Source organism: Jiella soli, from assembly GCF_020615385.1.
Taxonomy (GTDB): Bacteria; Pseudomonadota; Alphaproteobacteria; order Rhizobiales; family Rhizobiaceae; genus VKMB-3413.
Genome location: NZ_JAJAVB010000007.1, coordinates 1 through 56,352 on the forward strand (window position 1 = coordinate 1; position 56,352 = coordinate 56,352).

Consider the following 56,352-nt stretch of genomic DNA (forward strand, 5'->3'; position numbering starts at 1 on the left):
TCACCGTCGCCTCCAACGACCTCGCCCAGCGCACCGAGCAGCAGGCGGCGAGCCTGGAAGAGACCGTCGCCGCGCTCGGCGAGGTGACCGGCGGCGTCAACCGCACGGCCGAGGGCGCCGGGAACGCCCAGAAGGTCGCGACCTCGGCGCGCCAGAAGGCCGAGAAGGGCGGCGCGATCGTCCAGAAGGCGGTCGAGGCGATGGGCCAGATCGAGGCCTCGTCCAACCAGATCTCGCAGATCATCGGCGTGATCGACGAAATCGCCTTCCAGACCAACCTCCTGGCGCTGAATGCCGGGGTCGAGGCGGCGCGGGCCGGCGAAGCGGGCAAGGGCTTTGCCGTCGTCGCCCAGGAGGTCCGAGGGCTCGCCCAGCGCTCGGCCGAGGCCGCCAAGGAGATCAAGGGCCTGATCCAGGCCTCCAGCGAGCAGGTCGGCCAGGGCGTCGACCTCGTCACCGCCTCCGGCAAGTCGCTCGATGAGATCGTCGCAGAAGTCTCCTCGATGACCGAGGTGATCGCCACCATTGCGACCTCCGCTCGTGAGCAGGCGACGAGCCTGCGCGAGGTTTCGACTGCCGCCGACCAGATGGACAAGGTGACGCAGCAGAATGCGGCCATGGTGGAGGAATCCACCGCCGCGGCGCAGACGCTGGCCGCCGAGACCGAGGATCTCGCCCAGGCGATGGGCCGGTTCAGGACGTCGGGCCGCCCCGCCGGAGCCAGCCAGCAGCCGGCGCCGCGCCCGGCGCAAAAGCCCGCCTCCAAGCCGGTGGCGCAGCTGCGCGCGACCGGCCCCGGCGGCGCCGCCCGGAAGCCCGCCCCCGCCGCCAGCGAGGACACTTGGGAAGAGTTCTGAGCCGCTTGAGACCGCCGGCTTACAGGCCAGCGGTCCAAGTCCAGGATTGAGAGAAGCGGGGCCGGCCGGCAGGCGGGCCCCGCTTTCGTTTGGGCTGCACCCGACGGCCGGACCGCCCCGTTTCATATCAGCGGCCCGAAATGCTGGCACATCGTGCCGCTGAACACGTTAAAGCGTCGCGCGGATCTGATTTACCGAAGGCGCCGGTCAAGACCGGGGCCGCCGGCATCAGAGCCGGCCGTCGGTCTGCGATGCCGGATAGAGGCTCTTGACGTCGTAGACCACCGCGCCCGGCCGCCCGAGTGCGCGGATCGCCGTGATCCCGGCCTCGGCGAACTGGCGGTGTGGGACGGCGATGACGATGGCGTCGTAGCGCCCGGCCGACGGGCATTCGGCAAAGGCGACGCAGCCGGTCGCGCGCTGGACCTCCTCGGGCGCAACGAACGGATCCCAGACCTCGACCTCGGCGTTGAGATCCTTCAGCCCGATGGCGATGTCCAGTGCGCGCGAATTGCGCAGGTCCGGCGTGTTCTCCTTGTAGGCCGCGCCCATCACCAGGACGCGGCTGCCGACGACGGGAAACTTGCGGCCCATCATCAGCCGCGCGACCCGGTCGACGACATAGGGCCCCATGGAATCGTTGATCCGCCGGCCCGCGAGGATCACCTCGGGATTGTGGCCGATCTCCTGCGCCCGGTGGGTGAGGTAATAGGGATCGACGCCGATGCAGTGGCCGCCGACGAGGCCCGGCCGGAACGGCAGGAAGTTCCACTTCGTCCCCGCCGCCTCGAGCACCGCCCCGGTGTCGATGCCGAGCTTTCCGAAGATCACCGCGAGCTCGTTCATCAGCGCGATGTTGAGGTCGCGCTGGGTGTTCTCGATGACCTTGGCCGCCTCGGCGATCTCGATCGAGGCGGCCTTGTGCGTTCCCGCGAGCGCGACCTCCCGGTAGAGCGCGTCGACCCTCTCCGCCGCTTCGGGCGTGGAGCCGGACGTCACCTTGACGATGGTGTCGAGACGGTGCGTCCGATCGCCCGGATTCATGCGCTCGGGGCTGTAGCCGACGGAGAAGTCGCGGTCGAAAACGAGGCCCGAGGTGGCCTCGAGGATCGGCACGCAGACCTCGCGGGTGCAGCCGGGATAGACGGTGGATTCGTATATCACCAGCGCGCCCGGGCGCATGGCGCGGCCGACCTCCTCGCTCGCGGCCTTCAGCGCGACGAGATCCGGGCGCTTGGCCCGGTCGATCGGCGTCGGCACGGTGACGATGAAGATCCCGCAGCGCTCCAGCATCGCGACATCGTCGGTGAGCGTCAGATGCCGCGCGGCGGTGAGACCAGCGGAATCGACCTCCAGCGTCGCGTCGTGCCCGGCTTTCAGTTCGGCGATCCGCCCGGCCTTGATGTCGTAGCCGACCGTCGCGCGATGTCGGCCGAAGGCGACGGCGAGCGGCAGGCCGACATAGCCGAGGCCGATGACGGCAAGAACGGGCTGGTTCTCCGTCATTGCGAGGCCACCTTCCGGACAAGCGGACCACCGGCCCGCGCTTCCGCCTCCCCGCCCGGGCGGCGTTCGCCGGCAAGCGCTGCCGCGACGAGGCTCTCGACCTGTGGCCAGCGGACGCAAGGATGGCCGGCGAGGACTTCGAGGAGATGTTCCAGCGCATACCAGGCGCCGGCATCGTGCTGGAGATGATGGGTGAGAAGGCCGAGCGGCTCGTGCGACCGGCCGGTGTCCGAGGACCACAGTTCGAGCGCATCGGCGGCCAGCCGGTCGAGTTCGTCGAGGCCGAGGCCGCGCATCGCCCGCCAGTCCATGATGTCGAGATGGGCGTTGAGCTCGGCCGGACCGCCGCAGCGCGCCGGACCGTAGACCGACAGGACGGAGAGGCCGGGGCGGACGAGCTCGGCCAGCGCGGCGGTGCCGATCCGGTTCCAGGGCGGCACGAAGACCGGCAGCAGACGCTCGCCGAAGAGGCCTTGGAGGCGGTCCCGTCCCTCGGCGATTTCCCCGGCCATTTCCGCGGCCGGCCGGTGATCCCCGAACTCGGCCCGCTTCTCGCCGGCCGGCGCATGGTTGGCATGACGCCAGCCATGGAGAAGGACCGCCACCTCCGGCCGGTCCGCGATCGCCTCGGCAAGGCTCGCCTCGGCCTTTTCCGGGATGACGGCGAGGGCGAGCGGCAGCCGCGCCTCGCCGGCCGTCGCCAGCAGCCGGCCGAGCGCGCGCGTCGACCAGCGGGCGTCGTCGTCGCGCCACCAGAGGGAAACCGTCCGGCCTTCACCTGAAAGCGCATCGAGCCGCGCGCGGGTCTTCGAAAAAATCGTCATGCGGCTTTATCCGCCCGCTCAGCGCCGCGCAGGAGCGCGGCGATACGGTCGATCCCGGGCTCGGGCGAAAAGCGCCGGCGCACGCGCGCCGCGCCGGCCGCGCCGAGCCGCCGCGCAAGATCCGGATCGTCCATCAGCCGCGCGATCGCGCTCGCAAGCGCCTTTGGGTCGCGCTCCTCGACGAGGAGGCCGGTCTGCCCGTCCTCGACGAGTTCCGGAATTGCCGAGACCCGTGTGGAGACGACCGGCAGCCGGTGCGCCTGCGCCTCCATGAGAACATTAGGTAGGCCGTCCCGGTCGCCGGTGCGCGCGATCCGCGACGGCAGGACGAAGAGGTCCGCCGCAGCCATCAGCGCGTAGACGTCGCCGCGTTCCCTTGTGCCGTGCCAGGTGATGCGGTCGGATATCCCGGCCTTTTCGGCCTGCAGGTGGAGCTGCCCGGTCAGCGGGCCGCCGCCGATATGGTCGAAGCGCCAGTCGCGGTCCTTCAGCCGGGCCAGCGCCCGGATGAGATCGGCAAAGCCCTTCTTCTCGACCGTGCGGCCGACCGAGACGATGCGGAACGGTCCGGTCTTGCCGGCTTCCCCGTCCCGCGCCTTCGCCGGCGGGCGCACTTCGGAAAGGTCGAGGCCGTGATAGACGAGCTCGACGGCGTCCGGCCGCGGGCTGAGCGAGCGCAGATAGGTGAGGTTCCCCGCCGTGCAGGTCACGCCGAAGGCGGCCGAGCCAAGCTTTTCCGCCAGCTCCCAGGCAGGGCTCGTCCAGATGTCCTTGGCATGCGCCGAAAACGACCAGGACATCCCGCGGATGGCCGCGGCGTAGCGGGCGACCGAGGCCGGCGTGTGGAGATAATGGGTGTGGAGCCAGGTGACGTCGTCCGGCAGTTCCGCGGCGAGGACGCAGGCCTGGCCGAAGCGGCGACGCCGGTTCGCGGTGTTGTCGCGGGAAAGGTCCGCCTCGAAGATCCGGCGCGCCTCGCCATAGCCGGGCTGGCGCTCGGCGAAGGCCCGGCCGGCGGCGACGCGCCCCGGATCGTCCTTCAGATATTCCGGCAGGTAGAGGACGTCCGCGGTGATCCGCCGGTGGACGGGGTGCAGCTTGCCCTCCGCCGGCTGGCGCAGGGAAACGATCAGCTGCCGGATACCCCGGTCCTGAAGACCGGCGATCTCCTGCGCGATGAAGGTCTCGGAGAGGCGCGGATAGCCCTTGACGAGAATGGCGATACGTCCGGTCACGAAAAGCTTCGAAGTCCTATGGTGGCTGTCTTCCGCAGCTGCGGCGGATCGTCTCCTCCAGGACGCCCCCCGGCATGTAGGCCCGCCACCCCCTGCCCCGCAAGGGCCTTTCCCGGCCAGTCGGCCAGCCGCCGTCATCGTCCTGACGCTGCGTTTCTGCCAGAAGCCATTTGACAGGCCCGCCGGCGCCAAGCTTACTGACGCGCGCCGAAGACGAGGGAACAGGGAATGCTTCGACGGATGGGAGGATGGTTGGAACGTGCGCTGGCGGGCCGCGCCCTGCGCGCTGGCTTCCTGTGTCTCGCCGTCTCCTGCCTCTCGCCCTTTGCCCGGGCCGAGGCCGCGCAACCGCCCGCGCCGGAACCGGCCGGGCTCGCCGCCGCCGTCGAAAAGGGCGACCTGCCGCCGCTGAAGGAGCGCCTGCCGGAGGCGCCACGGGTCATGCCGGTCGACAGCGCCTGTCCGGCCGCTGAGTTGGGCGGCACGCTGAACATGCTCGGCGGCAGCGCCAAGGACACGCGCATGATGCCGGTCTACGGCTATGCGCGCCTCGTCGGCTATGACGAGACCTACGACATCGTCCCGGACATCGCCGAAAGCTACACGGTCGAGGAGGGACGGATCTTCACCTTCCATCTCAGGCCCGGCATGAAATGGTCGGACGGCGCGCCGTTCACCGCCGAGGATTTCCGCTATTTCTGGGAGGACATGGCGAAGAACCCGGCGATCGCCAAGTTCGGCGTCCCGGTCGAACTCCTCGTCGACGGCGAGGAGCCGGACGTCACCTTCCCCGATGCCTACACCGTGCGCTACGCCTGGTCGAAGCCCAATCCGAACTTCCTCGCCGCGCTTGCCGCCGCCAATCCCTTCGAGATCTTCCGGCCGGCGCACTACCTGAAGAAATATCACGAGCGCTACCAGAAGCCGGACAAGCTCGAGGCCATGGTGAAGAAGTCCGGGCAGCGGAACTGGGCGGCGCTGCACTTCAAGAAGGACCGGGCCCAGCGCAACGACAATCCGGACCTGCCGACGATCGAGCCCTGGATGCTGGTCAGCGAGATGCCGTCCGAGCGCCTGATCTTCAAGCGCAATCCATACTTCTTCCGGGTCGACCAGGAGGGCCGGCAGCTGCCCTATATCGACGAGGTCGCGCTGACGATCTCGAACTCGGCGCTGATCCCGGCCAAGGTCGCCAATGGCGAGGCCGATCTCCAGGCGGCCTATCTCGCCTTTCCGAACTATCCGTTCCTGAAGCGCGGCGAAAAGCGCTCGCATTACGAGGTCCGCCGCTGGGAATCGGGGCGCGGCTCGCATGTCGCCCTCTATCCGAACCTCAATGCCGCCGATCCGGTCTGGCGCGAGGTGATCCGGCAGGCCGATTTCCGCCGGGCGCTGTCGCTGGCGATCAATCGCGACGACATCAACAAGGCGATCTTCTACGGCCTCGCCCAGCCGGGCAACAACACGGTCCTGCCGGACTCCCCGCTGTTCGAGCCGGAGTTTAGGACGAAGTGGGCGCGCTACGATACCGCCGCGGCCAATCAGCTGCTCGACAAGCTCGGCTACAAGATGGGCCCGGACGGGCTGCGGCTCCTGCCGGACGGGCGCGAGATGCGCATCGTCGTCGAGACCGCCGGCGAGGGCCGCGAACAGAGCGATGTCCTGCAGCTCGTGCGCGACGACTGGCGGAAGATCGGCATCGATCTTCTCCTGCGCGAATCCCAGCGCGAGATCTTCCGAAACCGCATCAAGGCCGGCTCGACGCTGATCTCGGTCTGGACCGGCCTCGACAACGGCCTGCCGAACCAGGCGACCGATCCGAGCGAACTCGCCCCCGCGACCGCCGAACAGCTGCAATGGCCAGGCTTCGGCATGTGGGTGGAGACCGGCGGCACCGGCGGCGAAGCGCCGGACGCGGACGATCCGGACCTTGTCGCCGTCCGCCGGCTGATCGCGCTGAGGAAGGAGTGGCGCGAGACTCTCGATCCGGCAAAGCGCACCGCGATCTGGAAGGAGATGCTGGAAATCTCCGCCAACCAGGTCTTCACCATCGGCATCGTCTCCGGCGTCGACCAGATCGTCGTCGTCGCCGACAATCTCGAGAACGTCCCCGAGCGCGGCGTCTACAATTTCGATCCGGGCGGCTATTTCGGCATCTACCATCCGGACACGTTCTTCTTTGCGTGTCCCGGGGTAGACACGGCGGAGCAGCGCCCATGATCCGCTGGCTCGCTGGCCGCATCGTCACGATGATGCTGACGCTGCTGGTCATCAGCGCGCTGATCTTCATCATCATCCAGCTGCCGCCGGGCGACTACCTCACCAGCTACATCGCCGAGATCCAGGCGCAGGGCGAGAAGGTCACCGCCGACAAGATCGCCTTCCTGCGCGAGCAGTACGGCCTGGACAAGCCGCTGTGGCAGCAATACCTCCTCTGGGTGACCGGGCTTCTCCACGGCGATCTCGGCTATTCCTTCGAATACAACCAGCCGGTCGCCGACGTCGTCGGCGAGCGCATGCCGCTGACGCTGCTCCTCAACGCCGCGACGGTCGTCTTCGTCTATCTCGTCTCCTTCCCGATCGGCATATACTCGGCCACGCACCAGTATTCCTGGAGCGACCACGGCCTGTCCTTCCTCGGCTTCCTCGGGCTGGCGACGCCGAACTTCCTGCTCGCGCTGATCCTGCTCTATCTCGCGAATGTCTGGTTCGGCACCTCGATCGGCGGGCTGATGGGGCCCGAATACATCGATGCGCCCTGGACGCTCGCCAAGGTCGGCTCGGTGCTCTCGCATCTCTGGGTGCCGGTCCTCGTCATCGGGACGGCCGGAACGGCCGGCATGATCCGCCGCCTGAGGGCCAACCTCCTCGACGAACTCAACCGGCAATATGTCGTCACCGCCCGGGCCAAGGGCCTCTCCGAGCGCCGGCTCCTGTTCAAATATCCGCTGCGCATGGCGCTCAATCCGTTCATCGCCGATCTCGGCTCGATCCTGCCGCAGATCGTCTCCGGCTCGGTGATCATTTCCGCGGTGATGAGCCTGCCGACGACGGGGCCGATGCTGCTCTCCTCGCTGAGGAGCCAGGACATGTATCTTGCAGGATCGTTCCTGATGTTCCTCGCGGTCCTGACCGTGGTCGGCATGTTCGTGTCCGACCTTCTCCTCGCCGCGCTCGATCCGCGCATCCGCCTCGGGGTTCGCGCCGCCCGATGAGCCTGACAGAGCACTACGTCTCCACCGCGCCCTTCGATCCGGAAGCGACGATCGCCAGCGGCTCGGTGGTCTCCGAGAAATACGCCAAGGCCTCGCAGGCGAAGCTGATCTGGTGGCGCTTTCTGCGCCACCGCATCGCGGTCATGTCGCTCGCCTTCCTGGTCCTGAGCTATGCCTCGATCCTCTTCGTCGAGTTCCTGGCGCCCTACGAGCTGCAGTCCCGGCACACCGACTTCATCTTCGCCCCGCCGCAGCCGGTCCACCTCTTCCACGAAGGCCGCTTCGTCGGCCCCTTCGTCTATCCGCTGAACTACCAGCTCGATCTCGAGACGCTGCGCCGGGACTACACCGAGGATAGGAGCCGTCCGCTTCCGATCCGCTTCTTCTGCGCCGGCGACCGCTATTCGGTGTGGGGCCTGTTTTCGGACGACACCCATCTCGTCTGTCCGCCGCAGGAGGGCACGCTCTTCCTGCTCGGCACCGACCGGCTGGGCCGGGACATGCTGTCCCGCGTCCTCTACGGCGCGCGCATCTCGCTTACCGTCGGCCTTGTCGGCGTGACCTTGAGCTTCATCCTCGGCATCACCATCGGCGGGCTCGCCGGCTATTTCGGGGGGTGGGTGGATGCGAGCGTGCAGCGGGTCACGGAAATCCTGCGCTCGCTGCCGGAACTTCCGCTGTGGCTCGCCCTGTCGGCGGCGCTGCCGGTCACCTGGAGTCCGCTGCTGATCTATTTCGGCATCACGCTGATCCTCGCCCTGCTCGACTGGCCGGGCCTCGCCCGCGCGGTGCGCTCCAAGCTCTTCGCCCTGCGCGAGGAGGACTTCGTCGTCGCGGCCGAGATGCTGGGGGCGAGCCCCAGGCGGATCATCTTCCGGCACCTTTTGCCGAACTTCATGAGCCATCTGATCGCCTCGGCCTCGCTGTCGATCCCGACGATGATCCTCGCCGAGACCGCGCTGTCCTTCCTGGGGCTCGGCCTCAGGCCGCCGATCACCTCCTGGGGCGTGCTCCTGTCGGAGGCGCAGAACATCGAGGCGGTGGCGCTCTATCCCTGGCTGCTGCTGCCGATGCTGCCGGTGGTCCTGACGGTGCTCGCCTTCTCCTTCGTCGGCGACGGCCTCAGAGACGCGATCGACCCGCACCAGCATTGAGCCGCACCGAAGCGGCGCCTCGGGCGGGCGACAGACGGCCCGAGGCAGACGCCAGCGGCCTACTCCGCGGCGATGCGAAGCCGCGGCGCCTCCATGCCGATCGGCGTGAACAGTTCGACAGGGTGCTCGACACCGTTCAGCGCGTGGGTGCCGACGGACATCCAGCGATTGGGCATCAGCGCCGCCACCTCGCCGGTCGCCAGAACGTTCGGCTGCATCGTCTTGGTCAGCTTCTCGATCCGCTCCACCTCGGTCACGGTCGATCCGATGACGGTGAAGGCGAGCCGCTCCGGCACGCCGATATTGCCGAAGACGACGTCGCCGATGTTGAGCCCGATGCCGAAGTCGATCTGTTCCAGACCCTCCGCCCGGCGCCGCGCGTTCGCCGCATCGCGCATCCTGAAGGATTCGGCGACGCCCTCAATGGCGCCCTTTGCGAGCGCGCACATGTCGGTCTCCGCATTGATCGGGAAGATCACGAGTACCGCATCGCCGATGAAGGCGAGAACGTCGCCGCCGGCCTTGATCGCCGGGCGAGCGGCGCATTCGAAATAGACGTTGAGGAGCTTCAGGAACTCCTCGCTCGGCAGGCTTCCGGTGAGCCGCGTGGAATTGCGAAGGTCCGAATACCAGACGAGGGCGCGCGTCGTCGCGCCGTCGCCGAGCCGGATATTGCCTTCGAGGACGCTGCGCCCGGCCTGCGGGCCGAGATAGGTCTCGACGATGTTGCCGGTGATCTGGGTCTGGATGATCGACTTGCAGACCAGGGCGAAGGTCAGCTGGATCTCCTGCAGGACCGAAATGTCCTCGTCGGTGAACCCGGTCTGCCGGTCGGTCGCCCAGATGACAAAGATGCCGCTGATCCGGTCGTCGAGATAGACGCCGGGCCGCGAGAACTCGGTCTTGAAGGCGATGTAGTCGGTGTAGCCCTGCTCGGCGAGTTCCTCGAACAGGGCGAAGTCAAGAAGCTTGCCCTTGCCCGAGAGCCGGCGCCGCAGCACCGGCAGATCGGTCTCGAGCATGTAGCGCAGCGGGCTCTTCTGCCAGGCGTCGCTGTTTGTGTCCTGGTGATGGAAGTGCTCGAGCTCCGCGGCGCCCGTGTCGCGCTGCCACTTGACCATTTCGGCGCGGAACAGCGGATGCAGGGTCGGCCAGTTCAGCCGGGCCCGGGCGATCGGAATGCCGATTCCGGTCAGCCGCGAGCAGAGCTTCTCGAAGATCGTCTCGACGCTCGGCTTGCCGAGCGCGGCACGCAAGAGCCAGTTTTCGACCTGCTGCGCCAGTCCCGCCATGCTGTGCCCCTTTCAGATGGGCGCGCCGCCCTCCCCGACCGTCAGAGTGAGCCCCGTGCGCGCCACCATCGCTCCCGCGAACTCGGCCCTGGCGGTCGCCTCGAGGGCCGTCAGCCGTTCGTCGGTCTGCATAATGTCGTGGTGAAATAAGATCAGTCGGGGCACTTCGCCAGCGCGGCAGAGCCGAACGCCCTCCTGCCAGGTCGAGTGCCCGTAGCCGATATAGCGCGCGAAATCCTCGTCCGTATAGGTGGTGTCGTAGATCATCACGTCGGCGCCGGCGATCAGGTCGAGGATCGCCTCGTCGCGCTTGCCGGGCTCGTGCTCGGTGTCGGTGATGTAGCAGAGCGAGCGGCCGTCGAAGTCGATCCGGTAGCCGACGGCGCCATTGGGATGGTTCAGCCGCACCGTCCTCGCGGCAATGCCTCCGCCGAGATCGAGGACGTCGGGCGGGCGGAAGTCGCGATAGTCGATCCTCGCCGCGAACTGCTTCGGCTTCACCGGGAAATAGGGCGGGCACATGAAGCCCTCGACCATCTCCTGGCACGTCGCGTCGCCCTCAAGATGTCCGGCGAAGATCCGGGCCGAGACGTGGTCCTTGTAGAGCGGGATGACGAAGGGCAGGCCGATGATGTGGTCGAAATGGCAATGGGTGAGCAGGATGTCGATGTCGTGGATCCGCTCCTCGTAGAGCCTGCGCCCGCATCCGACGATGCCGGTGCCCGCGTCGAGGACGACCACCCGATCGCCGCAGCGCAGCTCCACGCAGCTGGTGTCGCTGCCGAAGCACACATTCGGCTCCGCGGGCGCAGGAATGCTGCCGCGCGCGCCCCAGATCGTCATCTCGAAGCGCTTCATCGTCCGCCGTCCCGTCCGGCCGAGGCGAGATTGCGCGCCCGCGCGAGTTCGTCATTGGTGCGCGACAGGCGGACCGCGAGGCCGCGCATCACCTCGGTGGCGATCTCCGGGAACTGGCGGACGAGTTCGAGGAACGCTTCCTTGCGGATGCGCAGGGCGGACAGGCCCGTCCGCGCCGTGACCGTCGCGGTGCGCGGGACGTCGCAGAGGATCGCGACCTCGCCGACGATGTCGCCGACCTTGAGCGTCGCCAACTCGTAGTCACCGGCCTCGGTGGCGATCGACACCGCGGCCTCGCCCTCGACGATCACATAGGCCGCATCGCCCGGATCGCCCTGGCGGCAGAGCGTCTGTCCAGCGCGGTAGGCGACGGTGTCCGACGTATAGGCGATCAGTTTCAGCCGCGTCGGCTCGATGCCGGCAAACAGCGGAACCGATCTCAGAAGACTCATCTCGGATTTGAGCAGCGTCACATCATACCTCCGACCGCCCGGCCTGTCCTGCGCACCATCTGCGACCTCACGCCGGCTCTCCGACACGGCTGTCCGCTGCCTTGCGTTCGCCGATCATCCGACCCTCCCGGAATTCGATCGCCCTGTCGAACAGCTCGGCGTGCTCGGCATGGCTGAGGACCCAGACGATGGTCTGCCGCGGCGTATCCAGCGTCTCGCGCGCAGCAAACACTTTTTCGATGATCTGGCGCTGGCTGGATCCGTCCAGCGCCGACATCGGCCGATTGAGGACCAGGAGGTCCGCCCGTTTCAGGAGCGCCCGGGCGAGGCCGAGCTTCTGCTGCTGGCCGGCGGAGAGCCGCTTGGCGCCGCTGCCGATGTCGAAGCCGAGCCCGATCTCGAACACCACCTCCGACAGGCCCGTCTCCCTCAGGGTCTCGATCATGACCGTGTTGATGCGGGCGGCGGCCTCGGCAAAGCGGGTCGCGATCCGGCCGAAGAGAATGTTGTCCTGGACGCTCGCCGCCGGGTTAATGGCCCCCGGATCGTAGATCGCGATCGCGTCGCAGGCCTCGTTGCGGTTCCCGTCGAGGAAGCGCTGCCGGCCCCTGAGCACGGCTTCGCGGATTTCGTCGGTGAGGAGCCCCAGGCGATGGCGCGGCTCGACATAGCCGAAGGCGAGCTTGTGAAAGGCGCGGCGGTCCTTGGCGGAGACCTCGCCGTCGCCGCTCACCCGCCGCAGCGCGGCCCGGAAGAACTCGACCTCCTCCGGGCTCATCAGATCCATGTTCTCGAGCAGCGGATTGTCCGGCGACAGCTCGCCGAAGATGTCGATCAGCGTGCCCGCGATCTGCCGGCCCATCTCGAACAGCGTGTCGTCGAGCCCGGTTTCGCCCAGGGCCGCGACGATCTCCGGCCGCGCGGCGACGGGCGCTCCGTCGTCGAATTCCGGCCGCGCGATGCCGAAGACGAGGTTCTCGAAGAGCGTCGCGTAATGCGAATAGCGGGCCGGGTCGAAGCTCTCGAAATAATCCTCGTCGCCGCCCTCGTCGAGCCGGGCGCGGAAGCGGGCCCGCGCTTCGAGGATCCGGGTTTCGAGATCCCGGCTCATGCCCTCCGGCACCCGGTTGCGCAGCCCGAGCCGGGCGATGTCGATCCGCATGTCGCAGACTTCCAGGACCTGTGCGAGACGCGCGGACAGCTCTTCCGGCCCGGCGACGCCGGCCGCCTCGTAGTCGATCCAGTCGTCGCGGATGTCGAGGTCGAGATTGCCCGACAGGCGCGCCTCCTCCAGACGGACCCGCTCGTCCTCGCCGGTGCGCGTCTCGCGCCGCAGGGGGACGTGGCGCAGGCCGTAGACGAGCGCGTCGCGGATCGACATCTGGGCGAAGTAGAGACCGGAGGCGGCATAGGCGACCCGCCGGCCGACAAAGGCTTCGGGCAGTCCCTCCAGCGACTGGCCGTCGATGCTGATCCGCCCGCCGGCGGCCTCGGCCAGCCGGACCAGTGCGTCGGCGAAATACTCGCCGCCGCCGCCGACCGAGCCGGTGAGCGCCACCGTCTCGCCCGGGGCGAGCCGAAGGCTCGTCGATTGGAGAAGTTCGTTGCCGGCTTCGTCGGTGATCTTCAGTCCGCTCACCGCCACCTCGCGGGAGATATGTGCCGGCCTGTCGAAGACGACCCTCTGGATCTGCGGATCGACCAGGTCCGGCATGGTGAACTGCTCGCGGATCTGGGCGTATTTCGACTGGACGTCGACCCGGTACTGGTCCCAGGCGATCAGCTCCTTCAGCGGCGACGGCAGGTCCTTATAGGCGGCGATGACGGCGACGAGCTGGCCGATGTCGAGCCGGCCGGAAATCACCAGATAGCCGCCGCCGAGATAGAAGATGAACGGCGTCATCTGGGCGAGCAGGTTGTTGAGGAAGTTCACGAAGAACTTCCAGCGGAAGAAGTCGTAGCGGATCCAGAGGATCTTGCCGAGCCGGTCGCCGAGTTCGGCCCGTTCCCAGTTGGACGTGTCGTTGGTGCGGATCGAGGGAATGCTCTCTACGATCTCGCCGATCCGTCCCGACAGGAGCCGCGCGGTCAGCTGCCGGGTGCGGGCGAGCACCACCAGCCGCCGGCGCATGCGCGGGATCAGGAGCAGCTGCACGGTGACGATCGCGACGGCGAGCATGCCCAGCCAGAAGTTCTGCAGGACGATGAAGACCAGCGCCGTCGCCGCCTGGCTGAGGAGCAGAGCGGGGTCGGCGAAGGCCGAGCCGCCGAAGCCGCCGACCGGCTCGGTCTCGTCCTTGATCATCGACGCGATCTCGGGCCCGCGCACCTGCTTGAAGCGGCCGGTCGGGAAGCGCAGCACGCGGTCGACCAGTTGGTAGCGCAGCCGGCGCAAGAGCCGCTCGCCGAGCTGGCCCTTGTAGTTCGACAGGTAGAACTTGAAGAGGCCGTTGACGATGACGAAGAACAGGAAGGTGCAGCTGAGGCTGACCAGGACGCCGAGCCGGTCGAGTTCGATGCCGTCGGACAGCTGCCAGCTGCCGCCGCCGAGGAAGCCCGGCAGCGGGATCGAGACGGCGAAGACCGTCTCGGTCTGTCCCGGGCTCCAGTTTCCCTGGATCGGGCCGTTGACGATCCGCTTCGGCAGGTCGAGCGTCAGATAGTAGAGCGGCAGCGAAACCAGAAGCACCGCGAAGAGCCAGAGCTGCTGCGGGCGGGTATGGCGCCAGACATAGGCGAAGATGCTCTCGTCGAGCACGTCCTTGTCGGCCATGTCAGCCCGCGCTCCCCTGCCCGTCCGCGGCGTCCGCCGCGTGCGCGAGGAAGTCGAGACTGGCGGCGCGCACGAAATGGCGGGGGCGCACCTCGAGCAGCGGCGGCAGCGGCGCATCCGTGGAGACCGTGAACGGCGCCGGCCAGTTGCGCCGGCCGAACTTGCCGGCGGCCGGCAGATTGTCGAAGTCGAGCGGCCGGGCCGGATCGGCGTGGGGAACCGCCCGCATCAACAGCCGGGTATAGGGGTGGAGCGGCTTGCGGAAGAGTTCTTCGCGCGGCGCGACCTCGACGATCGCCCCGTCGCACATCACCACGATCCGGTCGGCGAAATGGTTCACCACCGCCAGATTGTGCGAGATGAACAGATAGGTCAGGCCGGCGAGCTTCTGCAGGTCCTTGAGGAGGTTGAGGATCTGCGCCTGGACCGAGACGTCGAGCGCGGCGACCGGCTCGTCGCAGATGAGGATTTCCGGCTCCAGCGCCAGCGCCCGGGCAATGCCGATGCGCTGGCGCTGACCGCCCGAGAACGAGTGCGGATAGCGCGAGGCATAGGAAGGCTCCAGCCCCACCGCCTTCAGGAGCCGTTCGATTTTGGCCCCGGTGTCGCGGGGATCGCAGAGGCCGTGGACGTCGAAGGGCTCGGCGAGGATCGCGCCGACCGTCATGCGCGGATCCAGCGAGGAGAACGGATCCTGGAAGACGTACTGCATGCGCTTGCGTATGGCGAAGAGCGTCTGGCGGTCCGCCGCGACGAGATCGACCGGGCCGCCCGGCCCGTCGATCACGATCTCTCCCGAATCGACCGCGACCGCCCGCATGATGGCGCGGGCGAGCGTCGTCTTGCCGGATCCCGATTCGCCGACGAGCCCGACGCTCTCGCCCCGCCGGATCGTCAGCGAGACGTCTCTGAGGGCGTGGATCTTCAGGAGCGGCGAGCGGCCGAAGATCCGCCGGTCGCCGCGCAGGGAGAAGCTCTTGTTGAGGTTCGAGACCGAAAGCAGCGTCTCGCCCGGCGTCCCCGAGGACTTGCGCCCCATCAGCGCGTCGGGGTCGACCTTGATCTCGCGGATCGGGGTCAACCGGCGCTGCTCTCCGAGCTCGAAATCGGGCACCGCCTTCATCAGCGAGATCAGATAGGGGTGGCGCGGCCGGTTGAAGATCGCCTCGGTCGGGCCGGATTCGACGACCTTGCCGTGATGCATCACCACGACATCCTCGGCGAGATTGGCGACGACGCCGAGATCGTGGGTGATCAGGAGCACCGCCATCTTCAGCTCACGCTGAAGGTCGCGCAGGAGCTTCAGCACCTGGGCCTGGAGGGTCACGTCCAGCGCAGTGGTCGGCTCGTCGGCGATCAGGAGCGAGGGCCGGCAGATCAGCGCCATGGCGATCATCGCGCGCTGACGGAGGCCCCCCGAGAGCTCGAAGGGATACATCTTCACCGCCCGGTCGGGCTCGGGGAACTGCACCAGCCGCAGCGTCTCCTTGACCCGTTCGGCGATCTCGGCCCGGCCGACCCGCTCGTGGATCGCGATCCCCTCGCCGATCTGGTCGCCGAGCGTATGCAGCGGCGAGAAGGCGGTCATCGGCTCCTGGAAGACCATGGCGATCGAGCGGCCGCGAATCGCGCGGAACTGCGGCGAGACGCGCGGCAGCGTCGCGAGGTCGACCTCGCCCATCGTATCGTCGCGAAACAGGATGCTGCCGGAGGTGATCACGCCGCTCTTCGGCAACAGGCCGAGGATGGCCTGCGAGGTCACCGACTTGCCGGAACCGGATTCACCGACGACGGCGACCGTGCGGCCGGGCGGGACTGCCAGCGAGAGCCCGTTCACCGCCTTGACGGTGCCGGCCATCGAGCGGAATTCGACCGAGAGATTGTCGATGGCCAGGAGGGCTGGCCGGTGGGCCGCAGCCGGCATGGGGACGACATCCCGAAACTCCAGAACCGGCGCCTCGCTAGCCACTGCTCCCCCTGTCCTTTCCTTGACTTGCCACTTGAATGGGACGCTAGCAGCAGATCCGTAACAAAGCGACGACTAAAGCTTAACCAGCCTTAACCCTAGCCACCCGCCTCGCCGCGGATCATCGCCTCGATCATCGCCGCCGTATGTTCGGCCCCGTCCAGATCGATCCGGCGCCGCTCGCCGCTCTCGCGTTCGAGCGTCTTGGCGATCGCGCCGGAAAGCGTCTGCGGCCCGAGATCTCCCGCTGCAAGAATGGTGAGGAGCCCCAATTCCTCGAGCCGCCGGGCCCGGAACAGCTGTTCGGTCTCCTCGGCCGCGTCATAGGGGATGACGATCGCCGGCGCCTCGGCGCGCAGGAGGTTCATCACCGTGTTGTAGCCGGCCTGCGAGATCGACAAGGCGCAGCCGTCGAGCCGTTCCTGGAAGTCGGCGGCGAAGCGTTCGACGACGATGCCTGCGCCGGCCTGCTGCTTCAGCGCCCGGAAGTCCGCTTCCGGAAAGCGCGGACCGGTGAAGATCCGCCAGGTCCGGTCCTTGAGCGCCGTCAGCGGCCGCGCCGCGATCGCCGCCTCGAACAGGGCGCCGGCCGCCGCGCCGCCGCCGGCCGAGACGATGACGTCGCCGGTCTTCGCGCCCGAGCGCCCGCCCGCCGGCTCGGTGACATAGCCGGTATAGCCGATCAGCTCCGCGATCTCGCCGGCATGCGGATAGGTCTCGCCGAAGGTGAAGAGCGTCGGATCGGAATGGACCAGCACCCGGTCGAGCGTCCGGCGGGCGATGTCGAGGCCCTTGCGGGCGCGCTCCGGATGCTTGGTCGCGACCAGGATGTCGCGCACCGAGGTCGCGCATTTCACCCGCGGCTTGTCCTCGGCGGCGAGCGAAAGAAGCGGTTCCAGCTCGAAGCCGAACCGCCAGCGCCCGAAGGGATACATTTCCAGGAGCACGACGTCCGGCCGCGTCCGCCGGTAGAGGTCGAGCAGCGCGTCGCGCCGCATCGCCCGCCAGGCCTCGGTCACCGGCTCGCCGGCCTCGTCATAGAGCACCTTGAAGTCGGCGTCCCGGATCGAGACCTGCGGCAGCTGCACGACGTTCGCCCGCGCAAACGGGATCTCCGCGACGGGATGGCCGCCGAGCGCGACGGTCACCTCGATGCCGCGATCCGCCAGCGCATTGGTGATCAGCTCGCCGCGCCTCAGATGGCCGACGCCGAGAAGATGCTGGACGTGGAACAGGACGCGCATCAGACTGCCTTTCGAAACTTGGCTTCCCGCTGGCCTTCTACGGCAGCGGTCAGCGCCCGGTCGAGGGCCGCGGCGGCGACCGGCAGATCGTGGCGCTCGCGCACATGAAGCTGGGCCGCGGCCCCCATCGTCCACCGGAGCGGCGCATCGTCGATGAGCCGGCTTATCATCTCGGCGAACGCCACCGCGTCGCCCTCCGGGGCCAAGAGGCCGGTGACGCCGCCCGAGACGACATTGGCGACGCCGCCGCTCAGGCCCGCCACGACCGGCAGCCCTGCCGCCTGCGCTTCCAGGAAGGCCATGCCGAAGGCCTCCTTCACCGCCGGCCAGACATAGAGATCCACGGCCGCACAGAGTTCCGGCAGGTCCGTCTCAGGCACCGCCCCGAGATAGTGGACGTGCGGGTTCTCCTGCCCGAAGGCTGCCCGGACCTCGGCCTCGGCCGGCCCCGCGCCGGCGACAACAAGCCGGAAGGGCGACTCGACCCTCTTCAGCGCCGCGGCGAGGATCCTGTAGGACTTCAGCTTTTGGTCCGCCCGCATCATGCCGACGGCGAGGAGCAGCGGCGTCCCGTCGTCGGCGATGCCGAGGCGGGACAGAAGCCGCGCCCGCGCGTTCTCGCGTTCGCCCGCCGCCGCGACGAAGGGCCGGGCGTCGAGAAACGGCGGCAGATCGAGATACGGGGTCCCCGGCCGCAGCGCCGGCAGGACGCAAGGCCGGTCGGCTGGATTGAGACCCAGGACGAGATCGGCGCGGGAAAGTGCATCGAGGCTCGCATGATAGCCGCGATCCCAGGGGCCGCCGCGTTGCTTGCCGGCGAGCGAGGCCTCGGCGACGACATAGGGAATGCCCCAGGCTTCACTCAGCCGCGGGCCGAGCCAGTCCGGTGCCTTGTGATAGAAATGATAGGTCAGCCAGAGATCATACGGCGGCCTGCCGCCGCTCCTGCGCTCCATGCGATCCGCCAGGCGTTCGCCGAGCCGGCGGAGCCGCGCCTGGCGCTCCGGGTCTCCCGCATCCCAGCTGCGCAGGCGCGAGACGACCGCCACCTCGTGCCCGGCGAGGCGCAGCGCCGCGATCAGCCCGCGCGCGACGGTGCGGTCGCCGGACGGCCTTGGATCGTCCGGCGCCTTCATCGGCGCATAGAAGGCGATTCTCATCCGTGGCCGGCACCGGAGGCGGGCCGCGCGCGCTGGCCGACCCAGCGGCGGTCGACGGAGCGAGCGGTTCGTCCGTGCCGCCCGGCGGCGATGGTCTCGTCGGTCAGCCGGCAGATCACTTCGAGGCCGCCGAGGATTCCCTCGACCGCGGCCGAGCGCGGCCGGGCCTGCGTCCGCAGGGCACCAATCGCCGCGGCCATGACCGCGGCATCGGCGGATGTGTCCGGGTCCAGCATGCGCGTCAGGCCGAGCACTTCGGCCTGGCGGGCGCGGATCTCCTGCTCGAGCCGCGGCTGCTGGCGCGGCACGATCACCGCCGGCTTGTCGAAGGAGAGGATCTCGCAGAATGTGTTGTAGCCGCCCATGGCGACGACGCCGACGGAATGCTCGAACATCGGTTCGATCGAGGCGGCGAAGGTGATCGCGTCGACATCGGGAAGCCGGGCGACGCGCCGCTGGAAATCCGCCTGGTTGCCGGAGTCCATGAACGGCCCCATGACGATCTTGGCACGCACGCCGATCTCGGCGCCGCTCTCATAGGCGCGCAGCACCCAGTCGACGAGCATGGCGCCGTCGCCGCCGCCGCCGGTGGTCACGAGGACGAACGGCCGCGGTTCCTCGAACTCGCTCTCGTCGGCCGGCAAGGCGCCCGAGGGATCGTCCGCGCGCTGGAGGTAGCCGGTGAAGACCGCCTTGTCGCGCACCGCCTGGCTGACGCCGACGCCCTCCAGCGGGTCGCAGATCTCGGGCAGGCCGTAGACCCAGATGTCGTCGTAGAGATGCTCGATCGCCGGGAAAGCTTCCTTTCGGCGCCATTCCTCGGCGAGGCGCGACGGCTCGTCCATGATGTCGCGCAGGCCGAGCACCAGCCGCGTGCCGGTCGTCTTCAGATAATGCAGGCTGGCCTCGACCTCGCCGCGCATGCCGAGCGGCTCCTTGTCGACCAGGAAGACGTCTGGATCGAAGATCTCGGCGGTCTTCTTGATGATCGCCGAGCGGATCTCGGTCAGGTCCTCGATCGACAGGCCCGGATTGGACGGCGCATAGGAATCCGCCCCGAGCTTGACCACACCGGGCACCCGGATGAAGTCGACCTGCGGCGGGAACGAGAAGGAGCCCACCACCGGCGAGCCGGCGATGATCAGCACGGACGTCTCGGGTCGGTGCGCGACGAGAGCCTGGGCGATGACGCGGCAACGCCGCAAATGCCCCAGGCCGAACGTGTCGTGACTATAGATCAGCACGCGCGGAGGCCTGGCCTGCATGCTCACTCCTGGCGCACGGACCGTATCATTGCGTCGGCACACTGGCCTCTTTCCTTTCGCAGCGCAAGACGTGGGTCGGCGTCGAAACGAATGCAACGCCGGGTGATGCATTTGGGCGATGGTCCCGGGCAGGGAAGCGCCGGCGGCCGGCGACGGAGCGTTCGTCTCGCCGCTTCCGGCCCCGGTCCGGCCCGTCTCGGGCAGAGCCAACGCCGTCACGGCAGTTTCTGGTCGAGGAGGATGACTTCCGAGAACAGATGGTCGACGTCCCCGGCCTGCACCCCTGCCGCCGGCCGGTACCAGCGCGCGAGCGGGATCGTCTCGACCTCGCCGGGATCGTCGCCAGCCCTGATCCAGCGACTGTCGACGGCCAGGACCCCGCTTTCGCGGGAGACGATCGTATCGGCGATCTCGGCCGCATGAGCCGACAGGAAGCCGGGATCCGAACAGTGGAGGATCTCGTGATAGGCCACCGCTTCGCCCTTCAACTTGCGCTGCCAGACGAGCCAGACGCCGTTGTCGCCGATGATCGCCTGGTGGATGTCGAAGCCGCGGTGGAGGTCGAAGGTCCGCCGGTCGGGCGGCGCGAGACGGTCTCGGATCGCGCCGGGCTCCGTGATCGAGGCGAACGGACGGCGCATCTCGCGCGGCCGGTAAAGGCTCCGCGACTGGTCGAGGATCGAGAAGCCGAGAGCCCGGATCTTGCGCCCAGTGGCACGGCGCGCGGTCATCGTGTGATAGGTGACCTCAGGCCGCGCCATGCCGGACCGCAGCAGCACGTCGCCGGTACCGTCGCCGCGATAATCCGCGAGAAGATACCAGGAGGACAGGTCGCAGAAGCGCCGCGTCGCCCCGCCGACGTCACGGTCGCTGTAGATCGTCGCCATGAAGCCGACCACCTGCCCGCGATCCTCGACCAGCCAGCCGCGTTCCATGTCGGCGGGTCGCCAGGGATAGTCGAGGATCAGGCGCCAGCGCTCCGGCGCGATCCTGCGGTTCATCCGTTCATGGAGCAGCGCAGCGACGGTGTCGATATCGCCGTCGCCGGCCGGCCTGACGACGGCACTCATCGCGCGACCACCCCATCCCCGGCGCCGGCGGGCGAACGGAAGAGATCCCCCGCGCTCAGGAAGCGCACGGCCGGATGGCCTGCGAGGCGTGAAAGGATCGCCTCCAAGAACGCCCAGGTCTCGGCGTCGTGGTCCAGATGATGGGTGAGGATGCCGAAGGGCTCGGCGGGACCCGCCCCGGCGAGCCGGCGCGCCTCAAGGCGCTCGGCGGCAAGCCGGATCAGCTTGGCCGCGCCGGCAAAGCGCGCACCGCCCTTCCATGTCAGGAGATCGAGATGGGCGTTGACCTCGCGCAGACCCGTCGGCCGGCGATGTGGGTCCGAGGGCCCGAAGACCGAGAGGCCGCGATAGCCGGCCGCCGGAAGGGCGTCGGCCACCGCGGGCTCGATGCGGTTCCAGGGCGGCACCATGACCGGCAGGAAGCTCGCGCCGAAGACCTCGGCAAGGCGCGCGCGGCCGGCAGCAAGCTCAGCCATGACAGCATCCACCGTCCGGTCGCCGCCGCACTCGACCGCCCGGCCGCCCGGCGCAGCGTGGTTCCTGTGGGCAAACCCATGCTGGAGGACGGCGACGAGCGGATCGGCCAGCACGTCGGCCAGACGCTCGTCGAGAGCGGCAGGCACGGCCGCCACCGCCAGCGGAACGCCGTGACGCGCCGCGGCGGCGAGGAGGCGGTCGAGCTGCCCGCCCGGGCGGTCGGCGTCGTCGTCGCGCCACCAGACTTCGACCTGCCGGCCGGCGGCGGCCCAGAGACCCAGTTCCCGTTCGAGTTCGTCGGCTTCGATCATCGGGCCGGGATAGTCCGCATCGGCCGCAACGGCAATGGCGGCGCGGATGCTCGGCCCTGAAACGGAGACGAAACTCTTTTCCTTCGCCGCGAAGTCATAACGAAACCGAGGCGCCCTAAGCCGGTCCCATCGAAACCCGCCTCCCCCTGCAAGAGGGTCTGGCGGACCTTTGACTGGATGAATACCATGTGTGCCGCATCCCCCAACATTCCGGCCAGCCGTCTGGCGCTGGTGTCCACCCTCGCCGCGCGCCTTCGCGGCAAGAGCCTCGGTCGCCGTCGCGCGCCCCACTCGACCGCCCGTCTCAGCGACTACATGCTGGCCGATCTCGGCCTGACGCCGGTCGGCCCGGTCCGCGACAGTCGCCGCTACCTCGCCGAAGACAGTCTCGGCATCGCCTTCGACTAGCCGGAACCGCACGGCCGCCGGGCCGACCGGCGACATCGCGTCAGTCTCGGAGTAGATCCGCAGACGCCGCGGCGGAAACCGGCGGCTGACGACTGGCGAGCCGCCGCGATCCGTGTATGGATATTTTCGGTTGTTTGCGGCGGCGTCGGGTCTGCCGACCATGACGGACCTCGTCACCATGTCGAGCGAATATCTGGAATTTGCCGATCCGGTCGATTTGCCGAGCGACAAGACGGCGTCGCCGGGCTGGAAGCTGGCGATCATCGACGACGACGAGGCCGTGCACGAGGGCACGGCCTTCGCCCTCAGGCATTTCTCGCTGAACGGCCGCGGCATGGACCTCATCGGCGCGCGATCGGCGGAAGCCGGCCTGACGCTCTTGCGCGACAATCCCGATACGGCGGTGATCCTGCTCGACGTGGTGATGGAGACCGACGACGCGGGCCTGCGCCTCGCGCGGGCGATCCGGCAGGAACTCGGCAACGAGATCGTCCGCATCATCCTGCGCACCGGCCAGCCGGGTCAGGCGCCGGAGCACCGGATCGTCGTCGACTACGACATCAACGACTACAAGGCCAAGACCGAGCTGACTGCGGAGAAGCTGTTCACGACGCTGACCGCGGCGCTGCGCAGCTACGAGCAGCTGAAGCGCCTGGACGACACCCGCATCGGCCTCGAAATGATCGTCGCGGCTTCCGCGGCGCTGTTCGACGACCGTTCGCTGAAGACCCTCGCCCATGGCGTCCTCATCCAGCTGAACGCGCTGCTCGCGCTGGAAACCGCGGGCATCCTCGTCCTGCGCGAGGGCGGCGCCGACGCGCATGCCGTCCTTGCCAGCCTCGGTCGCTTCGCCGAGACCAGCCTGCCCCGCTTCGACTATGCCGCCGCCTTCCTCGAGGCTTCGGCCGCCGGGGGTCCGCTGCGCAAGGACGGGCTGATCTTCCTCTATGTCAGGACCGGCGGCGGCGCGGAAATCCTCGTCGCGCTCGAGACGGACGCCGTCCTGAGCGACACCCAGGTCTCGCTGGTCTCGGTCTTCTCGGCCAAGCTTGCGATCGCCTTCGACAATGCCCGGCTCTATGACGAACTGCGGCAGGCGAACGACGCGCTGGAGGCGCGGGTCGAGCAGCGCACCGCCGAGCTTCTTGCCGCCAACGAGCGGCTGGAAGCGCAGAGCGCGCTCCTGAAGCGGGTGAATGCCTTCAAGAACGAGATGCTGGGCACGATCGCCCACGATCTGAAGAACCCGCTGGCCGTCGTCCTTGGCCGCGCGGAGATGCTCGCGACCCTGTCCAAGGATCTCGTCGAGCCGACCCGGACCATGCTCGCCAACCAGATCGAGCATGTGCGCAACGCCGCCAACCGCATGACCCGGATCGTCGACGTCTCGATCGCCGATGCCTTGGCCGATGCGATGGACATCCATGTCAACCACCGGCGCGCCGACCTTGCAGAGCTCGCCCGCAGCGTCGCCGACCTCAACAGCCATCTCGCCGAAGCCAAGAGCCAAGCGCTGGAAATCCGCCTCGACCAGCGGCTGCCGGTCGTCTGCGATCCCGATCGGATGACGGAGGCGATCGACAATCTCGTCAGCAATGCGGTCAAATATGCGCCGATCGGCGGGCGCATCGCGATCGAGGCGGTCGAGGAGGCCGGAACCGCGCGCATCAGCGTGTCCGATTCCGGGCCCGGGCTGCGCGGCGACGATATCATGCGCCTGTTCGGGCGCTTCCAGCGGCTGTCGGCGCAGCCGACGGGCGGCGAGAGCTCGACCGGGCTCGGCCTGTCGATCGTGCGCCGGATCGTCGACCTCCACGAGGGCGACGTCGAGGTGGTGGAGAACGGCCCGCTCGGCGGCGCGTCCTTCACCATCACGCTGCCGCTTCGCCAGGGGATGACGCAGGCATGAGCGAACCGAGGATCTTCATCGTCGACGACGAAGCGGCGACGCGCGACATGGTCGGCGACTATCTCGCCCTCAACGGCTATTGCGTGCGGCTGCTCGACGGCGGCTCGGCGCTGAGGGCCGCCCTTGCCGAGGACAGACCGGACCTCATTGTGCTCGACCTCAACATGCCTGGCGAGGACGGCCTGTCGATCGTGCGCAGCCTGAAGGCGGAAAACGACCTGCCGGTGATCATGCTGACCGCGACGGCGAGCCTGGTCGACCGCGTGGTCGGGCTGGAGCTCGGCGCGGACGACTATGTCGCCAAGCCCTGCGAGCTGCGCGAACTGCTTGCCCGGATCCGCTCGGTCCTCAGGCGCAGCGCCGCCGCGCGCGCCGCCGCGGCGGAAGGAACGACCCCGCCGCCGCGGCGGGAAATCCGCTTCGGAACCAAATGGCTCGATCTCGATGCGCAGCTCCTGCGCGACGACAGCGGCGAGGAGATCGGGCTCGTCCAGAGCGAATTCAGCCTGCTGAAGGCCTTCGCCGAGAATCCGCGCCGGGTTCTCACCCGCGAGCGGCTCCTCGATCTCGCCAGCGCCCGCGACAGCGATCCGTTCGACCGTGCGATCGACGTCAGGATCACCCGCATCCGCAAGAAGGTCGAGCCCGATCCCGCGCATCCGACGGTGATCCGCACCGTGCGCGGCGCCGGCTACCTGTTCTCGCCGGAAGGCTGAAAAGGCGGGAGGCGGCGAGCGACGAAATCGCCACGAAACATCCGCCTGCGAAAACCTCGTGAAACGAACGTCGCCGGCGGGGGCCGGCCGGGACGCGACATGACACGTGACGATCCAGCGCGGCGCGACGGGCGAGCCGCGCTTTTCCTCGATGCGGCACTGCGACCGGACATCCGGAGGCTGCCGGCATGCGCCACGACCTGACCTTGCCGCGCCGCGCCTCCTTGCCGGCGACCGGCACCGGCGGATCCGACGCCTCTATCCTCAGATTGTCGATCGCCCACCGCGTCTTTCTCGTCGGGGCGGTTCCGATCGCGCTCGCCGTGGTCATCGGCATCGCCTCGATCATCCTGCTCGACCGCGCCGACGAGGCGCGGCGCGGCGCGCTGACCGTCGCAACCGTGTTTCGCCACGTCGTTGCCGCGATGGCCGAGCGCGACGCCTTCATCGCTGCCGATCCGAGCGAGCGGGACCGTCATCAGTCGGCCTTCGCCGCGTCGACCGCGGGAGCCAATGCCGGGCTGAAGGAGATCGCCGACGGGATCGAGGATCCGATGTATGCCGAGGCGGTGTCGGCGACGATCACCGCTCTGGATCGCTTCCGCCTTGCGATGGACGAACTGAAGTCGGCGATCGGCAGGAACGACGAGCGGCTGGCGGCGACCGAGGCGCAGCTTGCCTCGCTGATCGCGCTCACCGACGAGGCGCGGATCCGCCAGCACGCGGCGAATGTCGACGTGGTCGACACCCTGCGGGCGCGCGACGCCAAGCTGCGCGAGGCCCAGAACCTGACTGCCGCCGCGCAGCGCATGCGCACCGCCGTGGTCGACGCCTGGACGAAGCGCCTCCAGTCCGGCGGACGCAGTCTCGGTGAGGAGGATGCGACCGAACGGGCCAGGCTCGCCAATGCCGCCGCCGCGCTCAGCGATACGCTCGACGCGGCAAGGCTCTTCGACGAGACGACGCCGCTGCGGGCCCTCGTCGACGGGGTCGTGGCCGGCGGCAGCCCCGACGCGGCGCTGGCCTGGATCGACCGGCGGCTGAAGATCGACGGCACCGCTGCCCGCTCGCTGCAGGAGGAAGTCGCCGAACTCCTGACCTACACAGTGGAGGCGCATGAGACCGAACAAGCGACGCAGAACATCGCGGTCGAGACGCTGAAGCTGTCGCAACGGACCAGCGACGCCATGCGCCGGCGCAATATCGACGCGATCAGCGCGGTGCTCGAGGAAAGCCGCCAGCTTGCCGACAAGATCGCCTCGCTGCCGATCTCGCCGCTGATCCAGACCGAGATGCTCGACGCGCTCGACTTGTGGCGCGGCGACCTGACCGATGTCCGCGGCGGCTTGGCGACGCAGAACGACCTCCTGCAGCGCATGAGTCAGACCTCGGGCGAGATGGTCTTCGAGGTCTCCAACCTCAACACCGCGCTCTCGGCCAACGCCGACGTCACCGGGACCGCGGCGCGGCGCATCCTGATGCTCAGCGCCGGCTTCGGCCTCGTCGCAGCCGCCTTCTTCGGTTTCGTCGTCGCCCATTCCATCACGCGGCCCTTGAAGCGGCTGGAGCACGACATGCTGGAGCGCGCGATCAACCCGGCCGCCGGGCCGCTGCCCGATCGTGGACGACGCGACGAGGTCGGCCAGATGGCGCGCGCGACGAACCATTTCCTCGACGAGCTCGGCAAGCGCGAGAGCGCGCTCATGGCCGCCAAGGAGGATACCGACCGGGCGCTCGCGCAGCTGAAGCGGGCCCAGCGCGAACTGATCCAGAGCGAGAAGCTCGCCTCGCTCGGCCAGCTCGTCGCCGGCGTCGCCCACGAGATCAACACCCCGCTCGGCGTCGCGCTGACCACGGCCACCGTCCTGCGCGAGGAAACCGCCGCCTTCCAATCCGCCGCCGGCGCCGGAAAAGTCACGCGGCAGGCCTTCGACGACTTCATCGCCAGGACCGGCGAGGGCGCGCGGCTGATCGCGGCCAATCTCGACCGCGCCGCCCATCTCGTCGTCAGCTTCAAGCAGGTCGCCGCCGACCAGGCGAGCGGCGAGCGGCGGGCCTTCCTGATGGATGCCTTTGCCGACGAACTCTTCACCAGCCTCGGACCCATGGGCCGGCGCGCGGGCCACAAGGTCACCGTCGTCTGCGAACCGGGGATCGAGATGCAGTCCTATCCGGGCGCGCTCTCGCAGGTTCTGACCAATCTCCTGACCAACGCCTATGTCCACGGCTTCGACGGGATCGAGGGCGGCAAGGTGCGCATCGAGATCGCCCGCCACGGCGAGGACCTGGTCAGGATCGTCTTTTCCGACGACGGCCGCGGGATCCTGTCGCGCAACCGCGAGCGCATCTTCGATCCCTTCTTCACCACGCGCCGGGCCAGCGGCTCGACCGGCCTCGGGCTCCACATCGTCTACAACCTCGTCACCGCGACGCTCGGCGGCACCATCGGCTGCGCCAGCGAGCCCGGCGAGGGCACGCGCTTCACCATCGACATTCCGCGCCAGCGCTCGCAGGCCCCGGCCGCTGGCGAGGCCATCGCGCAATCTTGAAAGCAGGAACCAACGCCATGCGGAGCACGCTCGCCGCCCTCCTCCTCGGCCTCGCCGCCTCGGTGCTTCCGGCACCGACGCTCGCCAAGACCCTCGTCTTCTGCTCGGAAGGCAGCCCCGAAACCGTCTCGCCGCCGCTGGCGATCACCGGGACGGCGATGGATGCGGCGCGGCCGATGTTCAACAACCTCGTCGAGTTCTCGCCCGGCACCACCGATCTCAGGCCGGCCCTCGCCGAGAGCTGGACGATCTCGCCGGACGGGCGCGAATACACCTTCAAGCTTCGCCAGGGCGTCCACTTCCACGCCAATGCGGACTTCAAGCCGACGCGGATGCTGAACGCGACGGACGTCGTCTTCAGCTTCCTCAGGCAATGGAAGGAGGACAATCCGTTCCACGACGTCGGCGGCAGCCATTTCGACTATTTCCTCGACATGGGCATGCCCGACCTTCTGGAGATGATCGAGGCCGTCGATGACATGACCGTGCGCATCCGTCTGAAGCGTCCGGAAGCGCCGTTCCTCGCCGATCTCGCTTTGCCCTTCAACGCCATCCTCTCCGCCGAATATGCGGACGCGATGCTGAAGGCGGGAACGCCGGAGAAGCTCGACCTCGCCCCGATCGGCACCGGCCCGTACAAATTCTCCGACTTCCGCAAGGATGTCGCGATCCGCTACCGCGCCTTCGACGACTATTGGCGCGGCCGGCCGGCGATCGACACGCTGGTCTTCTCGATCACCGCGACGCCGGCTGCGAGGCTGACCAAGCTGAAGGCCGGGGAATGCCATGTGATGGCCTTTCCGAGCCCGTCGGAAACCGGCACGATCGAGAACGATCCGCGGCTGAGGCTCCTGAAGCTCAAGGGCTTCAACATCGGCTATCTGGCGATCAACACGACCAAGCCGCCCTTCGACGACCTGCGCGTCCGCAAGGCGCTCAACCTCGCGATCGATAAGGCAGCGATCCTGCAGGCGATCTTCCCCGGCACCGGCACCGCCGCCAAGAACCCGCTGCCGCCGACGCTCTGGGCCTATAACGACGCCATCGAGCCCTACCCCTACGATCCCGCGGAGGCGCAGCGGCTGCTCACCGAAGCCGGCGTTGGCGGCGGGCTGACCACCGACCTGTGGTACATGCCGGTGAGCCGGCCCTACAATCCGAACGGACGGCGCATGGCCGAGATGATCGCCGCCGATCTCGAACCGCTCGGCATCCGGCTGATGCTGAAGACGGCCGACTGGGACGACTATCGCGAGAAGCTGCAGAACGGCGAGAGTACGCTGTCGCTCTATGGCTGGACCGGCGACAACGGCGACCCGGATAATTTCATGCACACGCTCCTGAGCTGCACCGCCGCGCGGCGCGGCGGCAACAACATCGCGCGCTGGTGCGATCCCGCCTTCGACGACCGCGTCACCCGGGCAAAGGAGGTCGCCGACCGCGAGACCCGCAAGCGGCTCTACGACGAGGCGCAGGAAATCTTCCACGACCAGGCGCCATGGGTGCCGATCGCCCATTCGGTGTTCCTCGTCGCCACCCGCGCCGAGGTCGAGAACTTCACCATGGATCCGCTCGGCTATCACGTCTTCGAGCGCGTCGACCTCAAGGATCCGGTGAACTGAGCGGCGCCTCGGGGACCCCGGCGAGCCGCAGGCCCGTCAGGAAGGTCTCCGCAAGCCCCGCGTCGAAGGTCAGGAAGAAGTCGGCGGCGGTCCGCAGGCTGTAGGCTGGACGCTTGCGGCGCAGCTGGCCGATCGCCTCGGGGCAGAGTTCCGGCCGGCCGGTGAGCCCGAGCAGCGAGACGAGGAGCGCGTAAGGATAGTAGGTGGCCGTCGGCTGCCTGATCGCCTCGCGCGCAAAGCTTTCCGCTACGTCGTATTCGGCGAGCGCGAAATGCGCCATCGCCCGCACATGGTGGAAGTTCCAGAGCTGCGGATCGCGCGGGCTGAGCTCGACGGCGCGATCAAGGAGCGCGATCGCCTCTTCCGCCCGGCCGCACCACACGAAGGTGAAGGCGAGGGCGAACCTCGCCTGGGCATGGCTCGGATTGAGGGCGATCGCCTCTTCCAGAACCGCGATCGAATCCGCATACCGCCCGAGCAGGCAGAAGACGCGGCCGAGCATGGTGAGGCCATGGCTGTCGCGATCGTCGAGAAAGGCGGCTCTCTCGGCCGCATCGAGGGCGGCGGCAAGGAGCGTCGGCCGCTCCTCGGAACTGCCGTAGAGCGCCGCCTGCAGGAGCGCGTGCGACAGCCCGGCATGCGCGCGCGCCAGATCCGGATCGGCAGCGACGGCCATCTCGAACAGCCGCCGCGCCTCGGCAAGTCCGGTGCGCGTGTAGGTCCAAAGGTTCCAGTAGCCGCGGTGATAGAGCCCCCAGGCGTCGAGCGCCGCCAGCGGCGCGTGGATCGCCCGGTGCTGTTCCAGCCGCAAGATGTCCGGCTCGACCATGGCGGCGATCTGCTGGGCGATCCTGTCGCGCACCTCGTGGAGATCGACATCGCCGAGGTCGAACGTCTCCGACCAGACCTGGCCGCCGGTCGTCCCGTCGATCAGTTCCGCGGCAAGGCTGGTCTCGTCGCCGCGGCGCCGGATCCGGCCCCGCACGAGGTAGCGCAACCCCAGCGCCGTGGCCATCTGGCCGGCATCGGCATGGCCTGCAAAATGACTGCCAGCCTGGCTCAGCACTTCGAGCCAGCGGTTGCGGCCGAGCAGCCGGACGATGTCCTCGGCGAGCGTCTCGGCGAATTCCTCGTCGTCCAGCTGCGAGCCCGCGGTCGCAAAGCGCAGCACCGCGATCCGCGGCCGCCCTCTTACCTCCGGCATCGCCTCCGGTGCCTCCACCTCGGCAGAATGCGGCGCACCGACGGTCCGTCCGCCACCCGGGCTTGCGAACTCCACCCGAAAGGCGTGGATCGGCCGTTCGCGAAGCTTGCCGGCGCGTTCGCCGAGATCGCCGAAGCGGACGTCGAGCCGGTCCTTGACGAGGTCGTGAACCGCAGCGGAGAGGCAGATGCCGCCCGGTTCGGCGAGCCTCTCCAGCCGGGCGGCGACGTTGACCCCGTCGCCGAAAATGTCGTCGCCGTCGCTCAGGATGTCGCCGAGATTGATCCCGATCCGGAACCGCAGATCGCTCGGCGCCGCCTGTTCCCCGCTTCCGCCGGCGATCGCGGTCTGCACCCAGATGGCGCAGCGGACCGCCTCCACAGGGCTTGCGAACTCGGCGAGGAGACCGTCGCCGGTGGTCTTCACCAGCCGGCCGTTATGGCGAGAAATAGCCGGCGCGAAGACCGCTCGCATGAGGGTCCTGAGGCTTTTGAACGTGCCCTCCTCATCGACCTGCATCAGGCCGCCATAGCCCGACGCATCGGCGACGAGGATCGTCGCGAGACGGCGCACCGGCAGCATCGGGTCGACGGGCGGTCGGGTCTGCTTGGCCAAGATGAGCACTCAAAATCCTCCCGCGCTTCCTTATTGGAAGTCGCAGCAGGGCGGACGTTTGGATCGCGTCTTGTCGGACGCCGATCGACGCTGCCGGGATCGGAAACGGCGCCAGGAATGCTCGGGCGGACTCCTGTCCACCGGCGTCGCGGCGCAGCCGATCCGGTCTCGCGGCGAGGCGGCCGGGTCGGCTAACGATTGTAATGGAAATTCCAGAGCGCCACCAACGCTCTTTTCGCCCCGGCCTCACCCTGGCCGGCGGCTGTCGGAGGGCTCCGGGGGAAGCGGATGGCGGCAGAGCCGCTCGAAACGGCGTTCCGCGACGTGACAATGCGCGATAGCGGGCTATGTCAGCGGCGGAAACGGAGGGAACACGCTCATGCTCACGCTGCATCACGCCCGCATCATCATCGCCGAGGCGCTCAAGGCCGGCGCCGCCAAAGGGTTCAAGCCGCTGACAATCGCCGTCCTCGACGCCGGCGGCGCGCTGATCGCGCTGGAGCGTTCGGACGGCGCCTCGCGCATGCGCCCGGACATCGCCATCGGCAAGGCGAACGGGGCGATCGCGCTCGGCATGGGATCGCGCGCGATCTTCAAGCGGGCCGAGGAACAGCCCTATTTCATCCAGGCGATGAACGCGCTCGCGGGCGGCGTGCTGGTTCCGGTTCCCGGCGGCGTCCTCGTGCGCGGCGAAGGCGGCGTCATCCTCGGCGCGGTCGGCGTCACCGGCGACACCTCCGACAATGACGAGGCGGCAGCGGTCGCCGGCATCGAGGCGGCGGGCCTTGCGGCCGACGGCGGCTGAGCCGCGGGTTTCCCCTCCCCCCTCAGGGCAATTCCCTACGGTGGACGCGGATGGAAGCCGCTTGTGCAAAAATCGTTCGGCCCGGGTGAAACAATCGGCCGGGTTTCACCGAAGCTTGTCTTGAGCGCTGCGCCGCCCGCCGCTTGAGTGAGCCCATCGCTCCGGCGGGACCGGCCGGCACGGCTTTCGCGAGCAAGGAGAACGGCATGCGATCGATCCTCACCCTCACGGGCGCCGCCCTGTTCGGCCTCGGCCTGGCGGCGTCCGCCCTGCCGGCCGGCGCGCAGAACACCAAGACGGCGATCTTCGCCGGCGGCTGCTTCTGGTGCGTCGAGAGCGACTTCGACCATGTGGCCGGCGTCCTCGACACCACCTCCGGCTATATCGGCGGCAAGGCGGAGAACCCGACCTATTACGACCACGAGGGGTTCCGCGAGGCGGTGCGCATCACCTTCGATCCCGCGAAGGTCAGCTACGACCATCTGCTCGACGTCTACTGGCACTCGGTCGATCCGACCGATTCCGGCGGCCAGTTCTGCGATCGCGGCCATGCCTACACGACGGCGATCTACGCGACCGACCAGAACCAGCTGAAGAAGGCCAAGGCCTCCGAGGCGGCCGTCCGGAAGGACCTCGGCGAAGTTGCGACCGAGGTTCAACCCGCGCCAAAGTTCTGGCCGGCGGAGGGCTACCACCAGGACTATTACAAGAAGAACCCGGTGAAATATAAGTTCTACCGCTACAATTGCGGCCGCAACGCCCGCATCCAATCCGTCTGGGGCGACAAGGCCTTCATGGGCATCAAGGACCATATGGGCTGAGGCGGCACGAAAAGGATCGCGGGAAGCGGCATCGTCCATCCTTGGGGACGTGCCGCCATCCCGCAGACTCGTCGGTCCAATCGGCGCACCGCGCTGCCGGCGCAGCGATCAGAATCCCTGAAACGACATGTCGAGAAGATCTGCCTGAACATCCAACAGAAAAACCGAGCCGTCCGCATGGACGAAGACGTCGTGGCGCGCCATCAAAGCAGCCGATAACGCTCCAGCGGCAAGCCGCTCCGCTCGACATAGTCGTTCGACGAGGTGAGAGCGTCCGCATTCGCGTCCCGCCACCGGGTTTGGCGAGAGGCACGAACGGCCTGCGCCACACCCTTCGACGCCGCCTTCGAAATATCGACCTTCAGTTCTTCAGCTTCGGCCAAAAGGGCCGGGTCAATGACGACGTCGTTCACGCTGAAACTCCGATCGGGCGAGGCAAGCGATGCGTCAGGCAGGATAGCGCCTGACGACCGCCTCCCTCAACCATCCATCTTCAGCGCGGCGATGAAGGCCTCCTGCGGGATCTCCACCTTGCCGAACTGGCGCATGCGCTTCTTGCTCAGGCTACGGACAGGCCCCTTCCCCTGTGCCGAAAACCTCAAGCACCCTGCGGGGTGCGATGTCCTATTCCGCAGCATCCGCTTCAGGCCTGACGGGAAGGGGCGCATTCCGCCACTCTCCCGGTGCAAGCACCTTGCTGGCGGACAGGATTTCGATACCGAGGACCCGGCCTTCGGCGTCCACGTCGTAGAGAAACGGGCCGGCTTCGTCGGTTTGTTCGATCTTTCCGGACGCCAGGCGAAAATACACGGCATCAGCTTCGGGATCGTAGGTCGTGTCGATCATGGTCGCCTCGCTCTGCGATCGAATGTGGCGGTAATGACGCGAATGTCCAAGCTGGTCTCGGCACATACCACGCGCAGGACACGGCCGCCAAACGCGGGAACGGCTCCGAATCGACGTTCGGCTTGCGTATCGCGCGGTTCCGGCTCGACCCAATCTGGATGCCGGATCACAGCTTCGACCCAGTGAGACGAGATCCGTCTTTCGGCGAGCTTGGCCTGCGCGCATGCAAGGTGAAGCGGATCGGCTTCATGGGCTTTCAGATCCGCTCCGCCTCCCGCGCCCGGTCGCCCTCAACCATCCATCTTCAGCGCGGCGATGAAGGCCTCCTGCGGGATCTCCACCTTGCCGAATTGGCGCATGCGCTTCTTGCCCTCCTTCTGCTTGTCGAGGAGCTTGCGCTTGCGGGTGGCGTCGCCGCCATAGCATTTGGCGGTGACGTCCTTCCTGAGCGCCGAGATCGTCTCGCGCGCGATCACCTTGCCGCCGATCGCCGCCTGGATCGGAATCTTGAAGAGGTGATGCGGGATCAGCTCCTTCAGCTTCTCGCACATCGCCCGGCCGCGCCGATCCGCCTGCGTCCGGTGGACGAGCATGGACAAGGCGTCGACCGGCTCTGCGTTGACCAGCACCGACAGCTTGACGAGGTCGCCTTCGCGATAGTCGGTCATCTGATAGTCGAAGCTGGCATAGCCCTTCGAGATCGACTTCAGCCGGTCGTAGAAGTCGAACACCACCTCGTTCAGCGGCAATTCGTAGGAGACGAGGGCGCGCTTGCCGACATAGGAGAGGTCGACCTGGATGCCGCGGCGCTCCTGGCAGAGGGTCAGGATGTTGCCAAGATAGTCGTCGGGGGTGAGGATCGTTGCCTTGATCCAGGGCTCCTGGATATGGTCGATCTTGACGACGTCGGGCATGTCGGCGGGATTGTGAAGTTCAATGTCCGAACCATCGGTCATATGGATCTTGTAGACCACCGAGGGAGCGGTCGCGATGAGATCGAGGTCGAACTCTCGGCTGAGACGCTCCTGAATGATCTCGAGATGCAACAGGCCGAGGAAGCCGCAGCGGAATCCGAAGCCGAGCGCGGCGGAGGACTCCATCTCGAAGGAGAAGCTCGCATCGTTCAGCCGCAGCCGGCCCATGGCGGCGCGCAGATCGTCGAAATCGGCGGCGTCGACCGGGAAGAGGCCGCAGAAGACGACCGGCTGGGCCGGCTTGAAGCCGGGCAGCATCGTTGCGGTCTGGCGCTTGTCCTCGGTTATCGTATCGCCGACGCGGGTGTCGGCGACCTCCTTGATGCTCGCCGTGATGAAGCCGAGCTCGCCCGGTCCGAGCGCGTCCACCTGCACCATCTTGGGCGTGAAGACGCCGACCCGGTCGACCGGATATTTGGCGTCGGTGCCCATCATCCGGATCGTCTGGCCCTTCTTGAGTTCGCCGTCGATGATCCGCACGAGCACGATGACGCCGAGATAGGCGTCGTACCAGCTATCGACCAGCATCGCCTTCAGGGGCGCGCTGCGGTCGCCCTCCTTGGGCGGCGGCAACCGGTGCACGATCGCCTCCAGCACGTCCTCGATGCCGATGCCGGACTTCGCCGAGATCATCACGGCTTCGGAGGCGTCGAGGCCGATGACCTCTTCGATCTGCTCCTTCACCTTGTCGGGTTCGGCCGCCGGCAGATCGATCTTGTTGAGGACCGGGACGATATCGAGATCGTTGTCGAGCGCGAGATAGACATTGGCGAGCGTCTGCGCCTCAACGCCTTGCGCAGCGTCGACGACGAGCAGCGCGCCCTCGCAGGCCGACAGCGAACGCGAGACCTCATAGGCGAAATCGACATGGCCCGGCGTGTCGATCAGGTTGAGGACATAGGTCTCGCCGTTCCGCGCCGTGTAGTGCAGGCGGACGGTCTGAGCCTTGATGGTGATGCCGCGCTCGCGTTCGATGTCCATCGAATCGAGCACCTGATCCTTCATCTCGCGGGTATCGAGGCCTCCCGTGTTCTGGATCAGTCGGTCGGCCAGTGTCGACTTCCCGTGGTCGATATGGGCGACGATCGAGAAGTTGCGGATATGGCTCAGCGGTGTATTTGCGGGCATGGTGCTCATCGCCCGCGATATAGAGATTTGTAGGCATTCTTGGAAGCGTCGCTTTCGCATGTCGGCCGCATGCGCGAAGAACGGTCGCGGCAACGCTTAGAGGATGGTCGAGTCCGGGGGGCAGGACGATGGCACGCGAGATCGAACGCAAGTTCCTGCTGGGGTCCGACGGCTGGCGCGATCAGGTCGGCGAGGTGAAGCGGCTGAAGCAGTTCTACCTCTTCGCCCGCGAGGACGCGTCGCTGCGGGTCCGCGTGATCGAGGAGAGGTCCGCCTGGCTGACGCTGAAGACCGGCACCGGCATCGACCGCGGCGAGTTCGAATATGAAATTCCCCTCAAAGATGCCGAAGAGATGCAGCCGGACCGGATCGGGAACATCATCGAGAAGACCCGCCACATCGTGTCGCTCGGAGCGCGAAAGGTGGAGATCGACATTTTCGAGGGTGATCTCGCCGGCCTTGCGCTGGCCGAGATCGAACTCGAATCGGCGGACGAGGCGATCGACCTGCCGTCCTTTCTTTCCCACGAGATCACAGGCGACCCGCGCTATTCCAACATGCGCCTGGCGCTCGACGGCCGCCCGGCCGATGACGACGGCCGAGACGCCTGATAACAGCGGGCGAGGATGCCGACGCATCCGCCCGCTGCACGTGATGCCGATTTGCGACGCCAAGCCAGAGGCTTGACGAAAATCTGGACTTCGGAACCGGGAGCCATCTCCAATGCCTCCCGGCATGCCGCCCGTCAGAAGGGCGTTCCTCGCCCGACGAGCGTTCGAGGCGGCCGCCGGCCGCCCTCCGATCGATGCGGCGAAACCCCTCCGCCGCCGCCATCGGCCCTTATTCGCAGATCGTGATCGGACCGATGTTGATGCAGCCGCCCCGGCGAGGGCGGAAATCGCCCGTCACCCTTCGACACAGGTTGCGATTCTCGCGGCGGAAACGGCGATCGTCGCGGCAGCGCCGGACGAGGTCACGCCGACGGAAGCGGCGCCCGTCCCGGCGACGCTGCCGGTCTCGTCCGAAATCGTCGTCGCGGCGATCGCGGCGGCCCCGCGGGCGGTCGTCGTCCATGCGGCGCTGGGCAAGCTCGATCTCGCCATTCTGCAACTCGTCCGCCTCCGCCGGCGCTGCGGACGATGCCGCTGCGGCAGCCGCGGGAGACGCGTCGAGCATCGCGCCGGCGAAGACGACCGACGCGCCCGCACAGCCAACTCCCATGAGGAATTGCCGCCGCGAGAGGCCGGGCCGGGCGTTCGCGCCACCGCTTCCAAGACCCAGGCAACGCCTGATATTCAACCAGACCATATCCATCTCCCAGCGATTCATCCATCAAACGGATGAAGATCAAAGTATTGATTTCACACATAATGCTTGGAGCGACAAGAGATTTACCCCCGCACTCCCGATTTTCGAATTGACTATCGATCAATCCGGCGCATCGTACAATAAGAAAACTGACGGATTTCCGGACGAATCTCGCCTTCTGCGGTCATCTCGCCAGAAGATCGGGTACAGAGTGGCCGTTTCGACCGTGCCGGAAACCGGCGAATTCCTCGAAACTACGACCCGCCCGTGCATCAGCGCAGGGCGAGCGCCGCCCGCGCTTGAGCCGACTGGCGATGATGGCTGTGGCAGATCGCGATCGCCAGCGCGTCGGCGGCATCGTCGGTGTCGAAGCTCGCCTTCGGCATCAGCACTTTCACCATCATGTGGATCTGCCGCTTTTCGCCATGGCCGACGCCGATCACCGCCTTCTTCACGGCGTTGGGCGCATATTCGGCGACCGGCAGCCCGGCGAGCGAGGGAACGAGCAGCGCGATGCCCCGCGCCTGGCCGAGCTTCAGGGTCGCCACCGCATCCTTGTTGACGAAGGTCTGCTCGACCGCGGCCTCGTCCGGAAGATGGTGGGCGAGAACCGCCGTCAGCCCCTCGTGCAGCTGGCAGAGCCTTGAGGCGAGGTCCCGCTTGTTGTCGGAGGTGACGGTCCCGGATGCCACGAAGCGCAGCGAATTGCCGATCGTTTCGACCACGCCCCAGCCGGTGCGGCGCAGGCCCGGATCGATGCCGACGATGCGAATGGGAGCCTCCTGCAACAATGTCTTAACCTCACGCTCTACCCGAATCAGGCCCCAGTGAACAGACGAAACATGAACGGATCGGAAACAGGGCAGAACAGATGCATGGCGCCTGGCTCCCGCGGGAATCGCGGGACTTCCCGCACCGCATCCCGCTTCGCCCGCAGGGCGAAACTGCTATGATCGGCCCCTGAGGAGCGGAGACGGACCATGAGCCAGGCGCGATCGGTCGAACGGATGACCCCGGAGCAGTTCCACGCCTGGCAGTCCGAGCAGGAACAGAATTCCGAACTCGTGGACGGCATTCCCGTGCTGTCGCCGAAGGCGAAGACCGGCGCCAGCCGACGCCACGACATCGTGACGGTGAACGTGCTTTCGCTTCTTCGGCAGACGCTGCGCGGCAAGCCCTGCCGACCGCACACCGACGACATGACCGTGAAGAATCCGAACGGCAACATCCGCCGGCCGGACATCATCGTCGACTGCACAGGCGGTCCGGACCGCTCGATGGAGACCGGCGAGCCCCGCGTCCTGATCGAGGTCCTGTCGCCGTCGACCATGGCCTTCGACCGATTCCGCAAGGTGGAGGAGTACAAGACGAACGCAGCGGTCGAGACCGTGCTCCTGATCGACACGCAGGCCCCCGAGATCATCGTCTGGCGCCGTGGCGACGGAAACTGGCACTCGGAGATCGTCGAAGGCCTCGAGGCCGTCATCGCCCTGCCCGAGATCGGCTGCGAGCTGCCGCTCGCTGAAATCTACGAGGATGTCGCCCTCGATCGGAGCGAAGCCCGGGCAAAGGCCTGACCCTCGCCCGCAGGATGCCTGACGGAAGACCCGCCAGGTCTTCCGTTCCTCTCCTATTTGCGAACGTAGACCGCGTCGTACACGTCGCGCTCGCCGAGCGCCTTCAGCTGCGCCGGGCTCGCCTTGATCGTACCGCTGGTGAAGCGGAACCCGATCAGCTTGCCGGACGCCCAGGGCACGACACCGGCCCGGAACGTCCTGTCCGAACAGTCGAAGACCACGAGGCTCTTGGGCACGGCGCGGTCATGTTGCTTCGAAATCCGCATGCCGCCGTCGGAGATGTCCACGCACATGCCGTCCTCGAGATAGACGAGCTGGATGGTCAGGAGTTTTATGGGCCGCAGCCGGGTCCGTCGCCGCTGCCACCGGCGTCGGTTACTCGGGTCTGGGATCACCTCGTCTCTCATGCGTGCCATCCCTCCGCGCGTCTCACTGTAAGGACCACTGTCGGTCGGCATTCCTTAATGAATCGCCAAGGTTTCAGGGTTTCGTCAGCTGTCTATCTAATGTTCCAAGATTAACCTGAGAACGTTGCGTCTATGCAGCAACTCGAGCCTTACCGCCTTGCTCTGCCTTTGAATGATTTTATCAGTATTGTTTAGCGGATTTCTTGGCGCTTCATTACCGCAGCACCGGAACCGGCGGCTAGCGGCGCCGAAAAAGAAACGGCGGCCCATGGCCGCCGTCCGCTTCCTCAATCTGCATGAGCCCTGGGCGGCCCGGCCGTCGGGCAAATCCCGGCGATCAACCTCAGGCGGCCGACAGCTTGGCCATCACCGCGTCGTCCACCTCGAAATTGGCGTAGACGTTCTGGACGTCGTCGTCGTCGTCGAGATTGGCGATCAGCTTCAGAACGCTCTGCGCCTTCTCCTCGTCGACCGGCGTGCCGGTCTGCGGCCGCCAGATCGCCCGGACGCTCTCGGCCTCGCCGAGGGAGGCCTCGAGCGCCGTCGACACCTCGTTGAGATCCTCGAAGGCGGTGATGATGGTGTGGCCGTTCTCGTCGGAGATGACATCGTCGGCGCCGGCCTCGATGGCCGCTTCCATCACCGTGTCGTTGTCGCCGGCCGACGCCGGGTAGACGATCTCGCCGACGCGGTCGAACATGAAGCCGACCGAGCCGGTCTCGCCGAGCGCCCCGCCGGACTTGGTGAAGTAAGACCGCACGTTGGAGGCGGTGCGGTTGCGGTTGTCGGTCAGGGCCTCGACGATGACCGCGACGCCACCGGGCCCGTAGCCCTCGTAGCGGACCTCGTCGTAATTGTCGCCTTCGCCGCCCGCCGCCTTCTTGATGGCGCGGTCGATGTTGTCCTTCGGCATCGACTGCGCCTTGGCGTTGTTGATGGCGAGCCGCAGGCGCGGATTCATGTCCGGGTCGGGCAGGCCGGCCTTGGCCGCCACCGTGATCTCGCGCGCCAGCTTGGAAAACAGCTTGGACCGGACCGCGTCCTGGCGGCCCTTGCGATGCATGATGTTCTTGAACTGTGAATGGCCGGCCATATCGAACCCGTGTCGGACGAAATTTCGTGCGGAAAGTGCCATTCATATAAAAAATGTCGGTCCAAACGTCCAGAACCGGAAACCGAGTTGTCCATGACCCTGCCCGCCGTCCGCATGCCGCCCTTGCCGCTGACCGGCGGCTGCCAATGCGGCGCCGTCCGCTACGAGATCCGCGAGGCCCCGCTATATTTCTATCTCTGCCACTGCCGGGAGTGCCAGAAGCAGACGTCGAGCGCCTTCGGCGAGAGCCTGCGCTGCGATCCGGCCGGCGTGAGCGTCACCGGGACGCTGACCACCGCCCGGCGTGTCGCCGAAAGCGGCGCCGTGCGTCTCGGCGACTTCTGCCCGCAATGCGGCGTCAGGATCCAGCATCGCTCGGAAGGCGACCCGGGCCGCCTCAACATCAAGGCGGGCACGCTGGACGATGCCCGCTGGCTCGTGCCGGCCGGCCACATATGGGTCAGCTCGAAGCAGGGCTTCTATCCGATCGGCGAGGGCGAACTCGCCTATGAGCATGGCCCGGACGATGGCGGCGCGGCGATGAAGGCCAGGTGGGAGGCGATGCTGGCGCACGCAGGCGCCACCCTGGACGAGGCCGAGCCGAACTCCTGAGGCCTTCGCGCGCCGGCCGCTCAATTCCCCGGCGACGGAGGGCGGCGGTCGCGGTCGAGGTCGGCGAGGCTTTCGAGCGCCGCCTGCACGATGTCTTCGTGAAGGTGGAGTTCGGCATCCGAGAGGCGGCTTGCCGCATAGTCGGACCACACGACCCAGCGATCCAGCGAACGGCGCTCCGCCGTCTGCTGCAGGAAGATCCGGATGTCGCTGTGGCGGCGGTCGAGGATGATCGCGCGCATCAGCGTCTCGATGGATTCGAGCGGGCCTTCGAGCAGCTGGACGAAGCGCCCGAAATCATGGACGAGCAGACCGGTGATCCCGAGCTCGGCATTGCGCCGTTCGGCCACTTTCATGATGTCGGCGATGTCGACCGCCGTGAGCAACGGTGCCGGCCGCGAGACATAGGCCAGTCGATAGACGCTCATGGCGACGTGAACCTTCGCTCCGCTCAGCTGCCGGCCCTTCCGTTGCGGCAGACCTGCCGCAGGTCGGACTATGGCGCGCACGAGCAGGCCGGACAAGCGCTTTTCGTTCCCCTCAGGCGGCCGGCGATGGTCGGGCGCGGCTTGCGCATCGGCAGCAGCCCTTCCCGCCGGCCAGGAAGGCAAGCGCGGTCCTTCTGCGTTTACCCTGCGGGTGACGCGTGCTAGATCGGCGATGTCACGGGAGAGATCGGCCGAAAGGCCGGCGCCGAAGGAGCAACCGCCCCGGAAACTCTCAGGCAGAAGGACCGTGACGGCATAGACTTCTGGAAAGAGGCGCGAGTTTCTCGCGTCCGCCGACGGGATAACGCTCTCAGGCGAAAGGACAGAAGGGGCGTGAATCGAACCGGCCCGGAGCCGGCTTGGAGGTCCGCCTTTTGCCGATTTCTGCGTTCTGTCTCCTATCCGTATCCGCCAGCGGTCCGGGACCGGCGGCGAGAGCACCGGCGCCGTCCGCACGGCCGGCCGATTGCCGCCGTTCCCGCGCCGTCTCGCGCCCCGACGTCCCATCCTCTTCAAAGACAGGGTCCCGATGACCGACGCTTCCCACGCCCCGTTGAAGCGCACGCCGCTTCACGACCGCCACCTCGCGCTCGGCGCGCGCATGGTCCCCTTCGCCGGCTATGAGATGCCGGTGCAATATGCCGATGGCGTCCTCAAGGAACATCTCCACACGCGTACCCAGGCCGGCCTCTTCGACGTCTCGCATATGGGCCAGGTGGCGATCCGGCCGAAGTCGGGCGACCTGTCGGAAGCGAGCCTCGCGCTGGAGGCGCTGGTTCCGGCCGACATCCTCGGGCTGAAGCCGGGGCGCCAGCGCTACGGCCTGTTCACGAATGCCGATGGCGGCATCCTCGACGACCTGATGATCGCCAACCGCTCGGACCATCTCCATCTCGTCGTCAACGCCTCGCGCAAGGCGGAGGACCTCGCCCATCTGCGCGCGGCCCTGTCCGAGCGCTGCGACGTCGTCGAGCTCTCCGATCGCGCGCTTCTCGCCCTGCAGGGGCCGGAGGCCGAGACCGTCCTCGCGGGTCTCGCGCCAGAGGTCGCCGAGATGCGCTTCATGGACGTCCGGAAGGTCGATCTCGTCGGCGCCGACTGCCTCGTCTTGCGCTCCGGCTATACCGGCGAGGACGGGTTCGAGATCTCCGTGCCGACTGATGCCGCCGGGGCGCTCTGGGATGCGCTTCTCGCGGACGAACGGGTGCGCCCGATCGGGCTCGGCGCGCGCGATTCGCTGCGGCTCGAGGCCGGCCTCTGTCTCTACGGCAACGATCTCGACGAGGCGACCTCGCCGGTCGAGGCGGCGCTGGAATGGGCGATCCAGAAGGTGCGGCGGGAAGGCGGCGCCCGCGCCGGCGGGTTCCCGGGCGCCGAGCGTATTCTTCGCGAGTTCCGGGACGGCCCGGCCCGCCGCCGCGTCGGCCTGGCGCCGGAAGGCCGCGCGCCGATCCGCGCTGGTGCGCCGATCTTCGCCGAAGCCGAAGGCGGCGAGCCGATCGGCACGGTGACCTCCGGAAGTTTCGGGCCCAGCCGGGAAGCGCCGGTGGCCATGGCCTATCTTCCCACAGACCTTAGCGAGGCGGGCACGCGCGTCTTTGCGGAAGTGCGCGGCAAGCGCCTGCCCGCGACGGTCGCATCGCTTCCCTTCGTTCCCACGCGCTACAAGCGCTGACATCATCAAATGCCGGACAGCAAAGCAGGAGGGCACCCCATGCTGAAATTCACCGAAGATCACGAATGGCTGCGCGTCGAAGGCGATGTCGCGACCGTCGGCATCACCGAGCACGCATCGGTCCAGCTCGGCGATCTCGTCTTCGTCGAACTGCCTGAGGTCGGCGCGAAGTTCGCCAAGGGCGACGAGGCGGCGACGGTGGAATCGGTCAAGGCCGCGTCCGAGATCTACGCGCCGGCCGCCGGCGAAGTGACCGAGATCAACGACCAGATCGCGGCCGATCCCGCGCTGGTCAACCGCGAGCCGCTCGCCGGGGGCTGGTTCTTCAAGCTGAAGCTCGACGACCTCTCGGCGCTCGATGCGCTGATGGACGAGGACGCCTACAAGGCGATGGTCGGCTGAGGCGCATCATGACAGTCAGCAAGCGATTCACCGACTACGATCCCTACGACTTCGCCAACCGCCGGCATATCGGCCCCTCGCCGGCCGAGATGGCGGAAATGCTGAAGGTCGTCGGCGCGGAAAGCCTCGACGCCTTCATCGACGAGACCGTTCCCGCCGCGATCCGGCAGGAGGCCCCGCTCGACTTCGGCCCGCCGCTGACCGAGCGCCAGGCGCTCGACGTCCTGCGCGAGACCGCGGACCGGAACAAGAACCTCGTCTCGCTGATCGGCCAGGGCTACTACGGCACGATCACCCCGCCGGTCATCCAGCGCAACATCCTGGAAAACCCCGCCTGGTACACGGCCTATACGCCCTACCAGCCGGAGATCAGCCAGGGCCGGCTGGAAGCCCTCCTCAACTTCCAGACCATGATCTGCGACCTCACCGGGCTCGACGTCGCCAACGCCTCGCTGCTCGACGAGGCGACCGCGGCGGCGGAAGCCATGGCGATGGCGCACCGGGTGTCGAAATCGAAGCGCGACGCCTTCTTCGTCGACGAGAACTGCCACCCGCAGACGATCGCCGTCCTGAAGACCCGGGCCGAGCCGCTCGGCTGGACGATCGCCGTCGGCGATCCTTTCGCCGACCTCGACCCCGCAGCCGTGTTCGGCGCGATCTTCCAGTATCCGGGGACATACGGCCACGTACGCGACTTCACGGGCGCGATCGCGGCACTGCATGGCGAGAACGCCCTCGCAATCATGGCCGCCGATCCCCTGTCGCTGGCTCTCCTGAAGACGCCCGGCGAGATGAATGCCGACATCGCCATCGGCTCGACCCAGCGCTTCGGCGTGCCGATGGGCTATGGCGGCCCGCATGCCGCCTATATGTCGGTGAAGGACGCGCACAAGCGGGCGATGCCCGGCCGGCTCGTCGGCGTCTCGGTCGATGCGCGCGGCAACCGCGCCTATCGCCTGGCGCTGCAGACCCGCGAACAACACATCCGCCGCGAGAAGGCGACGTCCAACATCTGCACGGCGCAGGTGCTGCTCGCCGTCATGGCCTCCATGTACGGCGTGTTCCACGGGCCAGAGGGGATCAAGGCGATCGCCCAGCGGGTGCATGAGCGCGCGGCGGCCCTCGCCGGGGGCCTGGAAAAGCTTGGCTACACCGTCGAGCCGGACCGCTTCTTCGACACCATGACCATCGAAGTCGGGCGCCTGCAGCGGGTGATCCTCGACGCGGCCGTCGCCGGCGGCGTCAATCTCCGCAAGGTCGGCGAGACCCGCATCGGCATCTCCGTCGACGAGCGCACCCGCCCCGCCCAGATCGAGGCCGTGTGGCGCTCCTTCGGCGGCGACTTCGCCTTCGCCGACTTCCAGCCGGTCTATCGGCTCGGCGATGCGGACCTGCGCAAGACCGACTACATGACCCACCCGGTCTTCCACATGAACCGCGCCGAGAGCGAGATGACGCGCTATATGCGCCGGCTCTCGGACCGCGACCTCGCCCTCGACCGCTCGATGATCCCGCTCGGCTCCTGCACGATGAAGCTGAACGCGACGGTCGAGATGCTGCCGATCACCTGGCCGGAATTCTCCGAGCTGCACCCCTTCGCACCGGCCGACCAGGCCGAGGGCTACCGGGCGCTGGTCGAGGACCTCTCGGACAAGCTCTGCCGCATCACCGGATACGATGCGGTCTCGATGCAGCCCAATTCCGGCGCGCAAGGCGAATATGCCGGGCTGCTGACCATCCGCGCCTATCACGCGGCGCGCGGCGAGGCCGGTCGCGACGTCTGCCTGATCCCGACCTCGGCGCACGGCACCAATCCCGCCTCGGCGCAGATGGCCGGCATGCGCGTCGTCGTCGTCAAGGCGGCGGCGAACGGCGACATCGACGTCGAGGACTTCCGCGCCAAGGCGAAGGAGCATGCGGACCGGCTCGCCGCCTGCATGATCACCTATCCCTCGACCCATGGCGTGTTCGAGCGGAACGTCCGCGAGATCTGCGACATCGTCCACGAACATGGCGGCCAGGTCTATCTCGACGGCGCCAATCTCAACGCGCTGGTCGGCCTCGCCCGGCCCGGCGACATCGGCGCCGACGTCAGCCATCTCAACCTCCACAAGACCTTCTGCATCCCGCATGGCGGCGGCGGGCCGGGCATGGGGCCGATCGCGGTGAAGGCGCATCTCGCCGCGCATCTGCCGCCGCGTCCGGAAACCGGCGAGGCCGGCGCGGTCTCGGCCGCGCCCTACGGCTCGACCTCGATCCTGCCGATCTCCTGGAGCTACTGCCTGATGATGGGCGGGGCGGGCCTCACCCAGGCGACCAAGGTCGCGATCCTCAACGCCAACTACATCGCCAAGCGGCTCGAGGGCGCCTATCCCGTGCTTTACAAGGCGGCGAACGGCCGGGTCGCGCATGAGTGCATCATCGACACGCGCCCGCTGGCGGAATCGGCCGGCGTCACGGTCGACGACGTCGCCAAGCGGCTGATCGACTGCGGCTTCCACGCCCCGACGATGAGCTGGCCGGTGGCCGGCACCTTGATGATCGAGCCGACCGAATCCGAGCCCAAGGCCGAGCTCGACCGCTTCTGCGAGGCGATGCTGGCGATCCGCGAGGAGGCAAGGGCGATCGAGGAGGGGCGGATCGACCCCCAGAACAACCCGTTGAAGAACGCCCCGCATACGGTCGAGGATCTCGTCGGGGAGTGGGACCGGCCCTATTCGCGGGAGGCCGCCTGCTTCCCGCCCGGCGCCTTCCGCGTCGACAAGTACTGGGCACCGGTCAACCGGGTCGACAACGTCTACGGCGACCGCAACCTCGTCTGCTCCTGCCCGCCGGTCGCCGAATACGACGTGGCGGCGGAGTAGCGGCGGCGCGATCGTCCGCGTGGCGCGGCCTGTCGGGTGATCTTCGCTCGGCAGGCGAAGCCTCCGGCAGCGCCGCACCCCCCCTCTGCCTGCCGGCATCTCCCCCACAAGGGGGGAGATCGGCGGTTCGGATGGCCGCATCCTCATCGCCACCGCTCGTGCGGGATCAGACGGCGCCCGGATTTATCGAAGCGTGAGATGCAGGCCCGATCTCCCCCCTTGTGGGGGAGATGTCCGGCAGGACAGAGGGGGGGCGTGCCGCGCCTACGGCTAAAGGACGAGCGCGAAGAGCGTTCGCCCGGCCTATCGGTTAGGCCCCCCTACCCCTCCTCGTCCCCGTCATAATGCCGGAAGTCCGCCGCGCGCTTTTCCCGAAACGCCGACATGCCCGCCTTCTGGTCCGGCCCGGCGAACAGCGCGTGGAAGATCCGGCGCTCGTGCAGCAGCCCCTCGCGCAGGCCCACTTCGAACGACCGGTTCGTCGCCTCCTTGGCGTTGACGGCGGCGGGCTTGGAATAGTTGGCGATCGTGGTGGCGGCGGCAAGCGCTTCCTCCATCAGCCGGTCGGCGGGCACGAGGCGCGAGACGAGGCCGATCCGTTCGGCCTCCTCGGCCTCGATCATCCGGCCGGTCAGGATCATGTCCATCGCCTTGTACTTGCCGACGGCGCGGGTCAGGCGCTGCGAGCCGCCCATGCCGGGAATGACCCCGAGCTTGATCTCCGGCTGGCCGAACCGCGCCGTGTCGGCGGCGATGATGAGGTCGCACATCATGGCGAGTTCGCAACCGCCGCCAAGCGCGAAGCCCGCCACCGCGGCGACCATCGGCGTCCTCACCCGCTCCAGCATCTCCCAGTCGCCGAACCAGTCGACTTCCATCAGCTCCAGCGCGCGGCGGTCCTCCATCTCCTTGATGTCGGCGCCGGCGGCGAACGCCTTGTCGGAACCGGTGATCAGGATCGCGCCGACGCCGGAGTCGCGGTCGAGCCGGGCCGTCGCCGCGACGATCCGGCGCATCACGTCGCTGTTGATCGCGTTCAGCGCCTTCGGCCGGTTGAGCTGGAGGATGGCGACGCGCCCCTCGCGGCGTTCGAGGACGACATCGGACGAATTCGCGGTCTCGCTCATCGGCCCCTCCTCACTTTGCCGAAAGCGTTTCGAGAATGGCGGAGAAGTCGCGGCCGCGCCCGCCTCCGTCCTCGACGAACTCTTTGTAGATGTCGCGGGCGTGCCGGCCCATCGCGGTCGCCGCGCCGGTCTTGTCCGCCGCGGTCTGCGACAGGTCCAGGTCCTTCAGCATCAATTCGGCCGCAAAGCCCGGCTTGTAGCCGTTGTCGGACGGGCTCTTCGGACCGACGCCAGGCGCCGGGCAATAGGTGTTGAGCGACCAGCAGGAGCCCGACGAGGTCGAGGCGACGTCGAACATCGCCTGCCGGTCGAGCCCCAGCCTGTCGGCGAGGTGGAAGGCCTCGCAGACGCCGAGCATCGAAATGCCGAGGATCATGTTGTTGCAGATCTTCGCGGCCTGGCCGGCGCCGGCCGGTCCGCAATGCACCGCCTTCTGCCCCATGATGTCGAAGAGCGGCTTGCCCTTTTCGAAAGCTGCTTCGCTGCCGCCGACCATGAATGTCAGCGTCCCCGCCTCCGCCCCGCCGGTGCCGCCGGAGACCGGCGCGTCGAGCGACAAGAGCCCCGCCTGTTCGGCCATGTCGTGGACGGCGCGGGCGCTCTCGACGTCGATGGTCGAGCAGTCGATCATGAGCGCGCCGGGCTCGGCCGCGGCAAGGATCTCCTCGGCGACCGCGCGCACGATCGCGCCGTTCGGGAGCATGGTCACGACCGCCTCCATGCCGCGGACCGCCTCGGCGAGCGAGCCCGCCCTTGAGACGCCCTCCACGGTGACGGCCGCCGTGTCGTAGCCGGCGACGTCATGTCCGGCCTTGACGAGGTTCCGCGCCATCGGCGCGCCCATATTGCCAAGACCGATGAATCCGATCTTCATGATTGTCTCCTCCCTTCGATTGTTCACGCCTGAGCGAAACCCAGCTCGTCGTCCCCGAGCGGCGCCAACACGGCGGCGAGGCGCTCTGACTCCAGATCCTCGACCCGCCCCTCCGGCCAGCGCGGCGACCGGTCCTTGTCAATCAGCGCGGCGCGCGTGCCCTCGACGAAGTCGCCATGCGACTGCGCGCGATAGGTGAAGCGGTATTCGTGGGCGAGCGCGGTCTCGATGGCAGGTTCCGCCCGCACCGCGCGCACCAGCGCCAGGGTCGCTGCGACCGACAGCGGCGAGCCCTTGCGGATCGTTGCCGCGGCCTTCGCGGAAAAGTCGCCTGCCTCGGCCTCGAGCGCGCGCAGGATGGCGGCGGCATCCTCGCCGGAAAACAGCCGGTCGATCTCCGGCAGCCGGCCCGCGAGTTCGCTTTCGGGCGCGGCTTCGGCAAATTCGGCGATCGCGGCGGGATCGCCCGTCTCCTCCAGCCGCTCGGCCAGCGCGGGAAGGCGCTCCGACGGCACGAAGGTGTCGGCAAAGCCCGCGAGGATCGCGTCCCCTGCCGTCATGCGGTGGCCGGTGAGGGCGAGATATTCGCCGAGCCGGCCCGGCGCTTCGGCCAGAAGCAGCGAGGCCCCGACATCGGGGACGAGGCCGATCGCGCATTCGGGCATCGCCACCATGACGCGCTCTGTGACGATGCGGTGGCTGGCATGGCCGGCAATGCCGACGCCGCCGCCCATCACGATCCCGTCCATCAGCGCGACAACAGGCTTGCCGTAGCGCGCGATCAGCCGGTTCATCCGGTATTCGTCGGCAAAGAAACGCCGGGCCGGTTCGAAGCGCCCCGCCTTTCCGTCAGCGTAGATCGAGGCGATGTCGCCGCCGGCCGAGAAGGCCTTCTCGCCGGACCCGTCGATCAGGACGAGTTGGACGCTCTCGTCCCCGGCCCAGTCTTCCAGCACCGTCTCGATCGTCCGCACCATGGCGTGCGACAGCGCATTCAGCGCCTTCGGCCGGTTCAGCGTGATGCGGCCCGCCCGGCCGGCGATGCGGGCGATGACCTCTGCCATGTCATTCTCAGTCATCGGCTCACGAAGCCTCCGCCAGGAGCGCGCGTGCGGTGATCAGGCGCATGATCTCGTTGGTCCCTTCCAGGATCTGGTGAACGCGAAGATCGCGGACGATCTTCTCGATGCCGTAATCGGCGAGATAGCCGTAGCCGCCATGCAGCTGCAGCGCCATGTTGGCGACCTCGAAGCTGGTGTCGGTGACGAGGCGCTTCGCCATGGCGCAGAACTTGGTGGCGTCGGGCGTCTTCCGGTCGAGCTTCCAGGCCGCTTGGTAGAGGAAGATGCGCGAGGCCTGGAGCCCGGTCTCCATGTCGGCCAGGCGGAACTGCAGCGCCTGGAAATCGGTGAGCTGCTTGTGGAAGGCTTGGCGCTCGCGCATGTAGGCGATCGCCTTGTCGAGCGCGGCCTGCGCGGCGCCGAGCGCGCAGGCTGCGATGTTGAGCCTTCCGCCGTCGAGCCCCATCATGGCGTAGGAAAAGCCCTTGCCGGCCTCGCCGAGGAGCGCCGAGCCCGGCACGCGGCAGCCGTCGAAGCGCACTTCCGCCGTCGGCTGGGCGCGCCAACCCATCTTCTTCTCCGGCGCGCCGAAGGAGAGCCCCTCCGTGCCCTTCTCGACGAGCAGCGCCGAGATGCCCTTCGGTCCCGCCTCGCCGGTCCGCGCCATCACGACATAGAGGTCGGACGTGCCGGCGCCGGAGATGAAGCTCTTGGCGCCATCGAGGACATAGCCGTTGCCCTCGCGCTTTGCCGTCGTCTTCAGCGCCGCCGCGTCAGAGCCGGAGCCGCGCTCGGTCAGGCAGTAGCTCGCAACGATCTGCATGCCGGCGAGCTTCGGCAGCCATTCGGCGCGCTGCTCTTCAGATCCGAAGGAATCCACCATCCAGGCGACCATGTTGTGGATCGACAGGAAGGCCGAGACCGAGGGATCGCCATAGGACAGCGCCTCGAAGATCAGCGCCGAATCGAGCCGCGTCAGCCCGGTGCCGTAGTCGTCGCGCACGGTGATCGCCGCCATGCCGAGCGCGGCGAGTTCGTCGAGGACGTCGCGCGGCAGGCGCTCGTCCTCTTCCCATCTGGCCGCGAATGGCGCCATCTTCTCCACCGCGAAGTCCCGCGCCATCTGGAAGATGTGTGCCTGTTCCTCGCTCAGCGAAAAGTCCATCTTGGTTCCTCCCGGGACATGGGGCCCCGCCCTGGCCGCACGCCCTGTCATAGCAGACCAAGCGCGTCTCTCCAGCGGGCGTTCCAGCCGCCGCCGAAGATGACGCCGAAAGGTCGCGAGCGATCCGGCCGTTTCGCAAGACATGGTCCTTCTGAGCGCGCCTTCCACGGTTGGCGCTCCGCTCCCGAGCCAGGTGCCTTGTGGTCAGAGGGTGTCCGGTCGAAGCGATCCGGCGCCGAGAAAGACGGCGGCGCTCAGGCGTCCCGAGATCCGGCACTTCCAAGGCAGTCAAGGAACCCGCCGATGTCGCGTTAGCGCATCGGGCGACAAATCGGCATCGCTCGATGCTCTCGATCTCCTTGGTGGCGCGCCGGGTGGCCGAAAAACCGGTTTCCACTTTTTCGCCCGGCGCTCTAGACGGCGTCGATACGGCCAGTCGCCGCGAGCCGGCGATTGGCGCGTTGCACGCCCGCGATGATCCGCATCCGGTGCGCCCGCGAGCCATGCCAGCGGGCGAGATCGAGCGCGACGAGCCCCATGAACCTGCGCGCAGACGAGGCCTGGATGACGATCGACATGGTGTTTGCGCGGCCGCAAAGTCCGCCGCCGTCGATCCCCTAGAACGACCGCATCGGTCATAAGCCGATGTCAAGACTAGGATCTGTGCGATGAGAAATTACAAACCCGTCCTCAACACCGTCTTCGCCGGCATCGCTTTCGCTGCCATGGCGCTGCCGGCCTATGCCGCCGAGCACGAGGTGAAGATGCTGAACAAGGGCGAGAAGGGCATCATGGTCTTCGAGCCCGACCTCGTGCGTGCGGAACCCGGCGACACGATCCATTTCATCGCCGTCGATGCCGGCCACAATGCCGAGACGATCGGCGGGATGATCCCGGAAGGCGCGGAGACCTTCAAGGGCAAGCCAAGCCAGGATGTCACGGTGACCCTCGACGAGGAAGGTGTCTACGGCATCCGATGCACGCCCCATTACGGCATGGGCATGGTCGCGCTGATCGTGGTCGGAGAACCGACCAATCTGGCCGAAGCCGAGAAGGTCAAGAATCCCGGCAAGGCCAAGAAGAATTTCGCCGACCTGTTCGACCGGGTAAAGCAGTAACCCGCCCAGAAGCGCACCAGACAAGTGCACAAAAAGGGGCCGGTGGTCATAAGCCACCGGCCCCCTTTTTCGGCTCCTCGGCCGGCGATCAGACGCGAATATCGACGCCCCGCGCACGCAATTGCGATATCTGCTCGAACGTCATCAGGACGGCGGCCGTCGACAGGGCATCGGCTCTTGCCGCGTTGTCGGCAACGACCGAAGCGCGGGCGACTGAAGACGTAACCAGCCCCTGGCGCGGATGGATGATGTGCCCGAACCGGCCCGCCGCGTCGAATGTCGTGCCGCGCGGCATGGAGGTTGCCACCGCCCGATCGGTCAAGGTCAACCGATCCGAAACCGTATCTTGATCCGGTGCCCGTTTCAGACCGATCCGCCATCCTCGCCCGTCGCGCCCGCCTCCCAGGGCGACGATCTCGCCGATGTCGAGCAGGACGTTGTCGAAGCCCCGCCCCTTGAGCAGTGCCGCCACCCGGTCGGTGATGAAGCCCTGGGCGATGCCGTTCAGTGTCATGGCCATTGCGGGGCGCGCATAGGCCACCGCGTCCGCATCGAACCGCACCGCCTCAAAGCCGACCTTGGCGAGGGCTGCGTCGAGGCTTTTCTCCGGCAGCTCCGTCGACCGAGTGTCCGCTCTCGCGAAGTGCTCGGCATAGGCCGCAAACAACGGCTGTACGGTGGGATCGAACAGACCGCCCGTCTCGCGGTGCGCGGCCGCGGCGAGTGTCAACACCGCCAGGAGTTCGGGCGATGGTGCGGAGAGCTTTCCCTTGCGGTTGAGACGGGACAACTCGCTGTCCGCCCGATAGAGGCTGAAAATCGCCTCCAGCCGGCGGATTTCGGCTGTCACCGCGGCGAAGGCCTCGTCTGCCAGCGGTTGCGGCGCGCCGGCGAGCTGGATCGTCGCGTGAGCTCCCAGAGCCTGGCCGGTCCAGCGCTGAAGCGCTCCTGCTGCCAGAACGCTGGCAGGCCACGAGCTTGCAACGGCCGAGCCGGCGAAGGCCGCGCCGATGAAGAGCAGCCTTCGCCGACTGATCCGAGACGAGAGGGTCGCGTCCATAATTCTACATCCTTGCATGTGCTGCCGGCATCGCCCCGCCCGACTGCGCCCCATCCACCTCGGCCGCGCCTGGCATGGCGGGGGCGCGCACATAGCTGTCGGGGATATCGGCGAGGCTGACGAGGCGGCCACCCTTTTTGGCAATGAAGGCTTCGGCCTCTTTACGCGTGCCGAAGGGAATGGCTTCGGGCACTTCCATGCCGCCCTTCCGTTGGCTCTCGATGACGTAGCTTGCCGCATCGGCATCGATCCAGTTGTCGACGCCGGGGGCGCCCCAGCTCGGCGCTGCGCCCATGTCGCTGACATAGACGGCGCGGATTTCGGCGTCGCGTTCGGGATCGTGAAGATAGGCGACGGCATCGCTGACCTGAGCGAACCACAGCGGATGGTCGGTGTGCGCCAGATGGATCTGCGCCTTCGGCCCGTTATGGTCCATCACATACATCTGACAGTAATGTCCGACCGCTTCATCGGTCATGGCGACGGGAAGCGGCTTGGTGTCCGTCTCTTGCGAACAGGCGGAAAGCGCCGCGAGAGCGGCGGCCAAAGCCGCGGCGACGATGAGCGATTTCATGGACGAAGTCTCCGGAAGCGGACAAGGCCGGCCGACAGCATGACGACGAGCCAGCCCGCCAGGGCCACCAGCGCCAGCGCGGGCGGAAACGGCAGGCTGCGTGCCAGCCCGTCGATCCCGGCAACAGGCGCTGAGGCCTCGAGGGCGGCCAGATTGAAAAGACGGAAGGCATCGCCGGGATTGGCGACCACCAGCAGCGGGAAGATGGTCTTGGTGAACATGCCGCCATCGTCGACGATCAATCCCGCCAGAAGAGCGAGATCGTAAAGAACGACGAGAAGCAGCCAGATTCCCACCAGAAGCGCGGCGGCCGTTCCGACCCGCGGTGTCGATGCGGAGACAAGGATGCCGATCGCGACGAAGACCGCACCGAGCAGTATTCCCGTGACGATGAGCCTCGCCCAGGCAAGTGCGCCGCCCGGATCGAAGCCATGGACAAGCGTCACCGCGGCGCCGGCGATGCCGTAGCCCACGACGATCGCCACGGACAGGACCGCCAGATGGCCGAGGAACTTGCCGATCAGGATCTCGGAGCGGCGGACCGGTGTCGCCAGCACCAGAGGCAGGGTGTTGCGCTCGATTTCGCCGGCGATCGTCTCGTAAGAGAGGAGTAGCGCGATCAGCGGAATGAGATAGACCGACAGGGTCGCAAGGCTCGCCGCCGTCAGCGTCAGCGCGCTCGCGCCGCGAGAACCCGCCGGCCCCGCCCCGAGGAAGGCCAGCGCGAGCGCGAACAGCACCAGGATCAAGGTTGCAAGCAGGACCCAGCGGTTGCGGCTGGCCAGCCGCGTTTCCGTGCTGGCCACGGCGGCGATACGGGACAGAGATTTCATGCTGCGTCTCCGGGGGCCGCCGGCTTGCTGTAATGGCGATAGACGTCGTCGAGCCGCGGGGTGTCGATGTCGATATCGGCGACGACATCGCCGAGCGCGGCGAGACGCGACAGCACCGCCATCTTGTCGCCGGCCCCACAGTCGAGTTCCACCGAGCGACCGTTGAGGCGACGCCCTCCGATCTTGGCGTGCAGTGCGTCCGCGTCGGCTCCCTTCGCCCTGACGCGCACCTTGATGGGCAAAGCGGCCGCCCCCGCGAGATCGGCCAGACGGCCCTCGGCCACCAGCCTCCCCTTCGACAGGATCGCGATCCTGTCGGTCTTCGCCTCGACCTCGGTCAACGAATGGGAGGACAGCAGCACGGCCGCGCCCTGCCTGGCGACCCGGTCGACAAAATCGTAGAATTCGCCCCGCGAGATGGGATCGAGGCCGCTGGTCGGTTCGTCCAGAAGCAGGAGGTCGGGCCGGCCAATAAGGGCCTGGGCGAGCCCGAGACGCTGGCGCATGCCCTTGGAATACGTGCCGACGCGCCGCTTCGAGGCATCTGCGATGCCGACGATCTCCATGAGTTCGAGCGCCTTCTTCGGGGGCTCGCCCTTGAGGCGGGCGAAATAGGTGATCACCTCAGACCCTGTTAGCGCTTTGGGAAAGGCGACCGCTTCGGGAAGATAGCTGACGGCGCGCCGCGCTCGTTCGCTGCCGGGCGCAGCGCCCGCGATGCGAATGGTGCCCGCATTCGGAGAGAGAAAGCCGAGGATCGCGCGAAAAAGCGTCGATTTGCCCGCGCCGTTATGGCCGAGCAAGGCCAGCCGTTCGCCCTTTTGAACCGACAGCGAAACTTGCTCGAGCGCTGTCAGCGAACCGAAGGCGATCGTCAGATCCTCGACGCCAAGAAGAACCTCGTTTGTCATGGCTGACCCGCCTGTCGTTGAGTGTCTGGTCTCACGCCGATGCCCTCGGGGCGCATCAGGGGACGGCTGTCGACGACGCCGCCGGGAAGCAGTTCCGGAAAGCGCGACTGGGACCAGCGGATCAGCTGGATCGCCGGCGACCCCAGGAGCAGCTTGGCCATCGGCTGTCGCCAGGTCACCAGGTCGATCGCGTCGTTCGGCCGGTAAGGCGCGTCGGCGATGCCGTCGCCATCGATGTCGTAGGCGACGTGATCGGACCAGTAATTGCCGCGCCCGTCCTCGCTCCATTCGAGCCAGCTTGTGCCGACGTGCTTCACCTGGGTGCGATTGTTCACGAAGGCGTTGCCGGCAACCGTGACGTTCTGCGATCCGGCGGTGAAGTGAACGCCGATGCCGCAGCCCTCGAAGAGGTTTCCGCTCACGCGGTCGGAATTGGCGTTGTAGACGAAGAGGCACTTCTCGCCGCCTTGGCGCACCGCGTTGTGCTCGAACACCGAGTTGTTGACGAAGTTCAGGAAGATGCCGTGGGTCCGATCGCCGACGGACAGATTGTCCCGCACGGCGAGCTTCTTCGAATACATGAAGGCAAAACCCATCTCGTTGCCGCGCGAGACGTTGCCGGTCACCTCGATGTCGTTGGCGTACATCGAATGGAAGGCGAAGCGCAGTCCCGAGATCCGGTTTCGCCGATAGACCGCGTGATGCGATGTGGTGATGAAGATGCCGTCGCGGCCGCCGGAAATCTGGTTGTCCTCGGCCAGGAGACCCGGCGCGTTCCACACATAAAGGCCGGAGCCGCGCTCGTTGCGGCGCAGATCGCTGCGATTGGCGATGCGGTTGCCGCTGACGATGGCGTCGACGCCGCCCTGAACGTCGATGCCGATCAGATTGCCCTCGACATGGTTGTCGAGGATACGTGCCCGATCCGCGCCCTTGGCGATGGCGATGCCGGCATCGAGCTCGTCGAGGCGGACACCGGATCCGGTGACGACGACACCGCGAACCGTGACGTCGGCGGCGGTGACCATGATGACGGTGCCTTCTCCGGGACCGACGATCCGCGCCTGGCCGCCGCCGAGAATGGTCAGCGGCCGGTCGACCGTGATGGCCCCGGGATAGGTGCCGGCGCCGAGCCGGAGGACATCCCCCGGCTCGGCCCTGTCGATGGCCGCCGCGATCGCTCCCGCTCCCGGCGCGACGGCGATCTCTTCGGCGGCCGCATCGAGCGGTCCGCCAAACAGAAGGACAAGCGCCACGAGTTCGATGAAGCGTCGCATCGGGCCGCTCCTCAGGCGCTCTTCGGTTTCACCAGCATGCGGCCGCGCATCTCCATGTGGAGCGCGTGGCAGAACCACTGGCAGTAGTACCAGTGAACGCCCGGCCGGTCGGCCGTGAAGGTGATGGAGGCCGTCGCCTGCGGTGCGACCTCCATGGCGACGCCATGGTTGCCGAGGGTGAAGCCGTGCGTCAGGTCGTCCACCTCGTCCATGTTGGTGACGTAGACCGTGACCTCGTCGCCCTGGTTGACCTCGAACTGCTCGAGCGAGAAGGCGGGTGCCACGGAGTGCATCCACACGCGCACCTTGTTGCCGTCGCGGACCACATCGGCCGGCCAGTCGGGATCGACGCCGTCCGCTTCGGCCTGTTTGCGGGCCTCGGCGAACATCGGGTCCTTGCGGTCCCAGACCGACACGGGATTGACCACGTCGGCGCGCACGATGATGCAGTCATGCGGCTCGGCGAAGGTCGGCCCGTCATGGACGAGTTTCATGTCGCCGTTCGAGATGTCGATGAGCTGGTCGTTCTCCGGCTTCAGCGGACCGACGTTCAGGAAGCGGTCCTTGGAGAACTTGTTCAGGGAGATGAGGTATTTGCCGTCGGCCTCCAGGGTCTCGCCCATGGAGGTGTGGTTGTGGCCCGGCTGGTAGTGCACGTCGATCTTCTGAA

Annotated in this window: 53 protein-coding genes and 2 riboswitches (1 of these 55 only partly in view); of the genes, 18 read left to right on the top strand and 35 right to left on the bottom strand. The window is 67.5% G+C overall.

All coding sequences use genetic code 11. From position 1 onward, the window contains the following. Window positions 1-857, top strand: an 857-nt coding sequence (locus LH400_RS04650; RefSeq protein ID WP_229151509.1) for a methyl-accepting chemotaxis protein, incomplete at its 5' end; no start/stop codon positions are given. 228 nt (window positions 858-1,085) lie between these two features. On the opposite strand, the gene LH400_RS04655 is transcribed toward LH400_RS04650, so the two are convergent. Genes LH400_RS04655 through LH400_RS04665 form a run of 3 tightly spaced genes read right to left on the bottom strand, consistent with a single transcriptional unit; the run spans window position 1,086 to window position 4,422 of the window. Continuing rightward, the gene (locus LH400_RS04655; RefSeq protein WP_229151510.1) at window positions 1,086-2,363 is read right to left on the bottom strand and encodes a nucleotide sugar dehydrogenase; all 1,278 of its coding nucleotides are present in this window, start codon (window positions 2,361-2,363) and stop codon (window positions 1,086-1,088) included. After that, a complete protein-coding gene (locus tag LH400_RS04660) occupies window positions 2,360-3,187 on the bottom strand; it encodes a polysaccharide deacetylase family protein (protein WP_229151511.1) in 828 nt (275 codons plus the stop codon). The genes LH400_RS04655 and LH400_RS04660 overlap by 4 nt, the downstream gene beginning before the upstream one ends. Continuing rightward, the gene (locus LH400_RS04665; RefSeq protein ID WP_229151512.1) at window positions 3,184-4,422 is read right to left on the bottom strand and encodes a glycosyltransferase family 4 protein; all 1,239 of its coding nucleotides are present in this window, start codon (window positions 4,420-4,422) and stop codon (window positions 3,184-3,186) included. The genes LH400_RS04660 and LH400_RS04665 overlap by 4 nt, the downstream gene beginning before the upstream one ends. 252 nt (window positions 4,423-4,674) lie before the next feature. Here LH400_RS04665 and LH400_RS04670 point away from each other — a divergent pair, with 252 nt between their 5' ends. From LH400_RS04670 to LH400_RS04680, 3 genes are read left to right on the top strand one after another with little or no spacing between them, the layout of a single operon-like run. Beyond that, entirely contained in the window at window positions 4,675-6,642 is a 1,968-nt protein-coding gene (locus LH400_RS04670) for an ABC transporter substrate-binding protein (RefSeq protein WP_229151513.1), read from the top strand. Continuing rightward, window positions 6,639-7,637, top strand: coding sequence for an ABC transporter permease (locus LH400_RS04675; RefSeq protein ID WP_229151514.1), 999 nt, complete (start codon window positions 6,639-6,641; stop codon window positions 7,635-7,637). Before LH400_RS04670 ends, LH400_RS04675 begins: the two co-directional genes overlap by 4 nt. Beyond that, on the top strand, window positions 7,634-8,791 hold the full coding sequence (locus LH400_RS04680) for an ABC transporter permease (RefSeq protein WP_229151515.1): 1,158 nt from the start codon (window positions 7,634-7,636) through the stop codon (window positions 8,789-8,791). The genes LH400_RS04675 and LH400_RS04680 overlap by 4 nt, the downstream gene beginning before the upstream one ends. Before the next feature lie 59 nt (window positions 8,792-8,850). On the opposite strand, the gene LH400_RS04685 is transcribed toward LH400_RS04680, so the two are convergent. The 10 genes from LH400_RS04685 to LH400_RS04730 all read right to left on the bottom strand — a co-directional run bounded on the left by LH400_RS04685 (window position 8,851) and on the right by LH400_RS04730 (window position 21,659). After that, window positions 8,851-10,083: an adenylate/guanylate cyclase domain-containing protein gene (locus LH400_RS04685; RefSeq protein WP_229151516.1), complete on the bottom strand. Its 1,233-nt coding sequence runs from the start codon at window positions 10,081-10,083 to the stop codon at window positions 8,851-8,853. A 12-nt stretch (window positions 10,084-10,095) separates the two neighbouring features. Beyond that, a complete protein-coding gene (locus LH400_RS04690; protein ID WP_229151517.1) occupies window positions 10,096-10,941 on the bottom strand; it encodes an MBL fold metallo-hydrolase in 846 nt (281 codons plus the stop codon). Next, a complete protein-coding gene (locus LH400_RS04695) occupies window positions 10,938-11,393 on the bottom strand; it encodes a cyclic nucleotide-binding domain-containing protein (protein WP_229151614.1) in 456 nt (151 codons plus the stop codon). Before LH400_RS04695 ends, LH400_RS04690 begins: the two co-directional genes overlap by 4 nt. Window positions 11,394-11,460: 67 nt before the next feature. Continuing rightward, window positions 11,461-14,166 (bottom strand): ABC transporter ATP-binding protein, encoded by a 2,706-nt coding sequence (locus LH400_RS04700; RefSeq protein WP_229151518.1) that lies wholly within the window; start codon window positions 14,164-14,166, stop codon window positions 11,461-11,463. A 1-nt stretch (window position 14,167) separates the two neighbouring features. Continuing rightward, entirely contained in the window at window positions 14,168-16,135 is a 1,968-nt protein-coding gene (locus LH400_RS04705) for an ABC transporter ATP-binding protein (RefSeq protein WP_491014608.1), read from the bottom strand. A 95-nt stretch (window positions 16,136-16,230) separates the two neighbouring features. Continuing rightward, on the bottom strand, window positions 16,231-17,376 hold the full coding sequence (locus LH400_RS04710; RefSeq protein ID WP_229151519.1) for a glycosyltransferase family protein: 1,146 nt from the start codon (window positions 17,374-17,376) through the stop codon (window positions 16,231-16,233). Then, on the bottom strand, window positions 17,376-18,536 hold the full coding sequence (locus LH400_RS04715) for a glycosyltransferase family 4 protein (RefSeq protein ID WP_229151520.1): 1,161 nt from the start codon (window positions 18,534-18,536) through the stop codon (window positions 17,376-17,378). Before LH400_RS04715 ends, LH400_RS04710 begins: the two co-directional genes overlap by 1 nt. Then, on the bottom strand, window positions 18,533-19,801 hold the full coding sequence (locus LH400_RS04720; RefSeq protein WP_229151521.1) for a glycosyltransferase family protein: 1,269 nt from the start codon (window positions 19,799-19,801) through the stop codon (window positions 18,533-18,535). Before LH400_RS04720 ends, LH400_RS04715 begins: the two co-directional genes overlap by 4 nt. A 215-nt stretch (window positions 19,802-20,016) precedes the next feature. Then, on the bottom strand, window positions 20,017-20,871 hold the full coding sequence (locus tag LH400_RS04725; protein ID WP_229151522.1) for a GNAT family N-acetyltransferase: 855 nt from the start codon (window positions 20,869-20,871) through the stop codon (window positions 20,017-20,019). After that, complete coding sequence (locus tag LH400_RS04730; protein ID WP_229151523.1) at window positions 20,868-21,659, bottom strand: polysaccharide deacetylase family protein; 792 nt, start codon at window positions 21,657-21,659, stop codon at window positions 20,868-20,870. The genes LH400_RS04725 and LH400_RS04730 overlap by 4 nt, the downstream gene beginning before the upstream one ends. A gap of 177 nt (window positions 21,660-21,836) precedes the next feature. Here LH400_RS04730 and LH400_RS04735 point away from each other — a divergent pair, with 177 nt between their 5' ends. From LH400_RS04735 to LH400_RS04755, 5 genes are all read left to right on the top strand, one after another. After that, on the top strand, window positions 21,837-22,067 hold the full coding sequence (locus LH400_RS04735) for a hypothetical protein (protein ID WP_229151524.1): 231 nt from the start codon (window positions 21,837-21,839) through the stop codon (window positions 22,065-22,067). Window positions 22,068-22,227: 160 nt separating this feature from the next. Continuing rightward, complete coding sequence (locus tag LH400_RS04740) at window positions 22,228-23,976, top strand: sensor histidine kinase (protein WP_229151525.1); 1,749 nt, start codon at window positions 22,228-22,230, stop codon at window positions 23,974-23,976. After that, a complete protein-coding gene (locus tag LH400_RS04745; RefSeq protein ID WP_229151526.1) occupies window positions 23,973-24,692 on the top strand; it encodes a response regulator in 720 nt (239 codons plus the stop codon). The genes LH400_RS04740 and LH400_RS04745 overlap by 4 nt, the downstream gene beginning before the upstream one ends. 188 nt (window positions 24,693-24,880) lie before the next feature. After that, complete coding sequence (locus LH400_RS04750; RefSeq protein WP_229151527.1) at window positions 24,881-27,241, top strand: ATP-binding protein; 2,361 nt, start codon at window positions 24,881-24,883, stop codon at window positions 27,239-27,241. A gap of 17 nt (window positions 27,242-27,258) precedes the next feature. Beyond that, window positions 27,259-28,863 carry an ABC transporter substrate-binding protein gene (locus LH400_RS04755; protein WP_229151528.1) on the top strand — a complete coding sequence of 535 codons (1,605 nt, stop codon included), beginning with the start codon at window positions 27,259-27,261 and terminating at the stop codon, window positions 28,861-28,863. On the opposite strand, the gene LH400_RS04760 is transcribed toward LH400_RS04755, so the two are convergent. Next, window positions 28,844-30,691, bottom strand: coding sequence for a tetratricopeptide repeat protein (locus LH400_RS04760; protein WP_229151529.1), 1,848 nt, complete (start codon window positions 30,689-30,691; stop codon window positions 28,844-28,846). The two genes, LH400_RS04755 and LH400_RS04760, sit on opposite strands and share 20 nt — an antisense overlap. A 370-nt stretch (window positions 30,692-31,061) precedes the next feature. Between LH400_RS04760 and LH400_RS04765 the strand changes: the two genes are divergently transcribed. Together LH400_RS04765 and msrA are read left to right on the top strand one after the other, a co-directional pair. Further along, a complete protein-coding gene (locus LH400_RS04765) occupies window positions 31,062-31,487 on the top strand; it encodes a GlcG/HbpS family heme-binding protein (protein ID WP_229151530.1) in 426 nt (141 codons plus the stop codon). Between the two features lie 206 nt (window positions 31,488-31,693). Next, complete coding sequence (gene msrA, locus LH400_RS04770; protein WP_229151531.1) at window positions 31,694-32,308, top strand: peptide-methionine (S)-S-oxide reductase MsrA; 615 nt, start codon at window positions 31,694-31,696, stop codon at window positions 32,306-32,308. Window positions 32,309-32,511: 203 nt separating this feature from the next. Here msrA and LH400_RS04775 read toward each other — a convergent pair whose 3' ends face one another. From LH400_RS04775 to lepA, 5 genes are all read right to left on the bottom strand, one after another. Then, on the bottom strand, window positions 32,512-32,721 hold the full coding sequence (locus LH400_RS04775) for a type II toxin-antitoxin system CcdA family antitoxin (protein WP_229151532.1): 210 nt from the start codon (window positions 32,719-32,721) through the stop codon (window positions 32,512-32,514). Window positions 32,722-32,787: 66 nt separating this feature from the next. Further along, window positions 32,788-32,910, bottom strand: a complete 123-nt coding sequence (locus LH400_RS25950) for a hypothetical protein (protein ID WP_255616831.1) — start codon at window positions 32,908-32,910, stop codon at window positions 32,788-32,790. A 22-nt stretch (window positions 32,911-32,932) separates the two neighbouring features. Beyond that, a complete protein-coding gene (locus tag LH400_RS04780) occupies window positions 32,933-33,154 on the bottom strand; it encodes a DUF2283 domain-containing protein (RefSeq protein ID WP_229151533.1) in 222 nt (73 codons plus the stop codon). After that, window positions 33,151-33,414 (bottom strand): DUF4258 domain-containing protein, encoded by a 264-nt coding sequence (locus LH400_RS26265; RefSeq protein WP_370638334.1) that lies wholly within the window; start codon window positions 33,412-33,414, stop codon window positions 33,151-33,153. The genes LH400_RS04780 and LH400_RS26265 overlap by 4 nt, the downstream gene beginning before the upstream one ends. A 30-nt stretch (window positions 33,415-33,444) precedes the next feature. Further along, window positions 33,445-35,256, bottom strand: coding sequence for a translation elongation factor 4 (gene lepA, locus LH400_RS04785; RefSeq protein ID WP_229151534.1), 1,812 nt, complete (start codon window positions 35,254-35,256; stop codon window positions 33,445-33,447). 128 nt (window positions 35,257-35,384) lie between these two features. Between lepA and LH400_RS04790 the strand changes: the two genes are divergently transcribed. Then, a complete protein-coding gene (locus LH400_RS04790) occupies window positions 35,385-35,867 on the top strand; it encodes a CYTH domain-containing protein (protein ID WP_229151535.1) in 483 nt (160 codons plus the stop codon). A 294-nt stretch (window positions 35,868-36,161) separates the two neighbouring features. Here the strand turns inward: LH400_RS04790 and LH400_RS04795 are convergent, their stop codons facing one another. Then, a complete protein-coding gene (locus LH400_RS04795; RefSeq protein WP_229151536.1) occupies window positions 36,162-36,359 on the bottom strand; it encodes a hypothetical protein in 198 nt (65 codons plus the stop codon). 477 nt (window positions 36,360-36,836) lie between these two features. Beyond that, the gene (gene ruvC / locus LH400_RS04800) at window positions 36,837-37,355 is read right to left on the bottom strand and encodes a crossover junction endodeoxyribonuclease RuvC (RefSeq protein ID WP_370638330.1); all 519 of its coding nucleotides are present in this window, start codon (window positions 37,353-37,355) and stop codon (window positions 36,837-36,839) included. 189 nt (window positions 37,356-37,544) lie between these two features. Between ruvC and LH400_RS04805 the strand changes: the two genes are divergently transcribed. Continuing rightward, window positions 37,545-38,141 (top strand): Uma2 family endonuclease, encoded by a 597-nt coding sequence (locus LH400_RS04805; RefSeq protein WP_229151538.1) that lies wholly within the window; start codon window positions 37,545-37,547, stop codon window positions 38,139-38,141. Between the two features lie 53 nt (window positions 38,142-38,194). Here the strand turns inward: LH400_RS04805 and LH400_RS04810 are convergent, their stop codons facing one another. Then, window positions 38,195-38,548, bottom strand: coding sequence for a hypothetical protein (locus LH400_RS04810; RefSeq protein ID WP_229151539.1), 354 nt, complete (start codon window positions 38,546-38,548; stop codon window positions 38,195-38,197). A 343-nt stretch (window positions 38,549-38,891) separates the two neighbouring features. Next, on the bottom strand, window positions 38,892-39,641 hold the full coding sequence (locus LH400_RS04815; protein WP_229151540.1) for a YebC/PmpR family DNA-binding transcriptional regulator: 750 nt from the start codon (window positions 39,639-39,641) through the stop codon (window positions 38,892-38,894). Window positions 39,642-39,734: 93 nt separating this feature from the next. Between LH400_RS04815 and LH400_RS04820 the strand changes: the two genes are divergently transcribed. Then, window positions 39,735-40,253 (top strand): GFA family protein, encoded by a 519-nt coding sequence (locus LH400_RS04820; RefSeq protein ID WP_229151541.1) that lies wholly within the window; start codon window positions 39,735-39,737, stop codon window positions 40,251-40,253. 20 nt (window positions 40,254-40,273) lie between these two features. Here LH400_RS04820 and LH400_RS04825 read toward each other — a convergent pair whose 3' ends face one another. Beyond that, window positions 40,274-40,681 (bottom strand): BLUF domain-containing protein, encoded by a 408-nt coding sequence (locus LH400_RS04825; protein WP_229151542.1) that lies wholly within the window; start codon window positions 40,679-40,681, stop codon window positions 40,274-40,276. Window positions 40,682-40,909: 228 nt separating this feature from the next. Further along, window positions 40,910-40,999: riboswitch (glycine riboswitch) on the top strand. A 2-nt stretch (window positions 41,000-41,001) separates the two neighbouring features. Further along, a riboswitch (glycine riboswitch) is annotated at window positions 41,002-41,070 on the top strand. A gap of 200 nt (window positions 41,071-41,270) precedes the next feature. Between LH400_RS04825 and gcvT the strand changes: the two genes are divergently transcribed. From gcvT to gcvP, 3 genes are read left to right on the top strand one after another with little or no spacing between them, the layout of a single operon-like run. Continuing rightward, entirely contained in the window at window positions 41,271-42,416 is a 1,146-nt protein-coding gene (gene gcvT, locus LH400_RS04830) for a glycine cleavage system aminomethyltransferase GcvT (RefSeq protein ID WP_229151543.1), read from the top strand. Window positions 42,417-42,455: 39 nt separating this feature from the next. Beyond that, the gene (gcvH, locus tag LH400_RS04835; protein ID WP_229151544.1) at window positions 42,456-42,818 is read left to right on the top strand and encodes a glycine cleavage system protein GcvH; all 363 of its coding nucleotides are present in this window, start codon (window positions 42,456-42,458) and stop codon (window positions 42,816-42,818) included. Window positions 42,819-42,826: 8 nt separating this feature from the next. Beyond that, a complete protein-coding gene (gene gcvP / locus LH400_RS04840) occupies window positions 42,827-45,682 on the top strand; it encodes an aminomethyl-transferring glycine dehydrogenase (protein WP_229151545.1) in 2,856 nt (951 codons plus the stop codon). A 320-nt stretch (window positions 45,683-46,002) separates the two neighbouring features. Here gcvP and LH400_RS04845 read toward each other — a convergent pair whose 3' ends face one another. From LH400_RS04845 to LH400_RS04865, 5 genes are all read right to left on the bottom strand, one after another. Beyond that, window positions 46,003-46,809, bottom strand: a complete 807-nt coding sequence (locus tag LH400_RS04845) for an enoyl-CoA hydratase (RefSeq protein WP_229151546.1) — start codon at window positions 46,807-46,809, stop codon at window positions 46,003-46,005. Window positions 46,810-46,819: 10 nt separating this feature from the next. Beyond that, entirely contained in the window at window positions 46,820-47,686 is an 867-nt protein-coding gene (gene mmsB / locus LH400_RS04850; RefSeq protein WP_229151616.1) for a 3-hydroxyisobutyrate dehydrogenase, read from the bottom strand. A 20-nt stretch (window positions 47,687-47,706) separates the two neighbouring features. Next, entirely contained in the window at window positions 47,707-48,762 is a 1,056-nt protein-coding gene (locus LH400_RS04855) for an enoyl-CoA hydratase/isomerase family protein (RefSeq protein WP_229151547.1), read from the bottom strand. A 4-nt stretch (window positions 48,763-48,766) separates the two neighbouring features. Next, on the bottom strand, window positions 48,767-49,909 hold the full coding sequence (locus tag LH400_RS04860) for an acyl-CoA dehydrogenase family protein (RefSeq protein ID WP_229151548.1): 1,143 nt from the start codon (window positions 49,907-49,909) through the stop codon (window positions 48,767-48,769). A 413-nt stretch (window positions 49,910-50,322) separates the two neighbouring features. Next, on the bottom strand, window positions 50,323-50,487 hold the full coding sequence (locus LH400_RS04865) for a hypothetical protein (protein WP_229151549.1): 165 nt from the start codon (window positions 50,485-50,487) through the stop codon (window positions 50,323-50,325). A gap of 90 nt (window positions 50,488-50,577) precedes the next feature. Here LH400_RS04865 and LH400_RS04870 point away from each other — a divergent pair, with 90 nt between their 5' ends. Further along, window positions 50,578-51,027, top strand: a complete 450-nt coding sequence (locus tag LH400_RS04870; RefSeq protein ID WP_370638331.1) for a pseudoazurin — start codon at window positions 50,578-50,580, stop codon at window positions 51,025-51,027. Window positions 51,028-51,115: 88 nt separating this feature from the next. Here LH400_RS04870 and LH400_RS04875 read toward each other — a convergent pair whose 3' ends face one another. The 6 genes from LH400_RS04875 to nosZ form a co-directional block, all read right to left on the bottom strand. Continuing rightward, window positions 51,116-52,180 (bottom strand): FAD:protein FMN transferase, encoded by a 1,065-nt coding sequence (locus LH400_RS04875; RefSeq protein WP_370638332.1) that lies wholly within the window; start codon window positions 52,178-52,180, stop codon window positions 51,116-51,118. Beyond that, window positions 52,092-52,565 carry a nitrous oxide reductase accessory protein NosL gene (locus tag LH400_RS04880; RefSeq protein WP_229151551.1) on the bottom strand — a complete coding sequence of 158 codons (474 nt, stop codon included), beginning with the start codon at window positions 52,563-52,565 and terminating at the stop codon, window positions 52,092-52,094. The genes LH400_RS04875 and LH400_RS04880 overlap by 89 nt, the downstream gene beginning before the upstream one ends. A gap of 92 nt (window positions 52,566-52,657) precedes the next feature. Next, the gene (locus tag LH400_RS04885; RefSeq protein WP_229151552.1) at window positions 52,658-53,494 is read right to left on the bottom strand and encodes an ABC transporter permease; all 837 of its coding nucleotides are present in this window, start codon (window positions 53,492-53,494) and stop codon (window positions 52,658-52,660) included. Next, complete coding sequence (locus LH400_RS04890; protein ID WP_229151553.1) at window positions 53,491-54,405, bottom strand: ABC transporter ATP-binding protein; 915 nt, start codon at window positions 54,403-54,405, stop codon at window positions 53,491-53,493. The genes LH400_RS04885 and LH400_RS04890 overlap by 4 nt, the downstream gene beginning before the upstream one ends. Further along, window positions 54,402-55,682 (bottom strand): nitrous oxide reductase family maturation protein NosD, encoded by a 1,281-nt coding sequence (locus LH400_RS04895; protein ID WP_229151554.1) that lies wholly within the window; start codon window positions 55,680-55,682, stop codon window positions 54,402-54,404. Before LH400_RS04895 ends, LH400_RS04890 begins: the two co-directional genes overlap by 4 nt. A gap of 11 nt (window positions 55,683-55,693) precedes the next feature. Beyond that, window positions 55,694-56,352, bottom strand: partial view of a TAT-dependent nitrous-oxide reductase gene (gene nosZ, locus LH400_RS04900; RefSeq protein ID WP_229151555.1) — the final stretch only. The gene runs 1,237 nt beyond the window's last position; only the last 659 of its 1,896 coding nucleotides appear in the window; the start codon falls outside the window, past its right edge; its stop codon occupies window positions 55,694-55,696.

Bases quoted from the DNA above. Each gene is read 5' to 3' on its own strand.
- LH400_RS04845 (WP_229151546.1), bottom strand. From the start codon at position 46,809: ATGAGCGAGACCGCGAATTCGTCCGATGTCGTCCTCGAACGCCGCGAG.
- LH400_RS04780 (WP_229151533.1), bottom strand. From the start codon at position 33,154: ATGATCGACACGACCTACGATCCCGAAGCTGATGCCGTGTATTTTCGC.
- LH400_RS04885 (WP_229151552.1), bottom strand. From the start codon at position 53,494: ATGAAATCTCTGTCCCGTATCGCCGCCGTGGCCAGCACGGAAACGCGG.
- gcvP (WP_229151545.1), top strand. From the start codon at position 42,827: ATGACAGTCAGCAAGCGATTCACCGACTACGATCCCTACGACTTCGCC.
- LH400_RS04765 (WP_229151530.1), top strand. From the start codon at position 31,062: ATGCTCACGCTGCATCACGCCCGCATCATCATCGCCGAGGCGCTCAAG.
- LH400_RS04715 (WP_229151520.1), bottom strand. From the start codon at position 18,536: ATGAGAATCGCCTTCTATGCGCCGATGAAGGCGCCGGACGATCCAAGG.
- lepA (WP_229151534.1), bottom strand. From the start codon at position 35,256: ATGCCCGCAAATACACCGCTGAGCCATATCCGCAACTTCTCGATCGTC.
- LH400_RS04820 (WP_229151541.1), top strand. From the start codon at position 39,735: ATGACCCTGCCCGCCGTCCGCATGCCGCCCTTGCCGCTGACCGGCGGC.
- LH400_RS04855 (WP_229151547.1), bottom strand. From the start codon at position 48,762: ATGACTGAGAATGACATGGCAGAGGTCATCGCCCGCATCGCCGGCCGG.
- msrA (WP_229151531.1), top strand. From the start codon at position 31,694: ATGCGATCGATCCTCACCCTCACGGGCGCCGCCCTGTTCGGCCTCGGC.
- LH400_RS04810 (WP_229151539.1), bottom strand. From the start codon at position 38,548: ATGAGAGACGAGGTGATCCCAGACCCGAGTAACCGACGCCGGTGGCAG.
- LH400_RS04680 (WP_229151515.1), top strand. From the start codon at position 7,634: ATGAGCCTGACAGAGCACTACGTCTCCACCGCGCCCTTCGATCCGGAA.
- LH400_RS04720 (WP_229151521.1), bottom strand. From the start codon at position 19,801: ATGCAGGCCAGGCCTCCGCGCGTGCTGATCTATAGTCACGACACGTTC.
- LH400_RS04875 (WP_370638332.1), bottom strand. From the start codon at position 52,180: ATGTGCGCGCCCCCGCCATGCCAGGCGCGGCCGAGGTGGATGGGGCGC.
- LH400_RS04795 (WP_229151536.1), bottom strand. From the start codon at position 36,359: ATGGCGAGATCGAGCTTGCCCAGCGCCGCATGGACGACGACCGCCCGC.
- LH400_RS04675 (WP_229151514.1), top strand. From the start codon at position 6,639: ATGATCCGCTGGCTCGCTGGCCGCATCGTCACGATGATGCTGACGCTG.
- LH400_RS04725 (WP_229151522.1), bottom strand. From the start codon at position 20,871: ATGAGTGCCGTCGTCAGGCCGGCCGGCGACGGCGATATCGACACCGTC.
- LH400_RS04685 (WP_229151516.1), bottom strand. From the start codon at position 10,083: ATGGCGGGACTGGCGCAGCAGGTCGAAAACTGGCTCTTGCGTGCCGCG.
- gcvH (WP_229151544.1), top strand. From the start codon at position 42,456: ATGCTGAAATTCACCGAAGATCACGAATGGCTGCGCGTCGAAGGCGAT.
- LH400_RS04745 (WP_229151526.1), top strand. From the start codon at position 23,973: ATGAGCGAACCGAGGATCTTCATCGTCGACGACGAAGCGGCGACGCGC.
- LH400_RS04655 (WP_229151510.1), bottom strand. From the start codon at position 2,363: ATGACGGAGAACCAGCCCGTTCTTGCCGTCATCGGCCTCGGCTATGTC.
- LH400_RS04695 (WP_229151614.1), bottom strand. From the start codon at position 11,393: ATGAGTCTTCTGAGATCGGTTCCGCTGTTTGCCGGCATCGAGCCGACG.
- LH400_RS04870 (WP_370638331.1), top strand. From the start codon at position 50,578: ATGAGAAATTACAAACCCGTCCTCAACACCGTCTTCGCCGGCATCGCT.
- LH400_RS04735 (WP_229151524.1), top strand. From the start codon at position 21,837: ATGAATACCATGTGTGCCGCATCCCCCAACATTCCGGCCAGCCGTCTG.
- LH400_RS04895 (WP_229151554.1), bottom strand. From the start codon at position 55,682: ATGCGACGCTTCATCGAACTCGTGGCGCTTGTCCTTCTGTTTGGCGGA.
- gcvT (WP_229151543.1), top strand. From the start codon at position 41,271: ATGACCGACGCTTCCCACGCCCCGTTGAAGCGCACGCCGCTTCACGAC.
- LH400_RS04710 (WP_229151519.1), bottom strand. From the start codon at position 17,376: ATGCGCGTCCTGTTCCACGTCCAGCATCTTCTCGGCGTCGGCCATCTG.
- LH400_RS04805 (WP_229151538.1), top strand. From the start codon at position 37,545: ATGAGCCAGGCGCGATCGGTCGAACGGATGACCCCGGAGCAGTTCCAC.
- LH400_RS04815 (WP_229151540.1), bottom strand. From the start codon at position 39,641: ATGGCCGGCCATTCACAGTTCAAGAACATCATGCATCGCAAGGGCCGC.
- LH400_RS04730 (WP_229151523.1), bottom strand. From the start codon at position 21,659: ATGATCGAAGCCGACGAACTCGAACGGGAACTGGGTCTCTGGGCCGCC.
- LH400_RS04660 (WP_229151511.1), bottom strand. From the start codon at position 3,187: ATGACGATTTTTTCGAAGACCCGCGCGCGGCTCGATGCGCTTTCAGGT.
- LH400_RS04755 (WP_229151528.1), top strand. From the start codon at position 27,259: ATGCGGAGCACGCTCGCCGCCCTCCTCCTCGGCCTCGCCGCCTCGGTG.
- LH400_RS04865 (WP_229151549.1), bottom strand. From the start codon at position 50,487: ATGTCGATCGTCATCCAGGCCTCGTCTGCGCGCAGGTTCATGGGGCTC.
- LH400_RS04860 (WP_229151548.1), bottom strand. From the start codon at position 49,909: ATGGACTTTTCGCTGAGCGAGGAACAGGCACACATCTTCCAGATGGCG.
- LH400_RS04825 (WP_229151542.1), bottom strand. From the start codon at position 40,681: ATGAGCGTCTATCGACTGGCCTATGTCTCGCGGCCGGCACCGTTGCTC.
- LH400_RS04890 (WP_229151553.1), bottom strand. From the start codon at position 54,405: ATGACAAACGAGGTTCTTCTTGGCGTCGAGGATCTGACGATCGCCTTC.
- LH400_RS04790 (WP_229151535.1), top strand. From the start codon at position 35,385: ATGGCACGCGAGATCGAACGCAAGTTCCTGCTGGGGTCCGACGGCTGG.
- LH400_RS04690 (WP_229151517.1), bottom strand. From the start codon at position 10,941: ATGAAGCGCTTCGAGATGACGATCTGGGGCGCGCGCGGCAGCATTCCT.
- LH400_RS04880 (WP_229151551.1), bottom strand. From the start codon at position 52,565: ATGACCGATGAAGCGGTCGGACATTACTGTCAGATGTATGTGATGGAC.
- LH400_RS04740 (WP_229151525.1), top strand. From the start codon at position 22,228: ATGACGGACCTCGTCACCATGTCGAGCGAATATCTGGAATTTGCCGAT.
- LH400_RS04700 (WP_229151518.1), bottom strand. From the start codon at position 14,166: ATGGCCGACAAGGACGTGCTCGACGAGAGCATCTTCGCCTATGTCTGG.
- LH400_RS04750 (WP_229151527.1), top strand. From the start codon at position 24,881: ATGCGCCACGACCTGACCTTGCCGCGCCGCGCCTCCTTGCCGGCGACC.